General features: G+C 65.2%; 46 protein-coding genes and 2 pseudogenes (1 of these 48 running past the window's edge). 24 read left to right on the forward strand and 24 right to left on the reverse strand.

The window, feature by feature from the left end; translation table 11 throughout:
- From EJB06_RS29650 to recA, 3 genes and pseudogenes are all read right to left on the reverse strand, one after another.
- Positions 1 to 1,629, reverse strand: a pseudogene (locus EJB06_RS29650) (RHS repeat protein); the annotation flags it as partial.
- Positions 1,630 to 2,165: 536 nt separating this feature from the next.
- Complete coding sequence (gene recX / locus EJB06_RS29655; protein WP_126077630.1) at positions 2,166 to 2,621, reverse strand: recombination regulator RecX; 456 nt, start codon at positions 2,619 to 2,621, stop codon at positions 2,166 to 2,168.
- A 15-nt stretch (positions 2,622 to 2,636) separates the two neighbouring features.
- Positions 2,637 to 3,716 (reverse strand): recombinase RecA, encoded by a 1,080-nt coding sequence (recA, locus tag EJB06_RS29660; protein WP_126077631.1) that lies wholly within the window; start codon positions 3,714 to 3,716, stop codon positions 2,637 to 2,639.
- A 173-nt stretch (positions 3,717 to 3,889) separates the two neighbouring features.
- Here recA and EJB06_RS29665 point away from each other — a divergent pair, with 173 nt between their 5' ends.
- The 11 genes from EJB06_RS29665 to EJB06_RS29715 all read left to right on the forward strand — a co-directional run bounded on the left by EJB06_RS29665 (position 3,890) and on the right by EJB06_RS29715 (position 18,409).
- Entirely contained in the window at positions 3,890 to 4,600 is a 711-nt protein-coding gene (locus tag EJB06_RS29665) for a response regulator (protein WP_126077632.1), read from the forward strand.
- Positions 4,597 to 6,141 (forward strand): sensor histidine kinase, encoded by a 1,545-nt coding sequence (locus EJB06_RS29670; RefSeq protein ID WP_229427349.1) that lies wholly within the window; start codon positions 4,597 to 4,599, stop codon positions 6,139 to 6,141. Before EJB06_RS29665 ends, EJB06_RS29670 begins: the two co-directional genes overlap by 4 nt.
- Positions 6,141 to 6,455 carry a DUF4212 domain-containing protein gene (locus EJB06_RS29675; protein WP_126077633.1) on the forward strand — a complete coding sequence of 105 codons (315 nt, stop codon included), beginning with the start codon at positions 6,141 to 6,143 and terminating at the stop codon, positions 6,453 to 6,455. The genes EJB06_RS29670 and EJB06_RS29675 overlap by 1 nt, the downstream gene beginning before the upstream one ends.
- The gene (locus tag EJB06_RS29680) at positions 6,452 to 8,500 is read left to right on the forward strand and encodes a sodium:solute symporter family protein (RefSeq protein ID WP_126077634.1); all 2,049 of its coding nucleotides are present in this window, start codon (positions 6,452 to 6,454) and stop codon (positions 8,498 to 8,500) included. The genes EJB06_RS29675 and EJB06_RS29680 overlap by 4 nt, the downstream gene beginning before the upstream one ends.
- Before the next feature lie 133 nt (positions 8,501 to 8,633).
- Complete coding sequence (locus EJB06_RS29685) at positions 8,634 to 10,697, forward strand: alpha/beta hydrolase family protein (protein ID WP_126077635.1); 2,064 nt, start codon at positions 8,634 to 8,636, stop codon at positions 10,695 to 10,697.
- 86 nt (positions 10,698 to 10,783) lie between these two features.
- The gene (locus EJB06_RS29690; RefSeq protein WP_126077636.1) at positions 10,784 to 12,859 is read left to right on the forward strand and encodes an alpha/beta hydrolase family protein; all 2,076 of its coding nucleotides are present in this window, start codon (positions 10,784 to 10,786) and stop codon (positions 12,857 to 12,859) included.
- 15 nt (positions 12,860 to 12,874) lie between these two features.
- Positions 12,875 to 13,240, forward strand: coding sequence for an MmcQ/YjbR family DNA-binding protein (locus EJB06_RS29695; protein WP_126077637.1), 366 nt, complete (start codon positions 12,875 to 12,877; stop codon positions 13,238 to 13,240).
- Positions 13,241 to 13,394: 154 nt separating this feature from the next.
- Positions 13,395 to 15,833 carry an acylase gene (locus tag EJB06_RS29700; RefSeq protein ID WP_126077638.1) on the forward strand — a complete coding sequence of 813 codons (2,439 nt, stop codon included), beginning with the start codon at positions 13,395 to 13,397 and terminating at the stop codon, positions 15,831 to 15,833.
- A 129-nt stretch (positions 15,834 to 15,962) separates the two neighbouring features.
- Positions 15,963 to 17,180 (forward strand): 6-phosphofructokinase, encoded by a 1,218-nt coding sequence (locus EJB06_RS29705; RefSeq protein WP_126077639.1) that lies wholly within the window; start codon positions 15,963 to 15,965, stop codon positions 17,178 to 17,180.
- 126 nt (positions 17,181 to 17,306) lie between these two features.
- A complete protein-coding gene (locus EJB06_RS29710; protein ID WP_164558074.1) occupies positions 17,307 to 18,071 on the forward strand; it encodes a penicillin acylase family protein in 765 nt (254 codons plus the stop codon).
- 80 nt (positions 18,072 to 18,151) lie between these two features.
- Positions 18,152 to 18,409 carry a hypothetical protein gene (locus EJB06_RS29715; RefSeq protein ID WP_126077641.1) on the forward strand — a complete coding sequence of 86 codons (258 nt, stop codon included), beginning with the start codon at positions 18,152 to 18,154 and terminating at the stop codon, positions 18,407 to 18,409.
- Positions 18,410 to 18,525: 116 nt separating this feature from the next.
- On the opposite strand, the gene purM is transcribed toward EJB06_RS29715, so the two are convergent.
- Complete coding sequence (purM, locus tag EJB06_RS29720; protein WP_126077642.1) at positions 18,526 to 19,569, reverse strand: phosphoribosylformylglycinamidine cyclo-ligase; 1,044 nt, start codon at positions 19,567 to 19,569, stop codon at positions 18,526 to 18,528.
- A 255-nt stretch (positions 19,570 to 19,824) separates the two neighbouring features.
- On the opposite strand from purM, the gene hda reads away from it, so the two are divergent.
- The 6 genes from hda (at position 19,825) to panB (ending at position 24,318) form a co-directional block, all read left to right on the forward strand.
- Positions 19,825 to 20,508 carry a DnaA regulatory inactivator Hda gene (hda, locus tag EJB06_RS29725; RefSeq protein WP_126077643.1) on the forward strand — a complete coding sequence of 228 codons (684 nt, stop codon included), beginning with the start codon at positions 19,825 to 19,827 and terminating at the stop codon, positions 20,506 to 20,508.
- A complete protein-coding gene (locus EJB06_RS29730; RefSeq protein ID WP_126077644.1) occupies positions 20,505 to 21,179 on the forward strand; it encodes a histidinol-phosphatase in 675 nt (224 codons plus the stop codon). Before hda ends, EJB06_RS29730 begins: the two co-directional genes overlap by 4 nt.
- Positions 21,172 to 22,569 carry a polynucleotide adenylyltransferase PcnB gene (gene pcnB, locus EJB06_RS29735; protein WP_126077645.1) on the forward strand — a complete coding sequence of 466 codons (1,398 nt, stop codon included), beginning with the start codon at positions 21,172 to 21,174 and terminating at the stop codon, positions 22,567 to 22,569. The genes EJB06_RS29730 and pcnB overlap by 8 nt, the downstream gene beginning before the upstream one ends.
- Positions 22,566 to 23,039, forward strand: coding sequence for a 2-amino-4-hydroxy-6-hydroxymethyldihydropteridine diphosphokinase (gene folK / locus EJB06_RS29740; protein WP_126077646.1), 474 nt, complete (start codon positions 22,566 to 22,568; stop codon positions 23,037 to 23,039). Before pcnB ends, folK begins: the two co-directional genes overlap by 4 nt.
- A gap of 1 nt (position 23,040) precedes the next feature.
- Positions 23,041 to 23,388, forward strand: coding sequence for a DMT family protein (locus EJB06_RS29745; RefSeq protein WP_126077647.1), 348 nt, complete (start codon positions 23,041 to 23,043; stop codon positions 23,386 to 23,388).
- Between the two features lie 69 nt (positions 23,389 to 23,457).
- Complete coding sequence (gene panB / locus EJB06_RS29750) at positions 23,458 to 24,318, forward strand: 3-methyl-2-oxobutanoate hydroxymethyltransferase (protein WP_126077648.1); 861 nt, start codon at positions 23,458 to 23,460, stop codon at positions 24,316 to 24,318.
- 7 nt (positions 24,319 to 24,325) lie between these two features.
- Here panB and EJB06_RS29755 read toward each other — a convergent pair whose 3' ends face one another.
- On the reverse strand, positions 24,326 to 25,669 hold the full coding sequence (locus EJB06_RS29755; RefSeq protein WP_126077649.1) for a sigma-54-dependent transcriptional regulator: 1,344 nt from the start codon (positions 25,667 to 25,669) through the stop codon (positions 24,326 to 24,328).
- Positions 25,666 to 27,525, reverse strand: coding sequence for a sensor histidine kinase (locus EJB06_RS29760; protein WP_126077650.1), 1,860 nt, complete (start codon positions 27,523 to 27,525; stop codon positions 25,666 to 25,668). Before EJB06_RS29760 ends, EJB06_RS29755 begins: the two co-directional genes overlap by 4 nt.
- A 221-nt stretch (positions 27,526 to 27,746) precedes the next feature.
- Between EJB06_RS29760 and EJB06_RS32750 the strand changes: the two genes are divergently transcribed.
- Positions 27,747 to 28,601, forward strand: a complete 855-nt coding sequence (locus EJB06_RS32750; RefSeq protein ID WP_126077651.1) for a fatty acid desaturase family protein — start codon at positions 27,747 to 27,749, stop codon at positions 28,599 to 28,601.
- Positions 28,602 to 28,719: 118 nt separating this feature from the next.
- On the opposite strand, the pseudogene EJB06_RS32755 reads toward EJB06_RS32750, so the two are convergent.
- From EJB06_RS32755 to EJB06_RS29815, 10 genes and pseudogenes are all read right to left on the reverse strand, one after another.
- Positions 28,720 to 29,223: pseudogene (locus EJB06_RS32755) on the reverse strand (HAD hydrolase-like protein); the annotation flags it as partial.
- A gap of 37 nt (positions 29,224 to 29,260) precedes the next feature.
- Entirely contained in the window at positions 29,261 to 30,748 is a 1,488-nt protein-coding gene (locus EJB06_RS29775) for an aldehyde dehydrogenase (RefSeq protein ID WP_126077652.1), read from the reverse strand.
- 10 nt (positions 30,749 to 30,758) lie between these two features.
- Positions 30,759 to 32,129: a DUF3138 family protein gene (locus EJB06_RS29780; protein ID WP_126077653.1), complete on the reverse strand. Its 1,371-nt coding sequence runs from the start codon at positions 32,127 to 32,129 to the stop codon at positions 30,759 to 30,761.
- A gap of 75 nt (positions 32,130 to 32,204) precedes the next feature.
- Positions 32,205 to 33,044, reverse strand: coding sequence for an ABC transporter permease subunit (locus tag EJB06_RS29785; RefSeq protein ID WP_126077680.1), 840 nt, complete (start codon positions 33,042 to 33,044; stop codon positions 32,205 to 32,207).
- 2 nt (positions 33,045 to 33,046) lie between these two features.
- On the reverse strand, positions 33,047 to 33,952 hold the full coding sequence (locus tag EJB06_RS29790; RefSeq protein WP_126077654.1) for an ABC transporter permease subunit: 906 nt from the start codon (positions 33,950 to 33,952) through the stop codon (positions 33,047 to 33,049).
- A 7-nt stretch (positions 33,953 to 33,959) separates the two neighbouring features.
- Complete coding sequence (locus EJB06_RS29795; protein ID WP_126077655.1) at positions 33,960 to 35,093, reverse strand: ABC transporter ATP-binding protein; 1,134 nt, start codon at positions 35,091 to 35,093, stop codon at positions 33,960 to 33,962.
- Between the two features lie 67 nt (positions 35,094 to 35,160).
- The gene (locus EJB06_RS29800; protein ID WP_126077656.1) at positions 35,161 to 36,267 is read right to left on the reverse strand and encodes a polyamine ABC transporter substrate-binding protein; all 1,107 of its coding nucleotides are present in this window, start codon (positions 36,265 to 36,267) and stop codon (positions 35,161 to 35,163) included.
- A gap of 23 nt (positions 36,268 to 36,290) precedes the next feature.
- Complete coding sequence (locus EJB06_RS29805) at positions 36,291 to 37,724, reverse strand: aspartate aminotransferase family protein (protein ID WP_370660163.1); 1,434 nt, start codon at positions 37,722 to 37,724, stop codon at positions 36,291 to 36,293.
- A gap of 64 nt (positions 37,725 to 37,788) precedes the next feature.
- Entirely contained in the window at positions 37,789 to 39,159 is a 1,371-nt protein-coding gene (locus EJB06_RS29810; protein WP_126077658.1) for a glutamine synthetase family protein, read from the reverse strand.
- A 133-nt stretch (positions 39,160 to 39,292) separates the two neighbouring features.
- Positions 39,293 to 40,048: a gamma-glutamyl-gamma-aminobutyrate hydrolase family protein gene (locus EJB06_RS29815; protein ID WP_126077659.1), complete on the reverse strand. Its 756-nt coding sequence runs from the start codon at positions 40,046 to 40,048 to the stop codon at positions 39,293 to 39,295.
- 325 nt (positions 40,049 to 40,373) lie between these two features.
- On the opposite strand from EJB06_RS29815, the gene gabD reads away from it, so the two are divergent.
- Positions 40,374 to 41,828, forward strand: a complete 1,455-nt coding sequence (gene gabD / locus EJB06_RS29820) for an NADP-dependent succinate-semialdehyde dehydrogenase (protein ID WP_126077660.1) — start codon at positions 40,374 to 40,376, stop codon at positions 41,826 to 41,828.
- 24 nt (positions 41,829 to 41,852) lie between these two features.
- On the opposite strand, the gene EJB06_RS29825 is transcribed toward gabD, so the two are convergent.
- Positions 41,853 to 42,221 (reverse strand): nucleotide pyrophosphohydrolase, encoded by a 369-nt coding sequence (locus EJB06_RS29825; RefSeq protein ID WP_229427350.1) that lies wholly within the window; start codon positions 42,219 to 42,221, stop codon positions 41,853 to 41,855.
- A 226-nt stretch (positions 42,222 to 42,447) separates the two neighbouring features.
- Between EJB06_RS29825 and EJB06_RS29830 the strand changes: the two genes are divergently transcribed.
- Complete coding sequence (locus EJB06_RS29830) at positions 42,448 to 43,278, forward strand: carbonic anhydrase (RefSeq protein ID WP_126077662.1); 831 nt, start codon at positions 42,448 to 42,450, stop codon at positions 43,276 to 43,278.
- Between the two features lie 42 nt (positions 43,279 to 43,320).
- Here the strand turns inward: EJB06_RS29830 and can are convergent, their stop codons facing one another.
- The 7 genes from can to EJB06_RS29865 all read right to left on the reverse strand — a co-directional run bounded on the left by can (position 43,321) and on the right by EJB06_RS29865 (position 52,236).
- Complete coding sequence (can, locus tag EJB06_RS29835) at positions 43,321 to 43,983, reverse strand: carbonate dehydratase (RefSeq protein ID WP_126077663.1); 663 nt, start codon at positions 43,981 to 43,983, stop codon at positions 43,321 to 43,323.
- Positions 43,984 to 44,070: 87 nt separating this feature from the next.
- The gene (gene dnaJ / locus EJB06_RS29840) at positions 44,071 to 45,204 is read right to left on the reverse strand and encodes a molecular chaperone DnaJ (protein ID WP_126077664.1); all 1,134 of its coding nucleotides are present in this window, start codon (positions 45,202 to 45,204) and stop codon (positions 44,071 to 44,073) included.
- Between the two features lie 139 nt (positions 45,205 to 45,343).
- A complete protein-coding gene (gene dnaK, locus EJB06_RS29845) occupies positions 45,344 to 47,290 on the reverse strand; it encodes a molecular chaperone DnaK (RefSeq protein ID WP_126077665.1) in 1,947 nt (648 codons plus the stop codon).
- A gap of 92 nt (positions 47,291 to 47,382) precedes the next feature.
- Positions 47,383 to 47,919 carry a nucleotide exchange factor GrpE gene (grpE, locus tag EJB06_RS29850; RefSeq protein WP_126077666.1) on the reverse strand — a complete coding sequence of 179 codons (537 nt, stop codon included), beginning with the start codon at positions 47,917 to 47,919 and terminating at the stop codon, positions 47,383 to 47,385.
- A 432-nt stretch (positions 47,920 to 48,351) separates the two neighbouring features.
- Positions 48,352 to 49,458 (reverse strand): ferrochelatase, encoded by a 1,107-nt coding sequence (gene hemH / locus EJB06_RS29855; protein WP_126077667.1) that lies wholly within the window; start codon positions 49,456 to 49,458, stop codon positions 48,352 to 48,354.
- A 157-nt stretch (positions 49,459 to 49,615) separates the two neighbouring features.
- Positions 49,616 to 51,280 (reverse strand): DNA repair protein RecN, encoded by a 1,665-nt coding sequence (gene recN, locus EJB06_RS29860; protein ID WP_126077668.1) that lies wholly within the window; start codon positions 51,278 to 51,280, stop codon positions 49,616 to 49,618.
- A 53-nt stretch (positions 51,281 to 51,333) separates the two neighbouring features.
- Positions 51,334 to 52,236, reverse strand: coding sequence for an NAD kinase (locus tag EJB06_RS29865; RefSeq protein WP_126077669.1), 903 nt, complete (start codon positions 52,234 to 52,236; stop codon positions 51,334 to 51,336).
- 558 nt (positions 52,237 to 52,794) lie between these two features.
- Here EJB06_RS29865 and EJB06_RS29870 point away from each other — a divergent pair.
- The 4 genes from EJB06_RS29870 to EJB06_RS29885 all read left to right on the forward strand — a co-directional run.
- Positions 52,795 to 53,109: a hypothetical protein gene (locus EJB06_RS29870; RefSeq protein WP_198420952.1), complete on the forward strand. Its 315-nt coding sequence runs from the start codon at positions 52,795 to 52,797 to the stop codon at positions 53,107 to 53,109.
- On the forward strand, positions 53,106 to 54,407 hold the full coding sequence (locus tag EJB06_RS29875; protein ID WP_126077670.1) for a PQQ-dependent sugar dehydrogenase: 1,302 nt from the start codon (positions 53,106 to 53,108) through the stop codon (positions 54,405 to 54,407). Before EJB06_RS29870 ends, EJB06_RS29875 begins: the two co-directional genes overlap by 4 nt.
- Positions 54,408 to 54,516: 109 nt before the next feature.
- Positions 54,517 to 54,945, forward strand: coding sequence for an OsmC family protein (locus tag EJB06_RS29880; protein WP_126077671.1), 429 nt, complete (start codon positions 54,517 to 54,519; stop codon positions 54,943 to 54,945).
- Positions 54,946 to 55,158: 213 nt separating this feature from the next.
- A protein-coding gene (locus EJB06_RS29885; RefSeq protein ID WP_126077672.1) for a TonB-dependent receptor plug domain-containing protein crosses the window boundary here: on the forward strand, positions 55,159 to 57,671 show its 5' portion. 184 nt of this gene lie beyond the right edge of the window; 2,513 of the gene's 2,697 nt are visible here — the first part of the coding sequence; it begins with the start codon at positions 55,159 to 55,161; its stop codon lies beyond the right edge, outside the window.

Consider the following 57,671-nt stretch of genomic DNA (forward strand, 5'->3'; position numbering starts at 1 on the left):
GGTGTACGCGGTGACCGTGCCGTTAACATCGGTGACGGTGCTGATGTTGGCCTTGTCGTCGTACTTGATGCTTTTGCGGGCAGATTTGGAGCCAGCGCCTGCCGGTTGATCTTGGGAGGTGGTCCGCCGAACGCCTAACAATGACGTATAACTGTACACAACGTCGGCGCCAAGTGGTTCCGTGACAGTAGTGGCATCGGTATGATAGTTAAACCGGTATTTCTGTACACCGCCAGCGTGTTCTGTCGATAAGGCTTTGCCAGTGAAATCATAGGTGTATGTCGCATAGCGTGCGCCGTTTTCATCGACGATACCAGTGAGCGCAAATGGAAGATTGGTGCCTTTTGTATAAGCGGGCTCATTGTACAAGTACGTCCGGACTTTTTCGTCGGGATAGGTCACCGACGATACGGATCCAAAGGCGTTGTAGGCATATCTGTAGATTCCACCTTCTGGCGTCGTCATGGTTTCGATGCGACCAGCACTGTCGTGCGTGAATGTCAGTGCGCGGCCATAAGGGTCTTCCACGGATTGCAGCAGGCGTGACGGTGAGTTCACGCCGCTCCCGGCAGGAGACGCAACATAGGTGAAGGTTTGTACCAGGCCGCCACGGGAGGTGATTGTCTGAATATAGCCGTCAAGGCCATAGCGTTCAGTTGAATCATTGGCTGCGTTATACACTTCATTGGCAATTTTTGCCCCGTCAAGACCGTAAACAGGGGTCAATCGGTCATTCACATTGGCTGCCGGATTTCGATCCGTGGCGTTGCCGAATTTGATAACCGAGCCGTTACCACGTTGCAGGGAAAAATCGTTTGCCAGAGTTGAAAACATCGGACGGAAGCAACGCATTTTCCCCGTCCAGGCTCCCAAGGCCCAATAGCACTGGGCACTTCTGGGCCGTTCAGGTAATGGATCATTCTGCACAGGATCCTGCGTCTTGTTCAAATCCAGGCCCGTGATCTGGTAGTTGTGCTCCCATCCGTTGCGGTCACTGCGGTAGGTTCGTACGAATTTCAAGCCACCTGGGCCGCCGCTTTGATAGTCGACTTCGACCTGCTCTTTCAAGCCGGTGGAGTGATAGACCGGATTTCCTGTTTTTTCCGGAATGGGCACGGGTTTGCCGGGATTGCTGCACGGATCACACTCGGGCTCTGGCTGACTGCCCTCAGCCAAACAAACGTAGTCGACCGTGCGGCCGGTAGGGGTCGTCGTGTAGTTTTCCGACACCATGCGGTAAGCTTTGGGGCACTCTGGAATCATGCTGATGTGGTTCGCCCTGTTCGGGCGTGGCACCCACGTATCGTACGATTTCGTCTTGGGGTTATATTCAAGGGATTCCAATTTATAGCCTTGGTTTGCGCGACGGCCATTGTAGAAAATTTTATCGACTGCATCCTCCATGCCAACAACACGCTGGTGAGCGAGTCCAGTTCCAGGGTCTCGTTGTGTACTCAAATGCGGGTTAATACTGCTGTAGGCCGCTTGCACGCTGTCATACTTCACGTCCGTGAGAACTGTGTAGTAATAGCTGGGCTCAACCCTCGCTGGCCGCGCCGACGCCGGCTGGCTCAGCCCCGCAAGCCCGCATATAAGCGCGATGGCGAGCACCTTGATATTTCGAATCATTAAATTGCCTTTAGAATTGACGGGATCGCGGATGACGTGCTTAACCGAGGCGGAAGAGAAGAAATCCGCGCTTGCGGACAATTGTCGGCATTGCAGCGATGGTTTCGCTGCAGCGAAGGCGGAGTTTACACTAGGAAATTAACTGAAAGACTATCTAATTATCACTGCGGCATCTGCGAACAACCAGGTCATCCACACCATTATGTCCACCGGCAAACCGCTCTGGACTGAATAGGCAGTGCGGGCACAACGCTGATCGGCTCTCCCTGGAAAACCCTGTAGTGGCAGCCGGTGGCACAGCGGAAACTTGAAGGAATGAAACAGGGCGGAAAAGCGTAGCGCCTTCCACCGTTGAGGAGTATGACGGGCGTACCACCCCGGCATACGGCGAAAGGCGCTCCGCTTTTCCGCCCATGGGGTGCCCCTGAGGCGTGGCGCCAGCGTTGCGGCGCACTGCCAGGTCCTGTTGCAACAAAGACCTGCATGTCAAAAAATATAGCGTTCAGAAATAATGCATATTCAGCATCCGGACCGGCTTACTCATCCTCCGGATCGCGCCCCTGCATGGCAGCCTTGACCGCGCGCTGCGAAAACCCGCGCTGCATCAAAAACCGCATCTGCTTGTTGCGCTCGGCGGGATCGCTCGCCACCGTGCCGTACTTGCGCTCCCACACGTCGCGGGCGCGCGCCATCTCGCTGTCGGCCAAGCCCGCCTTGAGTTCCTGCAAGGCTTCGCCCTTGACCCCGTGACTTTGCAGCTCGGCCATGATGCGGCTGTTGCCGAAGCGCGCAGAGCGGCGGTGGATCAGGGATTCGGAAAAACGTTCCTGCGACAGCCAGTTGTTTTTTTCAAGAAAATCGAGCAGGGCGTCGACATCGTCGCCCTCCTCCGCATGGCGCGCCAGCTTGCGCCCCAGTTCAAGCCGGCTGTGCTCGCGCATCGACAGATAGCGCAGGGCACGGCCTTTCAGGCTCAGATGGGGTGCTGCCATCGCCACGCCCGCCGATTACTCGGGGACAGCCTTCAGCTTGGGCGCCTTGGCAGGCTCCTCGCCACCGGCCGGCGGCAGTTCGCGCACGCCCAGGGCCACGCGCACCTTGTTTTCGATCTCGCGCGCCAGCGCCGGACGCTCCTTGAGGAAGATGCGCGCATTATCCTTGCCCTGGCCGATACGTTCGCCGTTATAGCTGTACCAGGAACCCGACTTCTCGACGATCTTGTTATCCGCACCCAGATCCAGGATCTCGCCTTCGCGCGATGTGCCTTCTCCATACAGGATGTCGAAGTGCGCTTCCTTGAACGGCGGCGCGATCTTGTTCTTGACGACCTTGACCTTGGTTTCGTTACCGATGACTTCGTCGCCGGACTTGATCGAGCCGGTGCGGCGGATGTCCAGGCGCACGGACGCATAGAACTTGAGCGCGTTGCCGCCGGTGGTGGTTTCCGGGCTGCCGAACATGACGCCGATCTTCATGCGGATCTGGTTGATGAAGATCACCAGGGTGTTGGTGCGGTTGATCGAACCGGTCAGCTTGCGCAGGGCCTGGGACATCAGGCGCGCTTGCAGACCCGGCAGGGAATCGCCCATGTCGCCTTCGATCTCGGCGCGCGGGGTCAGGGCCGCCACCGAGTCGATCACGACCAGGTCGACGCTGCCCGAACGCACCAGCGCGTCCGTGATTTCCAGCGCCTGTTCGCCCGTGTCCGGCTGCGAAATGAGCAGTTCGGACAGGTTGATGCCCAGTTTTTGGGCATAGCCGACGTCGAGCGCGTGCTCGGCATCGATAAAGGCGCAGGTGCCGCCCAGTTTTTGCATTTGCGCGATGGTCTGCAGGGTCAGCGTGGTTTTACCCGACGATTCCGGACCGTAGATCTCGACCACGCGGCCGCGCGGCAGGCCGCCGACGCCGAGCGCGATGTCCAGGCCGAGCGAGCCGGTCGAGACGACCTGCACTTCTTCGACCGGTGCGTTGCCGTCCATGCGCATGACGGAGCCCTTGCCGAACTGCTTTTCAATCTGCGCCAGGGCAGCGGCCAGCGCCTTGCCCTTCTCGCCAGCGTTTAATGCGGTTTTCTTATCGTCCATAATTTTCTTTCAGTCCAGATAGTGGTCCAGATCAAGGGCGGATGTCGCGTCACAGGCAGTACTGTACAAATAAACAGTGGTTTATGCAAGCGGCACGCGCCCGATTTCAAAAAAATTCCCGGCCTTGCGGCAAATGAAACACAATAGACTTAATTAGACGTCCCGGTGCTCCCATGCGTATTTTACTTGCCGAAGATGATAGCGTGCTGGCCGATGGATTGACGCGCTCCCTGCGCCAGTCCGGCTACGCCATCGATTGTGTGAAGAACGGTCAGGAAGCCGATACCGCCCTGTCCACCCAGGAATTCGACCTGCTGATCCTCGACCTGGGCTTGCCGCGCCTGTCCGGGCTGGAAGTGCTGCGCCGCCTGCGCGCGCGCGCCTCCCTGCTGCCGGTGCTGATCCTGACCGCCGCCGATTCGATCGAGCAGCGCGTCAACGGGCTGGACCTGGGCGCCGACGATTACATGGCCAAGCCCTTCGCCCTGTCCGAGCTGGAGGCGCGCGTGCGCGCCCTGACCCGGCGCGGCGCCGGCGGCGGCGCGGCCGTGGTGCGCCACGGTCCGCTGGCCTACGACCAGGTCGGGCGCAGCGCCTATATCAACGAGCAGATGCTGGACCTGTCGGCGCGCGAACTGGGCCTGCTCGAAATCCTGCTGGCGCGCGCCGGCCGCCTGGTGTCCAAGGAACAGCTGGTCGACCACCTGTGCGAATGGGGCGAGGAAGTGTCGAACAACGCCATCGAAGTGTATGTGCACCGCCTGCGCAAGAAGATCGAGGTGGGCGGGGTGCGCATCGCCACCGTGCGCGGGCTCGGCTACTGCCTGGAAAAATACGCCGACGCCAGCCGCGCCGGCCTCGACGCGGGCGCGACATCGAAGTGAGCCTGCGCGACGCCGCCCCGGCGCCGCCGGATGCGCCGCGTGCGCCGAATGCGCCCGATGCCGCCGACGCGCTGTACGTGCCGCCCGCCGCCGAACCCGAGGAGAACATCCAGCATTCCCTGTTCGGCGAAATCCTCGACTGGATGCTGGCCCCCCTGCTGCTGCTGTGGCCGATGAGCATCGCCATCACCTACCTGGTGGCCAAGTCGATCGCCAACCAGCCCTTCGACCACGCGCTGGAAGACAGCATCACCGTGCTGGCCCAGCAGGTGCGCGAGGTCGACGGCAAGGTGCTCTCGCGCCTGCCCGGCAGCGCGCGCGACATCCTGCGCGCCGACGATGTGGACCAGGTGTTCATCCAGATTACCGGCCCGCGCCGCGAGCACGTCGACGGCGACCGCGACCTGCCGCTGCCGCCCGACGACGAACGCCTGCGCAACGGGCGCGTGCATTTTCGCAATGAATCGATGCACGGCACGCCGGTGCGCATCGCTTTTTCCTACGTCAACCTGCGCCCGCTGGCGAAACGCGGCGACGAACCCTGGGCCGCGCTGGTGCAGGTGGCCGAAACCCTGGACAAGCGCGCCCAGCTCGCCAACGAAATCATCAAGGGCGTGATCCTGCCCCAGTTCATCATCCTGCCGATCGTGCTGGCCCTGGTCTGGTTCGCCCTGGCGCGCGGCCTGTCGCCGCTGGCGCAGTTGCAGGAACGCATACGCGCGCGCCGCCCGGACGATTTGTCGCCGATCGATTCGCGCCAGGTGCCGGAAGAAATCTCGCCCCTGGTCGGCTCGCTCAACGACATGCTCGAGCGCCTCTCGCAAACCATCGAAATGCAGAAGCGCTTCATCGCCGACGCCGCGCACCAGATGAAAACCCCGCTGGCCGGCATGCGCATGCAGTCCGAACTGGCGCTGCGCCAGCTCGACCCCGACGAAATCCGCCGTTCGCTGGAACAGCTGGCCAAGAGTTCGGAATCGGCCACGCGCCTGGTCAACCAGCTGCTGGCCCTGGCGCGCGCCGAAAACCAGCCCAACGCCGGCCTGGCCTACGAGCAACTGGACCTGTGCGAGAGCGCGCGCGACACCGTCCAGGACTGGGTGCAAGCCTCGTTCGCGCACCGCATCGACCTCGGCTTCGAGCAGCCCGATGATCCGGTGCCGATCGCCGCCAACGCCATGATGCTGCGCGAACTGCTGTCCAACCTGATCGACAACGCCCTGCGCTACACCCCGGCCGGCGGCAGCGTCACCGTGCGCGTGCGGCGCGAGGATGCGTTGGCGATCCTGGAAGTGGAAGACACCGGGCCCGGCATCGCCCCGGCCGAGCGCGCCCACGTGTTCGAACGCTTCTACCGCATCCTCGGCAACAGCGCGCCCGGCAGCGGCCTGGGGCTGGCCATCGTGCGCGAGATCGCCCAGCAGCACGGGGCCGAGGTCGACATTTTCAACAATCCGCGCAGCGCGCACAACAAGTCGCCCGGCTGCCTGTTCCGCCTGAGCTTCCCGCCGCCGCGCGTCACCGACGAGGACCCCGACTGATGCCGACCAGCCTGGCCCCCGTGGCCGACCAGCGCCGCCGCCTCATGGCCGCGCGCCGCGCGCACTGGCGCCGCACGCGCCGCCTCACGGCCATCCTGCTGCTGGTGTGGCTGGCGGCCGGCTTTTGCACCGTGTTCTTCGCGCGTGAACTGGCGGCCTGGTCGCTGGCCGGCTGGCCGCTGCCGTTCTACCTGGCGGCCCAGGGCGCCTCGCTGGTCTACCTCGCCATCCTCGGCGTCTACGTGCTGGCCATGCAGCGCGCCGACCGCCGCTTCGTGGCCGCGCTGAAAGCGACCGGCGAGGTGGCGCCGTGAGCGCCCCGCTTCCCGCGTTCCGGCGCCTGAGCGTGTATTACCTGTGGTTTACGGTCTGCTTCGTCGCCTTCATCGCCTCGCTCGCCCTGCTCGAGCGCGAAGGCATGCCGCGCGTCTGGCTCGGCTACCTGTACATGTTCGCCACCATCGTGCTGTACGCCGCCATCGGCGTGATCAGCCGCACCTCGAACGTGACAGAATACTATGTGGCGGGGCGGCGCGTGCCGGCCCTGTTCAACGGCATGGCCACCGCCGCCGACTGGATTTCGGCGGCCAGCTTCATCAGCCTGGCCGGCGGGCTGTACCTGCACGGCTTCGACGGCCTGGCCTACATCATGGGCTGGACCGGCGGCTATTGCCTGGTGGCGCTGCTGATCGCGCCCTACCTGCGCAAGTTCGCCCAGTACACCATCCCCGACTTCCTGGCGGCGCGCTACGGCGGCGGCGCCGGCGGACGCGGCGGGCCGGTGCGGGTGATGGCGGTGGGCGCCACCATCATCGTCTCGTTCACCTATGTGGTGGCGCAGATCTACGCGGTCGGGCTGATCGCCTCGCGCTTTACCGGGGTCGATTTCTCGGTCGGGATTTTCCTCGGGCTGGCCAGCATCCTGGTGTGCTCGTTTTTGGGCGGCATGCGCGCCATCACCTGGACCCAGGTGGCGCAGTACATCATCATCCTGGTGGCATTCTTGCTGCCGACCATGTGGCTGTCGCACAAGCATGCCGACAATCCGGTGCCGCAGGTCGCCTACGGCGCCGTCATGCCCAAGCTGGCCGCGCGCGAAGCCGAACTCGAACGCGATCCGCGCGAACGCGAGGTGCGCGCCATCTTCGCCCAGCGCGCCGCCGCCTACGGGGCGCTGGCGGCGGGCCTGCCCGGCTCGTGGGAAAGCGGGCGGCGCGCGGTCCAGCAGCGCCTCGACGCGGTGCGCCTGCGCAATGCCACCCTGGGCGAGATCCGCGCCGCCGAGCGCGCGCTGGTGCTCTATCCCAAGAGCGCGGAAGAAGCCGCGCGCCTGTGGAGCACGGCGCGCGCGGCCAACCTGGCGCGCTCGCGGCCGCCCCAGCCGCACGCCACGCCCTTTCCCGGGGCCGACCGCGCCGCCTCCGACATCCGCCGCAACAATTTCCTGGCGCTGGTGTTTTGCCTGATGCTGGGCACGGCGGCGCTGCCGCACATCCTGATGCGTTCCTACACCACCGCCTCGGTGCACGATACCCGCGTCTCGGTGTTCTGGACCCTGTTCTTCATCCTGCTGATCTACCTGTCGATCCCGGCGCTGGCGGTGCTCATCAAGTACGACCTGTACAGCACGCTGGTGGGCACCAAATTTTCGCACCTGCCCAGCTGGATCGGCTACTGGGCCAATGTCGACAAGCTCAATCCGCTGATCAGCATTGCCGACATCAACCGCGACGGCATCGTGCAGCTGGCCGAAATCGCCATCGACGGCGACATGCTGGTGCTGGCCACGCCCGAAATCGGCGGCTTGCCCTACGTGATCTCGGGCCTGGTGGCGGCCGGCGGGCTGGCGGCGGCGCTGTCCACGGCGGACGGCTTGCTGCTGGCCATTTCCAACGCGCTCTCGCACGACTTTTACTACAAGGTGGCCGACCCGGGCGCCTCGACCCAGAAGCGGGTCACCATTTCCAAGCTCCTGCTGCTGGCCGTGGCCTTCATCGCCGCCTACGCGGCCTCGCAGAAACCGGCCGACATCCTGTCGCTGGTGGGGGCGGCCTTTTCGCTGGCGGCCTCGACCCTTTTTCCGGCGCTGGTGCTGGGCGTGTTCTGGAAGCGCGCCAACCACGCCGGCGCGCTGGCCGGCATGGCGGCCGGTTTCGGCGTCTGCCTGTACTACATGCTGCACACCAATCCCATCCTCGGCGGCAGCGCGGCCGGCCAGTGGTTCCACATCGCGCCCATGTCGGCCGGCGTGTTCGGGGTGCCGGCCGGGGTGCTGGTGCTGGTCGCGACCAGCCTGCTGACGCGCGCGCCGGACGCGCGCGCGCGCGGCCTGGTCGACCATGTACGCGCGCCCGAATGACGAATTGTCGTAACAATGCCGCAGCGCGTGGCGGCGCTACCGTGCGCGCTCGCAGCCGATCCGGCAAGCCGCTAGGATGATCGGGGCGACGCACCGCGCCGTCCTTGTTTGCATCCACGATTAGCGAGGTCCCATGTCCGGCTACCTGCCGCATCCGCTGCATCTGCTGCGCCTGCTGCGCATTGCGCTCCTGTGCGCCTGCGCCTTGGCGAGCCCGTCATTCAGCGCCGCCGCCGGCGCCGCGCCGCCGCCAGCGCTGGCCGACTTCTTCGACAACCCGGCCTTCAGCGCGGCGCGGCTCTCGCCCAGCGGCAAGTTCATCGCCGTGCGCTACAACAAGGACAACCAGCGCGACCGCCTGGTCGTGATCGACCTGGCCGACCACGCCATCAAGGTGGTGGCCAGCTTTGCCGACCGCGATGTCGGCAATTTTCAGTGGGTCAACAACGAGCGCCTGGTGCTCGATACCACCGACAAGACCATCGGCCCGGGCGACGAGCGCTACTGGCCAGGCCTGTACGCGGTCAACCGCGACGGCAGCCGCTTCCGCCAGCTGGTCCAGGCCAGCGGCGCCTTCCTGCAGGAACGCGTGGTGGCGAACAACATATTGCCGCCCAACCATTTCCTGGTCGAGCAGACCGGCGCGCAAAACTCGGACGAGGTCTACGTCATCAACCCCAAGCGCGAGGGCATGCATGGCGACGGCGACCTCAAGCACGTTAACCTGCTGCGCCTCAATACCGTCACCGGCCGCAGCGAAACGGTGCGCCGTCCGGGGCAGGCGATCGGCTGGCTGCTCGACCACAAGGGCGAGCCGCGCATCTGCATCACCCTGGACAAGAACATGCAGACGATCTGGTACCTGGAACCGGCCAGCAATCAATGGCGCGAGATCGCCGCCTTCGACGCCTACCTGGGCGGCAAGGATGCCTTCATGCCGCTGGCCTTCGCCCCGGACGGCACCTTCTACGTGAAGAGTGCCAGGGGCAAGGACAAGCAGGCCCTGCATACCTTCGACCTCAGCACCCTGCAGCTCAGCGCCGAGCCGCTGGTGGTGCTGGCCGATTACGATTTCGACGGCGAGCTGGTCACCACGCGCGACAAGCTGCTCGGCGTGCGCTACCTGAGCGACGCCCGCTCGACCGTGTGGTTCGACGCCCGCATGAAGGCCCTGCAGGCCGCCATCGACAGCGCCCTGCCCGCCACCGTCAACCTGGTCGACGTGCCGGCGCGCGCCGAGGCGCCCTGGGTGCTGGTGCGCTCGTATTCCGACAAGCAACCGCAGCGCTACCTGCTGTACCACGCCGAGAGCGGCAAGTTCAACGCGGTCGGCAGCACCCACGAACGCATCGTGCCGGCCCGGATGGCCGAGCAGGAACTGGTGCGCTACAAGGCGCGCGACGGCTTGCCGGTCCCGGCCTGGCTGACCTTGCCCAACAGGGAGGCGGAGGGCAAGCGCCAGCGCCTGCCGCTGGTGCTGCTGGTGCACGGCGGCCCGTACGTGCGCGGCGGCGAATGGGGCTGGTCGGCCGAGGGCCAGTTCCTGGCCTCGCGCGGCTACGCCGTGCTGGAACCGGAATTTCGCGGCAGCACCGGCTTCGGCAAGGCGCACTACCACGCCGGCTGGAAGCAATGGGGCCTGAAGATGCAGGACGACCTGGCCGACGCCGCCAAGTGGGCCATCGCCCAAGGCATCGCCGACCCTAAGCGCATCTGCATCGCCGGCGCCAGCTACGGCGGCTACGCCACCCTGATGGGACTGGTCAACGATCCGGCCCTGTTCCAGTGCGGTATCAACTGGGTCGGCGTGACCGACATCAAACTGCTCTACACGGGGCACTGGAGCTTTACCTCGGACATGAGCGCCGGCTACCTGAAATACGGTGCGCCGGCCCTGATCGGCGATCCGGTCAAGGATGCGGCCCAGCTGCACGCCACCTCGCCGCTGCAGCAGGCCGCGCGCATCCGCCAGCCGCTGCTGCTGGCCTACGGCGCGGTCGACCGGCGCGTGCCCCTGTACCACGGCAAGAAGTTCGTCGAGGCGCTCAAGCCCCACAATGCCCAGGTGGAATGGGTGGTGTACGAGGAAGAAGCGCATGGCTGGTCGCTGCCGAAGAACCGCATCGATTTCTGGGGCCGGGTCGAAAAATTCTTGCAGCGCCATATCGGCACGGCAGGCGCGGCCGGCGACGGATAATGCTGGCGTCAACATGGGCAAAACGCTACTATTGACAGAATGGACAGGAAGAAACTGTCCTTTCTTTCTCCCTAACGAGCCCGCCCATGTCCTTCCCCCTGCCGTCCGTCCTGCGTATTGCCGCCCTGCTCGCCTGCGCCCTGGCCGCGCCCGCCTTTGCCGCCGAGGCGGTGCCGCCGGCGCCGCCGCCGCTTGCCGATTTTTTCAACAACTCGGCCTTCAGCGATGCCGAGCTCTCGCCCAATGGCAAGTACCTGGCCGTGCGCTATTCCAACGACAACAAGCGCGACCGCCTGATCGTGATCGACCTGGCCACCAACGCCATGAAGATCGTGGCCCAGTTCGCCGACCGCGATGTCCGTACCTTCCAGTGGGTCAACGACGAGCGCCTGGTGCTGGACTCGACCGACAAGACCATCGGCCAGGGCGACGCCGTCGACGGCCCGGGCCTGTTCGCGGTGAACCGCGACGGCAGCAATTTCAGGCAACTGGTGCACGTCAATTACAGCGCCATCCAGGACCGCAGCGTGGCCAAGAACACCTTGCCGCCGAATCACTACCTGGTGACGCAACAAGGTGCGCAGAATTCCGACGATGTGTACGTGATCAATCCCAAGCGCGACGGCATCGACGACAACGGCGACATCACCCACGTCAACCTGGTGCGCCTGAACACCGTGACCGGGCGTTCGGAAACGGTCAAGCGGCCGGGCCTGGCCCAGGGCTGGCTGCTCGACCACAAGGGCGAGCCGCGCCTGTGCGTGGTGGTGGAAAAGAACATCCAGACCATCTGGTACCGCGATCCGGTTACCAATGAATGGCGCACCCTGGCCTCGTTCGACGCCTATGTGGGCGGCAAGGAAGCCTTCACCCCGCTCGCCTTCGGCCCGGACGGCACCCTGTACGTGCGCAGCGACGCCGGCAAGGACAAGATGGCGCTGCACACCTTCGACCTGGCGACCCGGCGCGTCAGCGCGGAGCCGCTGGTGGTGCTGGCCGATTTCGACTTCAGCGGCAGGCTGATCACCTCGGGCGACAAGCTGCTCGGGGTGCGCTACCTGAGCGACGCCCGTTCCACCGTGTGGTTCGACAGCAAGATGAAAGCCTTGCAGGCGACCATCGACGCCGCCCTGCCCGCCACCGCCAACCTGATCAATCCACCCGCGCGCGCCGGCAGCCCCTGGGTGCTGGTGCAATCGTATTCCGACAAGCAACCCGAGTACTACGCCCTGTACAACCTCGAGACCGGCAAGTTCACCGGCGTCGGCGGCACCCACGAGCGCATCGTGCCGGGCCGGATGGCCGCGCAGGAACTGGTGCGCGTCAAGGCGCGCGACGGCTTGCCGCTGCCGGCCTGGCTGACCCTGCCCCCTGGCACGGCGGCAGGCACAGCGGCAGGCACGGCGGCAGGCACGGCGGTAGGCACGGCGGTAGGCAAGCGCAAGGCGCTGCCGATGGTGGTGCTGGTGCACGGCGGCCCCTACCTGCGCGGCCACGAATGGAGCTGGTCGGCCGACAGCCAGTTCCTGGCCTCGCGCGGCTACGCCGTGCTGGAACCCGAATTTCGCGGCAGCACCGGTTTCGGCACCAAGCACTACAAGGCCGGCTGGAAGCAATGGGGCTTGAAGATGCAGGACGATATTGCCGACGCCACCAAATGGGCGATTGCCGAAGGCATTGCCGACCCCAAACGCATCTGCATCGCCGGCGCCAGCTATGGCGGCTACGCCACCCTGATGGGCCTGGTGAACGATCCGGCCCTGTACAAATGCGGCATCAACTGGGTGGGCGTGACCGACATCAAGCTGCTGTATTCCGGCCACTGGAGCTTTCACTCCGACATCAACAGCAACTTCCTGAAATACGGCGCGCCGACCCTGATCGGCGACCCGGACAAGGATGCGGCCCAGCTGAACGCCACCTCGCCGCTGCTACAGGCCGCGCGCATCACCCAGCCGCTGCTGATGGCCTACGGCGCGGCCGACCGCCGCGTGCCCCTGTATCACGGCAAGAAATTCCACGACGCCGTCAGCGCCAACAACCCCAACGTCGAATGGGTGGTGTACCAGGAAGAAGGCCATGGCTGGTCGTTGCCAAAAAACCGCATCGACTTCTGGGGCCGGGTCGAAAAATTTCTGGGGCGCCACATCGGCACGCCCTGAAACGCGTCCACTGTCATGAACACGCAACAGTTACAGGCGCGCTGCCGCGCATTTGCGCAGGCGACCGAGACCTTGCACGGGAGCCCGAGCAATATCCTGGTGTACGCGGTGGGTGGAAAAAAATTTGCCTACTTCAAGACCAGCGAACCGGAAATCAACCGCTTCAGCCTGCGCGTGGCGCCCGAACTCTTCCTCGGGCTGACCGGCATGCCTGGGGTGAAACCGGCGCGCTACATGGGCCGCTTTCATTGGGTGACGGTGGTCGATGTGTGCAGTTTTCCGCACGACTGGCTGGAACAATTGCTGGCCTGGTCGTACCGCAAGGCGCGCGCCTCGCTTAGCAAGGCAGAGCTCGCCGCACTGGACGGCGAGGCGCCGTGACGGCGCTGGCGTGCACTGGCCGGCACGGCGCCGGCGGCGTATTTCTACCACGCCCGCCAGCGATTCTCAAAGTTATTATTTCTACAATTTTGATGGTATTTCGATATAAAATATCGCACTGCCGCGCCATCGCCGTATCTGACAAGAGACCTACATGACTATCCCATTCCAGTATCACCGCGCGCCCCGCCTGCTGGCGCTCGCCGGCGCCATCGCCATCGCCCTCGCCGGCTGCAGCAGCGACGATTCCCCCGCCACCAAGCCGGCCGATCCGGTCAAGCCGGGCGAACCGGCGGCCAAATACCAGGCCGAGATCAGCCGTACCTCGTTCGGCGTGCCGCACATCAAGGCCAACGATGAAGGCAGCCTCGCCTACGGCGTGGCCTATGCCTACTCGCAAGACAATGTCTGCCTGCTGGCCGACGAATTCACCACCGTCAGCGGCGAGCGCTCCAGGCACTTCGGCCCGACCGCCACGCGCCAGACCTCGGACATCCCGAACCTGCAGACCGATTTCTTCTACCGCATCATCAACGACGAGGAGTCGGTCAAGACCGCCCTGGCCGCCCATGCGGCGCCGATGAAGGCGATGATCGAAGGCTACGTCGCCGGCTACAACGATTACCTCGAAAAAACCGGCATGAACAACCTGCCTGCCGCCTGCAGGAACGGTTCCTGGGTGCGCAAGGTGACCGAGCTGGACATGGTCAAGCTGCTGCGCCGCTACGCCGCCGAAGCGAGTTCCGGCCAGTTCATCGGCGCCATGGTCGGCGCCACCCCGCCCGGCCAGGCTCCCCTGATGCCGGCAGTCCCGCCCAAGGCCGGCACGCACCCGATGGACCCGGCCTACTGGGACGCGATGCGCGAACGCACCGGCAGCAATGCCGTGGCGCTGGGCAAGGACGCGACCGACAACGGCCAGGGCATGCTGCTCGGCACCCCGCACTTCCCATGGCGCGGCGCGCTGCGCTTCTACCAGATGCACCTGACCATCCCCGGCAAGCTGGACGCGATGGGCGCCGCCCTCGGCGGCATGCCGATGGTCAATATCGGCTTCAACCAGACCCTGGCCTGGACCCACACGGTCAACAATTCGGCCCACTTCACGGTGCACATGCTGGCGCTCGACCCGGGCGACCCGACCAAATACATCGTCGACGGCAAGCCGCAGGCCATGACCCGCAAGACCGTCAATGTCGAGGTCAAGGGCGCCGACGGCGCGATCGCCACCCAGAGCCGCACCTTCTACAGCAGCCAGTACGGCCCGGTGGTGGTGATTCCCGGCCAGCTCGACTGGAATGCCGGCATGGCGTATTCGCTCAACGACGCCAACCTCGCCAACCACCGCATGCTGGAACAGTGGTACGGCATGACGACCGCGCGCACCATGGACGAGTTCAAGGGCGCGATCGACCGCACCGTCGGCCTGCCATGGGTTAACACCCTGGCCGTCGACAAGGACGGCAGCGCCCTGTTCATGGATGTCACAGTGGTGCCGCATGTCAGCACCGCCAAGCAGCAAGCCTGCGTGCCGGCGCCGTTCAAGCCGCTGGCCGCGCGCGGCCTGTTCGTGCTCAGCGGCGCGAGCAGCGCCTGCGCCCCCGGCACCGACAGCGGCGCGCCGCAGCCGGGCATCTTCGCCGGCGCCAGCCTGCCGCGCCTGGTGCGCAGCGATTACGTGCAAAACTCCAACGACAGCGCCTGGCTCTCCAATCCGCAGGCGCCGCTGACCGGCTTCCCGGACATCGTCAGCGTCGACAATGTCGAACAGTTCGGCCGCACCCGCCTCGGCATCACCCAGGTGCAGAAACGCCTGGCCGGCACCGACGGCCTGGCCGGACGCAAGATGACCATCCCGCAACTGCAAGCCTTGGCCCTCGGCAACCGCGTGTATTACGCCGACCAGGTGATGGATGACGTGCTGGCCCTGTGCCGCAGCGACGCCGGCGCCGGCGCCGACCTCGTGACCGCCTGCGCGCGCCTGAACCAGTGGGACCGCACCGTCAACCTCGACAGCAACATCGGCTACCTCTACTTTACCGGCCTGTGGGAACGCATCGTGCGCGTGCCGGGCGTGTGGGCGGTGCCGTTCAATCCGGCCGACCCGGTCAACACCCCGCGCGGCCTGAACCTGGACAACCCGGCCAGCGCGACCGCGGTGCGCCAGGCGCTGGCGGCGGCGGCCCAGGACGTGGCGAAGCTGGGCGTGTCGCAGGATGCGCGCTGGGGCGACGTCCAGCTGGCCACGCGCGGCGCGAAACGCATCCCTATCCACGGCGGCAAGGGCGGCGACGGCGTGTATAACGCGATCGGCAACGTGCTGGCCGGCGACGGCAAGCTGGAAGTGATCTACGGCACTAGCTACATCCAGACCGTCAGCTTCAACCAGGACGGCCCGCAAGTGCAGGCCATGCTGGCGTACTCGCAATCGACCGACCCGGCCTCGAAGCATTTCGCCGACCAGACCGAGCGCTTCTCGAAGAAGGAATGGATCACCCAGCCTTACACGGAAGCGCAGATCAAGGCCGATCCGGCGTTCTCGACGATGACGGTGACGCGCAAGGCCGACGGCACGCTGGCCGCCAAGCCCTGAGCCGTCAGCCCTCGGAGGTACAGACTCGGATGTAAAGAAACAGGCAGTCGGCCGCCCAGGCGCTAGACTGCCTGTTTGCTGTTGGCCGTTCGTCCGCTGATCGCTGCTTATCACCTCAAGGAGATGCACATGTCGTCAGGAAAAATTCTGGTCGCACAGGGAGGCGGACCGACCGCCGTCATCAACCAGTCGATGGTCGGGGTGGTGCTCGAAGCGCGCCGCTTCCGCAACGTCACGCGCGTCTACGGCGCCATGCACGGGGTGCGCGGCATCGTCGACGAAGACTTCATCGACCTGACCCAGGAAACCAGCCACAACCTGGAACTGGTCGGCAAGACGCCCTCCTCGGCGCTCGGCTCGACCCGCGACAAGCCCGACATCGCGTACTGCCAGAAAATTTTCGACGTCCTGCGCGCGCACGAGATCGAGCACTTTTTCTACATCGGCGGCAACGATTCCTCCGACACGGTGCGCATCGTCAGCCTGGAGGCGCAAAAGGCCGGCTACCCGCTGCGCTGCATTCACATTCCCAAAACCATCGATAACGATTTGGTCGGCAACGACCACACGCCCGGCTTTCCCTCGGCGGCGCGGTTTGTCGCGCAAGCCTTCGCCGGCGCCAACCTCGACAACGCGGCCCTGCCCGGCGTGTACGTGGGCGTGGTGATGGGGCGCCACGCGGGCTTCCTGACCGCCGCCGCCGCGCTCGGCAAGAAATTCCCCGACGACGGCCCGCACCTGATCTACCTGCCCGAACGCACCTTCGTGCTCGGGCAATTCCTGGCCGACGTCCAGGCCGCCTACGCGCGCTACGGGCGCTGCGTGATCGCCGTGTCCGAAGGCATCCACGACGCCTCCGGCGAAGCGATCGCCAGCCTGCTGGCCAAGGACATCGAACGCGATGCGCACGGCAATGTGCAGCTGTCCGGCACCGGCGCGCTGGCCGATCTGCTGTGCGAGGAAATCAAATCCAAGCTCGGCATCAAGCGCGTGCGCGGCGATACCTTCGGTTACCTGCAGCGTTCCTTCATCGGCTGCGTGTCGGACGTGGACCAGCGCGAGGCGCGCGAAGTCGGCGAAAAAGCGGTGCAGTTCGCCATGTGGGGCGAGCGCGACGGCTCGGTGGCGATCAAGCGCACCGGCTACTACTCGGTCGACTACGAGCTGGTGCCGCTGGACAGCGTGGCCGGCAAGACGCGCGTGATGGAAGACATCTTCATCAGCGAGAGCGGCACCGACGTCACCGACGCCTTCCGCCTGTACCTGCGCCCGCTGCTCGGCTCCGGCATGCCGGACGCCTTCCGCCTGCGGCCGGCGCCGGTCGAGAAGATCCTCGGCAAAACATAGGCAAGCCGCAGGTACCGCCGGATGCGCCGCCCTGGCGCATCCGGCTGTGCTTTTCGCATGTCGATTGTTTCGGCAACACAAACGAAGCAACACTGCGGTCCCGTCAACTTCCCGACCTGGACCGCCATGACTGTGCTACCCCCTTCGCCTTCCCTACTGCTGCGCACGGGCGCCGCCGCCACGCTGCTGGCGCTGGCCGCCTGCGGCGACAAGGACGGCACGCCGGCCGAAGCGGCGCCGGCCTACGCCGCCGAGATCCGCCGCACCGCCTACGGCATCCCCCACATCAAGGCCGACGACGATGGCGGCCTCGGCTTCGGCATCGGCTATGCCTACGCGCAAGACAATGCCTGCCTGCTGGCCGAGCGCATCGTCACCGCCAACGGCGAACGCGCCAAGTATTTCGGCGCCGAGGCGCGCGGCGCCACCGCCGACACCGCGCCCAACCTTGCCTCCGACTTTTTCTATCGCCTGATCAACGAACCGGACGCGGTGGCGGCCGCCTGGCAGCAGCAGCCGGCGCCGATGCGCGCCCTGGTCGAAGGCTACGTCGCCGGTTACAACCAGTACCTTGAGGAGCGCGGCAAGGACGGCCTGCCGGACGCCTGCAAGAACGCGCCATGGGTGCGCAGCATGAGCAGCGCCGACATGATGAAAATCGTGCGCCGCTACGCCGCCGAAGGCGCGGGCAGCCATTTCATCGAGGCGCTGGTGGCGGCCGTGCCGCCGGGCACGACCGTGCCGACCAGACCGGCTGTTCTCAAGCAAGACCTGGCACACCCTGCCCTTTACGGAAGCGCAGATCGCGGCCGACCCGGCCTACAAGCGCATTGCCATCAGTCGCAAGGCCAAGGGCGCGCAGTAACGGCGGCGCAACACACACGCCGCTGAGGAAAGACAGAACGTTTTTAAAACGGCATTGGTAAGGGAGCTGTGTTAAGTTATGGTTACTGTTCTTGAGTGGAACGATGATGAAAAACCTGCTCCTGGCGTGTCTGTGTTTTCCCCTCCTGCTAGCGGCCTGCAACGGGCCGCTCGACGTCACCCTGGCCGACAGCGGCGACCCGGTCAAGAGCGAGGCGCTGAAAAAGGCGCTGTCGCCGGAAGAAGCCGAGCTGCTCGTTTCCTACGTGGCGCAGCACACGATGGCCCAGGACATCGATTACAGGATGACCGTCAAGCAAGCCATCGCGGCGCGCCGCAAGGAACTCGCGGCAAACCAACAGTAAATATCGCTGGCGCCGCTGTCGGACCAGCTCATCGACGCACTGCGGCATGACACGGATCAAAAAAAGCGGACGGGACCCGAAGGCGCCGTCCGCTTTTTGCGCAAGCGCAAGCTGTGTCAGCTGACGATGGTCTGGTGCTCGTCGCCTTCGCGCGCGCGGATCGTGCCGATGCGCGAGACCGTCTCGCCGGCCGCCTGCAACTGCGCAAACGCCGCGTCGGCGTTTTCTTTCGAGACGATGACGATCATGCCGATGCCGCAGTTGAACACGCGGTGCATTTCGGCGTCGGCCACGCCGCCGTGCTGTTGCAGCCACTGGAACAGCGGCGGCATGGTCCATGCCGTCGAATCGAGCACCGCCGTCAGCCCCGGCTGCAGCACGCGCGGCACGTTTTCGACCAGTCCGCCGCCGGTGATGTGCACCATGCCCTTCACTTCCATCGCCTCCATCAGCGCCAGCAGCGGCTTGACGTAAATACGGGTCGGCTCCATCAGCACGTCGGCCAGCGGACGGCCGTGGAAGTCGGCGTTCAGGTCCGGCTTGGCCACCTCGATGATCTTGCGCACCAGCGAGTACCCGTTCGAGTGCACGCCCGACGAGGCCAGCCCCAGCACCACGTCGCCCGGAGCGATCTTGCTGCCGTCGATGATCTTCGATTTTTCCACCGCGCCGACCGCGAAACCGGCCAGGTCGTACTCGCCGGCCGGGTACATGCTCGGCATTTCCGCCGTTTCGCCGCCGATCAGGGCGCAACCGGCCTGCTCGCAGCCCTGGGCGATGCCCTTGACGACGGCGGTGGCGGTCGGCACGTCCAGCTTGCCGCAAGCAAAATAATCGAGGAAGAACAGGGGCTCGGCGCCCTGCACCAGGATGTCGTTGACGCTCATGGCGACCAGGTCGATGCCGACCGTGTCATGGCGGTTCAGTTCGAACGCGAGACGCAGCTTGGTGCCCACGCCGTCGGTGCCGGATACCAGCACCGGCTCCTTGAACTTCTTGCTGATCTCGAACAGCGCGCCGAAACCGCCGATGCCGCCCATGACGCCTTCGCGCATGGTTTTCTTGGCAAACGGCTTGATCGCTTCGACCAGGGCGTCGCCCGCATCGATATCGACACCGGCGTCGCGGTAGGAGAGGGAAACATTAGAAAGTTGGCTCATGGTGTATTTGGCAGCGGAGGCGGTAAAATAGAAGGCGGCGAACCGATTCGAGCCGCGCACGGCCCAGAACTGGCTAATCCGCTATTTTATCAAAATGCCCCGTCCACAGCCGATTTAACCCACATTACAACAATAAGATGCTATTTCTCTCTCCCAAAGCACCGCAGTACCGGGCCGGCCAGCCGCCACCCCCACGATCCGTGTGGCAGCTTCTATAATGATGCCTGATGTAGACGACGGCGCAAGAATGAACTCATGAAACAGCTGGTACTCGATTTGGGCGCAGAGCAGGCGCACAGCCTCGATACCTTCGAGGTAGGGCAAAATGCCGAACTGGCGCACCTGATGCACCAGTTCGCGGAGCGCCGTTCGCGCGAACATTTCGCCTACCTGTGGGGCGAAACCGGCGCCGGCAAGACCCACCTGCTGCAGGCGCTGGCCGCCACGCCGGCCTCGCGCTACATCGCCTGCAACGCGCCCGAGTGCGAATTCACGTTCACGCCCGACACCACCCTGTACCTGCTGGACGACTGCGAGCAGCTCTCGCCGCAGGCCCAGATCGACGCCTTCGCCCTGTTCAACCAGATCCGCGAACACGGCGCCTACATGGTCAGCACCGGTCCGGTGCCGCCGGTGGTGCTGCCGGTGCGCGAAGACCTGCGCACGCGCATGGGCTGGGGCCTGATCTACCAGATCCACGGCCTGGCCGACGAACAGAAGATCGCCGCCCTCACGCACGCCGCCGAGGCGCGCGGTTTGACCTTGTCGGCCAGCGTGTTACCCTATCTGCTGTCCCATTTCAAGCGCGACATGCGCTCCCTGTCGACGATGCTAGACGCACTCGATCAGTATTCCCTCGAAACCCAGCGACCGGTGACCCTGCCGTTGCTGCGCGATTTACTATTACAAGCCAACCCGCAAGCGGACACCAAAGAATGAAGAACCTGGCGCTGTTTGACCTGGACCACACCCTGCTGCCGATCGATTCGGACCACGAATGGGGCGAATTTTTAGTCCGCACCGGCGCCGTCGACGCGGTCGCATTCAAACGCCGCAACGACGAATTTTTCGAGCAGTACCAGGCCGGCACCATCGACCCGGTCGAGTACCTCGAATTCGCGCTCGGCACCCTGGCGCGCTTCCCGCGCCGGGAACTCGACGCCATGCACGCGCGCTTCATGGCCGACGTGATCGAACCGGCCATCCTGCCGCGCGCACGCGCGCTGCTGCGCCAGCACCAGGACGCGGGCGACCTGGTGGCGATCGTCACCGCCACCAACCGCTACGTGACCGCGCCGATCGCCAGGGCGCTGGGCGTGCAGCACCTGATCGCCGCCATCCCCGAAGAGGACGAACACGGCAACCTGACCGGCAAACTGGTCGGCGTGCCGACCCAGGGCGCGGGCAAGGTCACCCACACCCACGCCTGGCTGGCGCAGATGGGCACCTCGCTCGATGGCTTCGGGCGCAGCCACTTCTACAGCGACTCGCACAACGATCTCCCCCTTCTGTCCGTCGTCACCCACCCCGTCGCGACCAACCCGAACGCCGTGCTGACAACTCACGCCACACGGCTTGGCTGGCCTTTACTCCATCTATTCAATGATTAAAAAATTCATCCGCAAAATCCTCGGCGTCAAAGACAAGCAGCCGGTACGCGACCTGACCGAACCCGTGATCCTGGGGCCGGCGGAGCACGGGATCGACCCCAGGCTGCTGTCGTCGAACGCGATCCGCGTGACCCAGACATTGCAGGAGGCGGGCTTCAAGGCGTTCGTGGTGGGCGGCGCCGTGCGCGACCTGCTGCTGTCGGTCAAGCCGAAGGACTTCGACATCGCCACCGATGCCACGCCCGAACAGGTCAAGCGCCTGTTCCGGCGCGCCTTCATCATCGGCAAGCGCTTCCAGATCGTGCACGTGATGTTCGGCTCCGACCTGCTGGAGGTGACCACCTTCCGCGGCGCCGGCGAGTCCAACGCCCCCAAGGACGAACACGGGCGGGTCCTGCGCGACAATAACTTCGGCCCCCAGCACGAAGACGCGATGCGGCGCGACTTCACCATCAACGCCATGTACTACGATCCGGCCACCCAGGTGGTGCTGGACTACCACGGCGGCATCGCCGACATCCGCGACAAGACCCTGCGCATCATCGGCCAGCCCGAAGCGCGCTACCGCGAAGACCCGGTGCGCCTGCTGCGCGTGGTGCGCTTCGCCGCGCGCCTGGGTTTCACGATCGAGCCGCACACGCGCGAACCGATTCCGATCATGGCTCCCCTGATCAACAACGTGCCGGCCGCGCGCGTGTTCGACGAAATGCTCAAGCTGCTCATGAGCGGCCACGCGCTGGCCTGCCTGCAGCAACTGCGCAAGGAAGGCCTGCACCACGGCCTGCTGCCGCTGCTCGACGTGGTGCTGGAGCAGCCGATCGGCATGAAGTTCGTGACCCTGGCGCTGGAGTCGACCGACAACCGCGTCAAGGCCGGCAAGGGCGTCTCGCCGGGCTTCCTGTTTGCCTCGCTGCTGTGGCACCAGGTCGTGGAAAAATGGACCGCCTACCGCGCCGCCGGCGAGTCGCCGATTCCGGCGCTGCACCTGGCCGCCGACGACGTGCTCGATTCGCAGACCGAAAAACTGGCCCTGCAGCGCAAGATCGGCTCGGACATGCGCGACATCTGGTCGATGCAGCCGCGCTTCGAACGGCGCAACGGCAAGGCCCCGTACAAGCTGCTGGAACACCCGCGCTTCCGCGCCGGCTACGACTTCCTGCTGCTGCGCTGCGAGTCGGGCGAGATCGAGATGGAGATCGGCGAATGGTGGACCGCGTTCTATGAAGGCGACGCCGTCGAACGCGAAAACCTGCTCACCAGCGCCGTCGCCGCGCCGGGCGGCGCCAAGCGCAAGCGCGCGCCACGGCGCGCACCGCGCAACCGCGCCAATGGCGAGGGCGGCGACAACGCCGCCACGACCACCAGCGGCAGCACCAGCGGCGACGAATGATCGCCTACGTCGGCATCGGCGCCAACCTGGGCGACGCGCGCGCCAACGTGGCCGACGCCCTGCTGCGCCTGGGCGCGCTGCCCGGCAGCCGCCTGCTGGCGCAGTCGCCGGCGTACCGCACCGCGCCCATCGATTCCTCGGGCGACGACTACATCAACGCGGTGGCCTGCATCGACACGCCCCTGGGCGCGCAAGAGCTGCTGGCCGCGCTGCAGGCGATCGAACTGGCGCACGGGCGCGAACGGCCCTACCGCAACGCCCCGCGCACGCTCGACCTGGACGTGCTGCTGTACAACGATGAACGCATCGACACGCCCGCCTTGCAAGTGCCGCATCCGCGCATGCTGGAGCGCGCCTTCGTGCTGGTGCCGCTGCTGGACATCGCCCCCGCCATCGACGTGCCCGGCCATGGTCCGGCGCGCGCCTTCCTGCCCGGCGTGGCCGGCCAGGCCATCGAACGACTGAACTGATATGCAGATTCCGATTTTTGTGCAGACCGCGGGCCTGCTGGTGCTGTCCAACATTTTCATGACGATCGCCTGGTACGGCCACCTGAAGAACATGTCGAGCAAGGCGTGGTGGTATGCGGCGCTGGTCAGCTGGGCCATCGCCCTGTTCGAATACCTGCTGCAGGTGCCGGCCAACCGCATCGGCCACACCCAGTACAGCCTGGCGCAGCTGAAGATCCTGCAGGAAGCCATCACCCTCACCGTGTTCGTCCCGTTCGCGATGTTCTACATGGGCGAGCCGTTCAAGCTCGATTACGTCTGGGCCGGGCTGTGCCTGGTGGGCGCGGTCTACTTCATCTTTCGCAGCTGACCGGGCACGTTCCGGCGGTTCGCATTACACTATGCGCCGTTGCGACCATTTTGATATCAAAGGACTATTATGAGCGGCTATCTGCAGGGGAAAGACATGGCGGGCGTTGATACGCCGGCGCCTGTCAAACCGGTGATGACGAAGGCGGTGACGATTCCATCGCTGAACGCGATGCGCGCTTCGGGCGCCAGGATCGCGATGCTGACCTGCTACGACGCCAGCTTCGCGACCCTGATGGACCGCTGCGGCGTGGAAGTGCTGCTGATCGGCGATTCGCTGGGCATGGTCTGCAATGGACACCATTCGACCCTGCCGGTCACGGTGGCCGAGATCGCGTACCACACGGCCGCCGTGGCGCGCGGGAACAAGAGCGCGATGGTGCTGGCCGATATGCCTTTCGGCAGCTACGGCACGCCGGAAGCGGCCTTCAACAACGCCGTGCAGCTGATGCAGGCCGGCGCCCACATGGTCAAGATCGAGGGCGGCGCCTGGCTGGCCGAGACGGTGCGCTTCCTGACCGAGCGCGCCATTCCGGTGTGCGCGCACCTGGGCCTCACGCCCCAGTCGGTGCACCAGTTGGGCGGCTACAAGGTGCAGGGCAAGTCGATCGAAAGCGCGGCCCAGCTCAAGGCCGATGCGCTGGCGCTGGAAGCGGCCGGTGCGGCGATGGCGCTGTTCGAGGCGATTCCGAGTTCGCTGGGCAAGGAGCTGACCGAGGCGCTCAAGGTGCCGACCATCGGCATCGGTGCGGGACCGGACTGCTCGGGCCAGGTGCTGGTCATGCACGACATCCTGGGCGTGTTCCCGGGACGTAAGGCGCGCTTCGTGAAGAACTTCATGGAAGGGCAGACCAGCATCGACGCCGCCGTCAGCGCGTATGTGGACGCGGTCAAGGACGGCAGTTTCCCGGCGCTCGAGCACTGCTTCTGAGCCCGCGCTAGCGCAGTCCGTAGCGCTTCATCTTGTTCAACAGCCCCACCCGCGAAATACCCAGCTGTTTCGCGGCGTGGGTGTGGTTGTGCGCCGTGTCGTCGAGCGCGGCGACGATCAGGCGCTTCTCCAGCGCCGCCACCTGCGCGTCCAGCAGGCCACCGCCTTCCACCGCCATCGGCGCGGCCGCTTCGCCGCAGGCCAGCGCCAGGTCGTCGACCGTGATCGCACCGGCGTTGCCCGCCAGCGCCGCCGCCGTCGATACCGAATGCTGCAGCTCGCGCACATTGCCCGGCCAGTTTCTCGATACCACCCACTCCAGCGCGTCCGGCGCCAGCCGCTTGGGCGGCGTCATGCGCGCCGCCAGCGCCTGCGCGATCAGGGCCACATCCTCGGCGCGCTCGGCCAGCGCCGTGGTACGCACCTGGATGCCCTTGAGGCGATAGAACAGGTCGTCGCGGAAGGTCTTCTCTTCCACCATCGCCGCCAGGTCGCGGTTGGTGGCGGCAACCACGCGCACGTCGACCCGCGTTTCGCTGCGCGCGCCGACCGCGAAAAAACTCCCCGCCTGCAAAAAGCGCAGCAGCTTGACCTGCATCGACAGCGGCATGTCGCCGATCTCGTCGAGGAACAGGGTGCCGCCGTTGGCGGCGGCGATCAGGCCGATGCGGTCGCGGTCGGCGCCGGTAAAACTGCCCTTGCAGTGCCCGAACAATTCGCTCTCGAACAGCTCCGCCGGAATCGCGCCGCAATGCACCGCCACGAAGGGCTTGGCGGCGCGCTTGCCGTTGGCATGCAGGGCGCGCGCCACCAGCTCCTTGCCGGTGCCGCTCGGCCCCGTGATCATCGCCGGCACCTCGGTCGGGCCGATGCGGCGGATCAGCGCGCGCAGGTCGCGCAGGTCGGCACTGATGCCGATCAGGCCCATGGTGGCGTCGTCCGGGGCCGCGCGGGCGCGCCAGTCGGCCAGCTCGCGCTCCAGGCGGCGCTTGCTCAGCGCGCGCTCGACCACCACGCGCAGCAGGTCCGGGTCGAGCGGCTTGGGTAAAAAGTCCCAGGCGCCGGCGGCGATCGCGCGCAGCGCCAGCTCGCGGTCGGCGTGCCCGGTCATCACCACCACCGGGGCCGAGGCGAGACCGGGCAGCAGCGCCAGCCCTTCATCGGGCCGGAACGACGGCGGCAGCGCCAGGTCGAGCAGCACCAGGTCGAAACTGTGCTCGGCCCACAAGGCCAGCACCTGTTCGCCTGACGCGGCCACCTTGACCTGGTAGCCAAGGCTGGCCAGCCAGTTGCCGCACAGGCGCTGGAAGGCGGGTTCGTCGTCGACGAGAAGAATACGTTCGGATGTCATGGCATGCCCGGTAAAAGAAGTTCGAAGCAGCAGTTCCAGCCGGCCCGCTCGCCCAGCCTGACGCTGCCGCCGTGGGCCTCGACCAGGCGCCGCACGATCGCCAGCCCGAGGCCGGTGCCGCCGGGACGGCGCGTGGTGAAGGGCTGGAACAGGCCAGGCGCCAGGTCGGCGGGCACGCCCGGGCCGTTGTCGCATACGCGCAGCAGCACCTGGCCGCCGGCCTGCGCCTCGGCGTCGACCAGGATGCGCGGATTTGCGCGCCCGCGCAGCATGGCCATGGCGTTGCCGATCAGGTTGCCGAGGATCTGTTCGCCGCGCATCGGGTCGATGTACAGGCACAGGGCCGGGTCGGCATCGAGTTCGATCGCTTGCTGTGGATGGCCGGCCGCCACCCGCCGCACCAGGTCGGCCACCGCCACGCGCTGCGGGTTCAGGCGCACCTCGCCCGAATAAGTGAGCAAGTCCTGGATCAGGTGGTCGGCGCGTTCGATCTGGGCGCGGATGTCGGCGCGCGTCTCGGGCGGCGACATGACCGCCGCCATGCTGATGATGTTGAGCGGATTGCGCAGTTCGTGGGCTACCGTCGCCGCCAGCCCGCCCAGTTCCAGCAGGTGGGCCTGGTGCAGGCGCTCCTTTTCGTGCTCGGCGTAGCGCAGCAGCTGGTCCAGGCGCGCCGCGGCCGCCGCCAGCAGGGCGCCGAATACCTCGCCCACGCGCGTCACCCCCGGCGTCGCGCCTTCCCACTCCATCAGGTCGGTGCGCCAGTGCGGCGCCTCGCCCGCCTTGCCGGCGGCGAGGTAGCAATGCAGGCCGGGCTTGCCGTCGCCGGCCGGCCTGGCGTCGCCCAGCACCACCTGCAGCGGCTGGCGCAGGTGCGCGCCGAGGGTGGCGGCGGCGATGGCTTCGAGCTCGCGCCAGCTGCTGGCGCCGTCCAGGCGCACGCGCCAGTCGGCCAGCACGCCCGCTTCCAGGTGCGCGCCGGGGAACACCAGCGCTTCGATGGCGCGCCGCGACGGGCCCTCCAGCACCAGCATCACGCCCAGCATGGCGGTGCCGAGCAGCCAGAGCTGCCACAAGGGCATGGCCGCCAGCGGCGCGAAGCCGGTGCGCGCGGCCACGCTCAGGAGCAGGCTGGCCAGCGCCACCGTGACCGCCGTCAGCACCAGCCAGGCCAGCAGGCGGTTGGCCCACAGGTTCACCACCATCAGGTCGTAGCGCAGGATGCCGAACACCAGCAGCAGCGCGTAACCGGGCAGCAGGATCACGCTGTAGGGGAAGATGTCGATCCCGAGCGAGGCGTTGAGGAACATCAGCGAGGCGCCCGAACCCCACACGCCGGCGAACCAGATCGCCATGATCTTGCCGCGCTGTTTGGGCGCCGCGCCCGGCCACGCGGCCAGCAGCAGCAGGTAGGCCCAGACGCTGATCGCGGTGACGATCACGCCGGGAATCGAGCCCCACAGCGGGAAAAAATAATAGCGCTCGAAGCCGAGCCAGGGCGCCAGCGTGCCCATGTCGAGCACCTGCACCAGCAGCAGGACCGCGATCCCGAGCGCGTAGGCCCCCAGCAGCTGGCGCCCTCGCTCGCGCTGCAGGAAGCGGAACACGAAGTGCAGGAAGAATACCGCGTTCATCGGGCCGCAGTTGACCAGGCGCTTGCCCAGCGCGGCCACGCCGGCGTCGCCCAGGTGCATGCCCAGCTGCCCCAGCGCCCAGCAGCCGATGCCGACACAGAACAGCGCCAGCGGCTTGATCCCGCTCTGGTGCGGCGCCTTGGCCCACAGCCAGGCCGCCAGGCCCAGGCTGATGCAGCCCTGGACCACCAGGGAAAAATAGTAAACGCGGTAGATGTCCATGCGGGCGCTGGTGTAAGCCGGGTTGATAGTTGCAACAGGCTAACTATATAGCAAGTTGACAGCACGTGCCCATGCGCCGCTATTTTTGTCTTTAAAAACAGCATCTTAGGATGGCGGCGCGGGTGGCATGCCGATTGCGTATGGATGAGTAAGACAGGCCAAGCCGGGCGGCCCGGCTCGTTCACCCTGTCCTTCATTCACCTGATCGGGTAAGCCACGCCATGTTCGCCTTTATCGCAGCACCAAGGTCGTTTCTCTTTCCCTCGCTGAGCCGGCGCAGCGCCGGCATGCCGCAACTGGGCAGCTTCGACGACGACCTGCTGGCGGTCGCCGCGTGGCAGCGCATCGCCCTCGCCGCCCTGCCCGCGCTGACGCTGGCCGTCTTCGCCGTGGCGTACGCGCAGGGCTGTTACCTGGCGCTGCCGCTCGTCATGCTGATGCACTTCGTGTTCACGGTCGCCTACCTGCACGACGTGGCGCACGGCTCGGCGGGGCTCGATGCGCGCGCCACGCATTGGGTGCTGTTCATCGTCAGCGTGCTGGTGCTGCAAAGCGGCCACGCATTCCGCTACACGCACCTGCACCACCACGCCCACTGCCTGGAAGACGACGACCTGGAAGGGGCGCCGGCGCGCGGCGGCCTGCTGTGCGCGCTGCTGATCGGGCCCCTCTACCTGCCGCGCCTGTGGCGCGAATCGTGGCGCAAGATCCGCGCGCAGCGCGACCGCCGCTGGATGGCCGCCGAACTGGCCAGCGCGCTGGCACTCGCGCTGCTGGCCCTGTGGGCAACGCGCTGGAGCAAGGGGCCGCTGGTGTACGCCGGCATGGCCTGGATCGGCGGCTGGCTCTATCCGCTGGCGACGGCCTACCTGCCGCACTACAAACCGGGCAGCAAGCCGCTGGAACAGGCGCGCACCATGCGCGGCGCGATCGTGCCGGCGCTGTTCATGAACCTGACTTACCACCTCGAACATCACCTGTATCCGCAAGTGCCGAGCATGAACCTGCGGCGCCTGTCGCACCGCCTCGATCCGCATTTTGCGGCGCGCGGACTGCGTCCGACCCAGGTGGTGTGAGCGGCGCGCCAGCGCCTGTCAATACCGCCAGCAGCGCCGATATCGATGCGAATTCTTCGGCCGGCCCATGCGCGCGCAAGGTCTCGGCCGGGGCATAGCCCCACGCCACCGCGCCGAACGGCACGCCGGCCCTGGCCGATGCGTCGGCGTCGGTGCCCTGGTCGCCCACGTACAGCGCCTCGGCCGCGCCGACCTGGCTTAGCTTGAGCACCTTGCGGATGCGCGAGGCCTTGCCGAACACCGACATGCCGCATTCGAAGCGGTTGAACAGGCCGCTCAACTCCGGCCCCAGCACGCGCCGCACATTGGATTCGGAATTGGACGACACCACCGCCAGCATCACGCCGGCGCCGGCCAGGGTGCGCAGGGCATCGGCGACGCCGTCGAACAGGGCGATGCCGGATGCGTTCTCGCTCATCTTGCCGATGAAGCTGTTCGCCACCACCGGCATTTTCCAGGCCGGCATGCCGATATGGCGCATGATCTCGCGCGTGCCCATGGCGCGCAGCTGCGCCACCTGGCCGCCGTCGATGCGCCTCAATCCATGCTGGTCCGCCAGCCCGTTGTACACGCTCTGGAAGAACGGGAAGGTGTCGGCCAGGGTACCGTCGAAGTCGAACATGGCCAGCCGGTACTTCAGGCGCGCCCGCGCGCTGAGGTCATCCAATCTGGATCCAGGTGGTTTTCAGTTCGGTGTACTTGTCGAAGGCATGCAACGATTTGTCGCGCCCGTTGCCCGACTGCTTGACGCCGCCGAAGGGCACCGTGATGTCGTCGCCGTCGTACTGGTTCACGTGCACGGTGCCGGCGCGCAGGGCGCGCGCGGTCTTGATGGCTTTACTCAGGTCGGCTGTCCATACGGCGGCCTGCAAGCCGTACCGGGTCGCATTGGCCTGGCGCACGGCGTCGTCGATGTCGGTAAAGGCGAGCACCGACAGCACCGGCCCGAAAATCTCTTCGCGCGCGATGCTCATCGACCCGTCCACCCGGTCGAACAGGGTCGGCGCGATGTAGAAGCCGCCGCTATCAAGGCGCGCGGCGGCGCCCCCGGCCAAGAGCCTGGCGCCGGCCTGCTTGCCCTGTTCGATGTAGCCCATCACGGTCTTCATCTGGGCCGCGTCGACGATGGCGCCCATGACGGTGGCCTCGTCGAGCGGGTCGCCCGGGGCGAAATCGGGCACCAGCGCCAGCGCTTTTTCGAGGAAGGCATCCTTGATCGACGCTTCCACGAACAGGCGCGACGGCGCGTTGCAGCTCTCGCCCTGGTTGAAGTAGATCGAGCCGATGGCTGCGGAAACCGCCGCGTCGAGGTCCGGGCAGTCGGCGCAGACGATGTTGGCCGACTTGCCGCCCAATTCGGTCCAGGCGCGCTTGAGGTTCGACTGGCCGGCCATCTGCAGGATCTGCTTGCCGACGTTGGTGGAACCGGTAAAGCCGATGCAGTCGACATCCATGTGCAGCGCCAGCGCCGCCCCGGCCTCGGCGCCGTAGCCGGGAACGACGTTGAACACGCCGGCCGGCAGCCCCGCTTCGAGCGCGATCTCGGCCAGGCGCAGGGCCGTGAGCGGCGACTTTTCGGACGGTTTGAGGATCACGCTGTTGCCGGCGGCGAGGGCCGGGGCGATCTTCCAGGCGGCCATGATCATCGGATAGTTCCAGGGCACGATGGCGGCCACCACACCGACCGGCTCGCGCGTGACCAGGGCCAGGCTGGTGTCGGCCGTGGGTGCGATCTGGTCGTAGATCTTGTCGACCGCTTCGCCGTACCAGCGGATGCAGTTGGCCGCCGCCGGCACGTCCACGCTCTGGCTGTACTTGATCGGCTTACCCATGTCGAGCGTTTCGAGCAGGGCCAGTTCGTCGGCGTGCGCCAGGATCAGGTCCGCGAACTTGATCATGGTGCGCTTCCTCGCGGCCGGCGCCTGGCCCGCCCAGCGCCGGTCCTCGAAGGCCGCGCGCGCCGCCGCCACCGCCGCGTCCACGTCCGCGCCATCGCAGCGCGCGACGAACCCCAGCTGGCGTCCGTCGACCGGCGAGCGGTTATCGAACTGCCGCTCCGAACGCGCCCATACGCGCTCGCCGCCGATGAATGCGCGTCCGTCGATGCCGAGGGCTGCCGCCCGTTGGTGCCATTGTGTCGTTGTCATCCTGTGCTCCCTAAAAACTTACTACTGTCGATACGCCGATGACGTGATTGTCGCGGCGGTACTGGTCGCTTGATGTCTTGAATACCCTGGCCGTGGCGCGGTCGTAGCGGTATTCGCCCTTGACGCTCACGCCCGGCATGAGCAGGTACTGCGTGCCCAGCGCGAGCGCCGCGCGGTTGGCGCCGCGCGCGGGGTCGATCACCACCCAGTCCTCGCCGCTCCAGGCCATGCCGGCGCCGAAGCCGTTGCGTCCGTCCGGGCAGTTCGCCTCAAGCCCGCCCAGGTCCTTGCAGCCGCTGCCCAGGGTAGCCCCGAACACGCCGCCCCCGCCCCTGCTGTTGTGGAGGTAGTCGAGCCGCGCGATCGCTTCCAGGCGCGGCATGACCTTGTACGACATCAGCGACGACAGGCCGTACCAGCGCTGGCGCCCCACCTTGTAGCGGTTGGCGGCCGTGGCGCGCTGGCGCCCATAGCTTAACTGACCCTGGAAATTGAAGTCGCCACGCGTGCGGTAGCCATCGACTTCGACCAGGTCGAGCCGCCCGAAGGCGCTGTCGTCGTCGAAGCCCGAGTGGGTGCCCGACAGGCCCAGGCCCGAAAATTCGCTCCGGGCGTAGTCGACCCGGTAGAACAGGCCGGGGGTCTTCTCGCGCGCGTGGTCGATGCGAGCGCTGTTCATATTGCCGACCATGACCTTGCTGTCGAATTTGCCGCGCACGAATTGCAGGCCGGCGCCGGTGTAGAAATTGGCCGCCGAAAAATCGAACAGCAGATTATGCGTAATGAGTTTGTTCTGGGTCGAGGCGATGGCCTCGTAGCCGCTCCAGTCGGGAATCTGGCCGGCGAACAGGCGGGTCGACAGGCTAGCCAGCGGAATCGAGACCGACGCCTCGTGCACCAGGTTGCCGAAGTTGTAGCCGGACGCCGTGCCCTTGCTGGGCATGAGCGAGATTCTGAGGCGGGTGCCGCCTTCGAGCTCCTTGTCGACATTGAGCATGGCGCTGCCGAAGTAGGTATTGTCGTAGCCGAAGCTCTCGCCGGAACCGTTGACCGAGCTGTTATTGTTCAGGAAGACGAAGCTCGACGTGCTGGCATTGCGGTTGCGGATGTAGGTCGGGTCGATGTAGCCGGACACCTTCAGTCCCTTCAAGCCGCCCGTTTCCATCGCGTCGTCGGCGGCATCGCTCTTCACGCGCAGGCGCGCCAGTTCGGACGATTCTTCCGAGCGGCCCTGTTCGGCCCTGTCGATCATCGCTTCGAGCTTGCGCACGTGCGCCTTGAGGGCGTCGAGTTCGGCCTTGAGTTCCTCGGTGGTCTGGCCCGCCGCGATGACGGGGCAGGCTGCGGCGGCAGCGATGACGGCGTTGCGATAGACGTGCATGAATCACTCCTCGGGCCAACGGTGAGGGTGGCGGGCACGCCGTGCCCGCCACCGGTACAGCGGCCGACGCGAGTGCTATGACTTGACCGCGGCCGCCACCTGCTTCTGGCGCTGCCGCTCGGCGCGCGCCATCATGATGGCGGCGGCGATCACCCCGATCGACACCACCAGAATCGTCAACGCCGCCACCGCGTTCACGCGCGGGTCCAGCCCCAGGCGCGCGCGCGACATGATCACCAGCGGCATGGTCGTCGAGCCGGGACCGGACAGGAAGTTCGACAGCACCACATCGTCGAGCGAGAGCGTAAACGTGAGCAGCCAGGCCGAGGCCAGCGACTGCGTGATGTTCGGCAGCGTCACCAGGAAGAACACCTGGTGCGGACGGCAGCCCAGGTCCATGGCCGCTTCTTCGAGCGAACGGTTCATCTCGCGCAGGCGCGACTGCACCACCACGGCCGCATACGCCATGCCGAGCAGGGTGTGGCCGATCCAGATGGTGAAGGCGCCGCGCTCGGGGAAGCCGAAGATCTTTTGCACCGAGACCAGCATCAGCAGCAGCGACAGGCCGACGATCACTTCGGGCATGACCAGCGGCGCGCTGACCATCCCCGAGAACAGCAGGCGGCCGGGAAAGCGCTTGTAGCGGTTCAGGGCGAAGGCGGCCATGGTCCCGAGCAGCACGGCGGCCGTGGCGCTCATGAGGGCGATTTTCAGCGACAGCACGAAGCCGCTGACCAGTTCCGCATCCTTGAACAGTTCCGGGTACCACTGTAGCGAAAAACCGCTCCACACCATGTCCTGGCGCGAGCTGTTAAACGAAAACACGACCAGCACCAGCAGCGGCAGGTACAGGAACAGGTAGCCCATCGACAGCCATCCGCGCCCGAACCAGCGGGCCAGCGTCATTTTATTCATGCTCATGCGCGGCCCTCCGCTTCCTGTTCGTCCTTGTACTTGTTGAAGATGGCCATCGGCACCAGGATCAGCGCGATCGCCACCACCGCCAGCGCCGAGGCGCGCGGCCAGTCGGTATTGACGAAGAATTCGTCCCACAGCAGGCGCCCGATCATCAGCGTTTCGGGCCCGCCCAGCAGTTCGGGAATGACGAATTCCCCCACCGCCGGAATGAACACCAGCATGGCGCCAGCGATGATGCCGGACTTCGACAGCGGCACGGTGACGCGCCAGAACGCCTGCCACGGCGTGGCGCCCAGGTCGGCCGCCGCTTCCAGGTAGCGCACGTCCATCTTCACCAGGTTGGCGTACAGCGGCAGGATCATGAACGGCAGGTAGGCGTAGAACATCCCCAGCACCAGCGCGAACGAGGTATTCATCATCTTCAGCGGTTCGTCGATCGCGCCGAGCCACAGCAGGAGGCTGTTCAGCAAGCCCTGGTTGGCCAGGATGCCCTTCCAGGCGTAGATGCGCAGCAGGAAGGAGGTCCAGAACGGCAGCATCACCATCATCAGCAGCACGGTGCGGTAAGCCGGCCTGGCGCGCGCCATGAAATAGGCGAACGGGTAGCCGGTCAGCAGGCACAGGACCGTGGTCAGGGCGGCGTAGCCGAGCGAGCGCAGGAACGTCCACAGGTAGGTGGCATCCTCGGTCAGGGCGACGTAGTTGACCACCTTGGCCCGGATGTTCAGGACCCCGTCGCTGAAGGTGACCAGGGGGCCGAACGGGCTGCCGGTCTCGTCGAGTTCCGAAAAACTCATGCGCAGCACGATCAGGAAGGGGATCAGGAAGGCGATAATCAGCCAGGCCAGCGGCACGCCGATGACCAGGCGGCGGCCGGCCGCGGGAGGACGAAAGGTCTCGATCATGGCCGCCTCAATTGGTCAGGACCACGATGTCGCTGCCGTCCCACCACGCGACGACCTGCTGGCCGCGTTCCATGCGCGCCTCTTCGTGGCGCGCGGCGTTGGTGCGCGCCACCTTGAGGATGCCGCCGTGCGCCATGCGCACCTGGTAGTGGGTCTCGTTGCCGAAGTAGGAGACGTTGACGATCTCGCCGGCCACGCAGTTGTAGCCGTCCTCAAAGGCCGAGGCGCGCTGCTCCAGGCCGGGCATCTGGCGCTGCAGGACGATCTTTTCGGGCCGCACCGCCACCGTCACCGGCATGTTGTTGGTGCCGCTGATGCCGTGGCTGACGTAGTGGCGGCATTCCTGCGTCTCGACGATGACGTGGTCGGGTTCATCGACCCGCACGTGGCCGTTGAACATGTTGACGCTGCCGATGAAGTCGGCCACGAAGCGGCAGTTCGGGGTCTCGTAGATTTCGCCCGGCGCGCCCACCTGCAGGATGCGCCCTTCGCTCATCACGGCGATGCGGGTGGCCATGCTCATCGCCTCGTCCTGGTCGTGGGTGACCATCACGCAGGTCACGCCGACCTGCTCGATGATGTTCACCAGTTCCATCTGGGTCTGTTCGCGCAGTTTTTTATCGAGCGCGCCGAGCGGCTCGTCGAGCAGCAGCAACTGCGGACGCTTGGCCAGGCTGCGCGCCAGCGCCACGCGCTGCTGCTGCCCGCCCGAGAGCTGGTGCGGCTTGCGCCTGGCGTAGGCGCCCAGCTGCACCAGCGCCAGCATCTGGTCGACCCGTTCGGCGATCTCCACCCTGGGCAGGCCGTCGCGGCGCAGGCCGAAGGCGACGTTGTCCCACACCGTCAGGTGCGGGAACAGCGCGTACGACTGGAACATCATGTTGACCGGGCGCTCGTAGGGCGGCACGCCGACCAGGTCCTGGCCGGCCAGTTCGATGGCGCCGGCGGTCGGGGTCTCGAACCCGGCCAGCATGCGCAGCAGGGTCGATTTGCCGCAGCCGGAGCTGCCCAGCAGCGCGAAGATCTCGCCCTTGTCGATGGCGAGCGAAATGTCGTTCACGGCGCGCACGCCGTCGAATGCCTTGACGAGGTTGCGGATCAGGAGAAAAGGCTGCGAGCTTGCGGGTTGTGCAATCGTCATAGGGATGATGAAAGATGAGGCAAAGCCGCAATTTTATCGGACATACGCCGGTATGCAGGCAAAATGATTACATCCCGGTTTTAAACCGTGTAAATACGCGCGTCATGGTGCGGCGCGCTTCGGCGCTCAGGGGCTCGGGCACCACCATGCGCTGCTTGTCGGCGTCCGCCAGGTAGACCGTGCGGTTGTTGGCGATGTCGGGCCGCACCATGGGCGTGGCGGCCTGGTTCGGGTTGGCGTAAAACACCTTGTTGCTCAGGCTGGCGTGCACTTCGGGACGCAGAATATAGTTGATCCACAGGTGGGCGTTGCCCGGATGCGTAGCGTCGGCCGGGATGGCCATGGTGTCGAACATCAGGGTGGCGTTCTTCGGCACCAGCGCCACGATGTTGTGGCCGTTCTTGCTGTCGATGGCGCGCTGGCGCGCGATGTTGATGTCGCCCGACCAGCCCAGCGAGACGCACAGGGCGCCGTTGGCCAGGTCGTTGATGTAGCCGGAAGAACTGAACAGGGTCACCGAGGGCCGGATCGCCTGCAGCATGCGCCCGGCGTCCTGGTAGTCGGCGCTGTTCTTCGAGTAGGCCGGCTTGCCGATGTAGAGCAGCGCGGCGGGCAGCACTTCGGACGGCGAATCGAGGAAGGACACGCCGCAGGAAGTCAGTTTGCTGGCGTAGCGCGGATCGAACACCAGGTCCCAGACATTGTCGGGCATGGGCAGGGCGCCGAGGGCCGCCTTGACCTTGTCGACGTTGATGCCGAGCGTGGTGTAGCCCCACAGCCAGGTGACGAGGTGCTTGTTGTCGGGGTCGAGCTTGCCGATGAGCGCCTGCAGCGCCGGGTCCAGGTTGGCCAGGCGCGGCAGGCTGGCCTTGTCGAGGGGGCGCAGCAGGCCGCCCTCGATCTGCAGGCGCGCCCAGTGGGCGGTGGGGACCACGATGTCGTAGCCGGTCTTGCCGGCGCTGAGCTTGGCGTGCAGGACTTCGTTGCTGTCGAAGACATCGTAGCGGACCTTGATGCCGGTTTCTTTTTCGAAGTTGCGGACCGTGTCGTCGGCGATGTAGTCGGACCAGTTGTAGATATTGAGGACCTTTTCCTCGGGCGGCGCGGCGCCGGCCAGGCCGGCCGCCGCGAGGACGAAGATGCAGCACTGCGCGATGCGGTTGATCGACTTCATCCTGCCTCCGGTTCAACGTACGTTCAGACTACCCAGCCCCGCTGCTGCAAGTCGATCAGGGTGGCCTCCAGGCAGTACCTGATCTTGAAGATCATCTCGTCGATCTGCGCGCGCGTCATCACCAGCGGCGGTGCGATGATCATGCGCTCGCCCACGGCGCGCATGATGATCCCGTTGGCGAACATATAGCCCCGGCACAGCATGCCCACGCCCTGATCCGGATCGAAGAACTCGCAGTCGTGCACCACGTCGGCCTTCTTGCGCACCAGGTTCAGTCCCGCCACGAACCCGCAGCTGTCGGCGTAACCGACCAGCGGATGGTCCATCAGCGCCGCGAACTTCTCTTTCAGGTACGGGCCGGTATCGTGCGCGACCTGCTGCACCAGGCGCTCGTCGATCAGGATGCGGATGTTTTCGAGCGCCGCCGCGCAGGCCACCGGATGGCCCGAGTACGTGAACCCGTGATTGAAGTCGCCGCCCTCCTCGATCAGCACGTCCGCCACGCGGTCGCCGACCAGCACGCCACCCAGAGGAACATAGCCCGAGGTCACCCCCTTGGCGAAGGTAATCAGATCAGGTTTGATCTGCATCAATTCGGAGCCGAACCATGTACCAAGACGGCCAAAGCCGCAAATGACTTCGTCGGCGATCAGGAGCACGCCGTATTTGTCGCAGATGCGGCCGATTTCGGGCCAGTAGGTGGCCGGGGGGATGATCACGCCGCCCGCGCCCTGCACCGGTTCGCCGATGAAGGCGGCCACCTTGTCGGGCCCGACCTCGAGGATCTTGGTTTCGAGCCAGCCGGCGGCCACGATGCCGAATTCGTCCGGACTCATGCCGCAGCCGTTTTCCACCCAGTTGGGCTGGCCGATATGTTCGATACCGGGGATCATGCCGCCCTGCTCGTGCATGCCCGCCATGCCGCCCAGCGCCGCGCCGGCCACGGTGCTGCCGTGGTAGGCGTTGTAGCGGCTGATGACGGTGTGGCGCTGCGGCTGGCCTTTCAGGTCCCAGTAGCGGCGCACCATGCGCAGGTTGGTGTCGTTCGCTTCCGAGCCGGAGCCGGTGAAGAACACGTGGTTGAACTGGGGCGGCGACATCTCCACCAGCAGCGCGGCCAGGCGCGTGGCCGGCACGTTGGTGGTGTTGAAGAAGCTGTTATAGAAGGGCAGCGTCTGCATCTGGCGGTAGACCGCGTCCGCGATGCTGGTGCGCCCGTAGCCGACATTCACGCACCACAGGCCGGACATGCCGTCGAGGATCTTCTGCCCTTCCGAATCCCACAGGTAGATGCCGTCGCCGCGCACCATCACGCGCACGCCGCGTTCGCCCAGCGCCTTGTGGTCGGTGAAGGGATGCATGTAGTGCGCCGCATCCTGGCGCTGGAGTTCGGCGGTGTCGTAGACGTCGTGCGTGGCGGCCTTGACCGACGCGACCAGCGCGGCGCTCGGGACCATGGGGTTGGCTGTCATGATGGACCTCGTTGATCGTTGTCGTTATCGTTGTTGTCGTTGCCGGTGCTCAGACGTGCAGCAGCAGGTGCTCGCGTTCCCACGGACTGATGACGGTCATGAATTCCTGGTGTTCCAGGTCCTTGATGGCGGCGTAGACATCGATGAAGCGCTCGCCCAGCACCGAGCGCAGCTTGTCTTCGGAGCGCAGCAGGTGCAGCGCTTCGGGCAGGCCCTGGGGCAGTTCGAACGGCATTTCGTAGGCGCTGCCGTTCATCATCGGGGTCGGTTCGAGCTGCTCGGTCATGCCGAGGTAGCCGCAGGCCAGGGTCACGGCCAGCGCCAGGTAGGGATTGGCGTCGGCGCCGATGATGCGGTTTTCCACGCGCCGGTCCTGCACGCCCGATTCGGGTACGCGAAAGCCCACCGTGCGGTTGTCCAGTCCCCACTGGATGTTGATCGGGGCGGCGGTGTGGCGCACGATGCGGCGGTAGGAATTGACGTAGGGCGCGACGATCGCCATCGCCGACGGCATGTAGCGCTGCAGGCCGCCGATGTACTGCTTGAACAGGGGCGAGGCGGAACCGTCCTCGCTGCTGAAGATATTCCGGCCGGTCCTGGTGTCGACCACGCTCTGGTGCACGTGCATGGCCGAACCGGGTTCGCCCGCCATCGGCTTGGCCATGAAGGTGGCGTACATATCGTGCTTGAGCGCCGCTTCGCGCAGGGTGCGCTTGAAGAAGAACACCTTGTCGGCCAGGCCGAGCGGGTCGCCATGCAGGAAGTTGATTTCCATCTGGCCGGCGCCGATCTCGTGGATCAGGGTGTCGACGTCGAGGTTCATCAGTTCGCAGTAGTCGTAGATGTCCTCGAACAGGGGATCGAACTCGTTGACGGCGTCGATGCTGTAGACCTGGCGGCTGGTTTCGGCGCGGCCGCTGCGGCCGATCGGCGGTTTCAAGGGCAGGTCGGGATCGATGTTCTTGGCGGTCAGGTAAAACTCCAGCTCGGGCGCGACTACCGGCTTCCAGCCCTTGTCGGCGTACAGCTTGAGGACACGGCGCAGCACCGTGCGCGGCGCGAAGTCGACCAGCTTGCCGTCGGCGAAATAGCAGTCGTGGATCACCTGCGCGGTCGGGTCGACCGCCCACGGCACCATGGTGATGGTGGTCGGATCGGCCTTCAGGATCATGTCGCGGTCGGTGGCCGAGATGGCGCGGTCGTAGGCTTCGTCGTCGAGCGGGTAGTTGCCGGTCACGGTCATGCCCAGCACCGCCTCGGGAATGCGCATGCCGCGCTCCTGGGTGAATTTACCGCGCGGCAGGATCTTGCCGCGCGCGACCCCGGTCAGGTCGGGGATCAGGCATTCGATTTCGGTGACCCGCTTCTCGTTGAGCCACAGGTCCATGTCGGTGTAGGTAAAGTTTTCGCGAATTGCCATGATGTTCTCTCTGTAGTGTGTTCATACGCGCGCGGGCCGATGCCGCGGGCGTGCTCTGGAACCGAGGATGGCAAGCGTCGCTAGGGTACGCAGCAAAGGGCCCATTTTTCGTAGCGGCTGGCGCTGCGGGTATTCATGCGCGCCTCGCCCGGTAGGCGCGGCAGGCCATGCCGAAGGCGCCGAACATGGCCATCGAGGCCGGGTTCTCGAGGATCATCCACTCGGGATGCCACTGCACAGCCAGGGTAAAGCCGGGCGCGGACGGCACCGAAAACGCTTCCACCAGGCCGTCGCGCGAGACCGCTTCGACCGCGATGCCGGGCGCGAGCCGGTCCACGCCCTGCCCGTGCAGGGAATTGACGGCGATGCGCTGGGCGCCGCCGAGCATGCGCTGGAAGGCGCCGCCGGGCGTGACGATCACGTCGTGGGCCGGGCCGTACTGCTCGTCGATGGAAGCGTCGGGATCTTCGCGGTGGTCCATCTTGCCTTCGACTTCCTGCACCGCCTGGTACAGGCTGCCGCCGAGGGCCACGTTCATTTCCTGGAAGCCGCGGCAGACCGCGATCAGGGGGATGCCGCGCTCGAGGGCGGCGCGGATCAGGGGCAAGGTGGTGGCGTCGCGCGCGCGGTCCTGCGGCAGGCTGGGATCGTGCACATCCTGGTCGTAGTAGCTCGGGTGCACGTTGGAGGCCGAGCCGGTGAGCATGATGCCGTCGCACACGGACAGCGAGGCGTCGAGGTCGAGCGCGGCGCCGAGCGCGGGCAGGATCATGGGGGCGCAGTCGGCGCCGAGGACGACGGCGTCGACATACTTGCGCTGCGCGGTGTGGTACGGATGGGGTCCGATCTGACGCGTGCAGGCGGGAACGAGGACGATAGGACGGCGCATGATTGTCGGTATAGGAACGAATGACGCACTCGGTTCATCATAATGGCTTATCGGCCCGATGGCGAGTGCTGCTTGATCCATCTCAAATGGACGACCTGGGCTTGAGGCATATCAATACGTCAAGCCTTGGGGACAGCTTAACGGCAAGTTGTCAAACATGCCAACACAAACCGCCAGCAAGGGAATTTTCCCGCATTGCAACTAATTTCTCATTAAAGCTCTGACCCCGGTGCGCGGTGCGCGCGCGGCTGGCGGGCAATTCCTTGTAAAAAACGCTAAGATGATTTCCCGGCCACGCGCCAAGCCCACTCACGAAAGCACAGTCATGTTGAACCTGAAAGACCCGGCGCTGCTGCGGCAGCAATGTTTTATCGATGGCGAATGGTGCGATGCGGCCGATGCCGCCACCATCACGGTGACCAACCCGGCCACCGGCGAGGCGCTCGGCACGGTGCCGCGCATGGGCAAGGACGAGGCCGCGCGCGCCATCGCCGCCGCCAATGCGGCCTGGCCGGCCTGGCGCAAGAAAGGCGCGCGCGAACGCAGCGTCATCTTGCGCAAATGGAACGACCTGATGATCGAGAATGCCGACGACCTGGCCCTGATCATGACCGCCGAACAGGGCAAGCCGCTCACCGAATCGAAGGGCGAGATCGCCTACGCCGCCTCCTTCATCGAATGGTTCGCCGAGGAGGGCAAGCGGGTCGAGGGCGATACCTTGCAGTCGCCCTGGGCCGACCGCCGCCTGGTGGTGACCAAGGAGCCGATCGGCGTGTGCGCGGCGATTACGCCGTGGAATTTTCCGGCGGCGATGATCACGCGCAAGGCCGGCCCGGCGCTGGCGGCCGGCTGTCCGATGGTGGTCAAGCCGGCCGAGCTGACCCCGTTCTCGGCCCTGGCGCTGGCCGAACTGGCCGAGCGCGCCGGCATCCCGAAAGGCGTGTTCAGCGTCATCACCGGCGACTCGAAAGCCATCGGCGCCGAAATGACCGGCAATCCGCTGGTGCGCAAGCTGACCTTCACCGGCTCGACCCAGGTCGGGCGCGTGCTGATGGAGCAATGCGCGCCGACCATCAAGAAGCTGTCGCTGGAGCTGGGCGGCAACGCGCCCTTCATCGTGTTCGACGACGCCGACCTCGATGCGGCGGTCGAAGGGGCGATTGCCTCCAAGTACCGCAATGCCGGCCAGACCTGCGTATGCGCCAACCGCCTGTACGTGCAGGATGGGGTGTACGAACGCTTCGCCGAGAAGCTGGTGGCGGCGGTCGCCAGGCTGAAAGTCGGCAACGGCCAGGACGTGGGCGTGACGCAAGGTCCGCTGATCGAAGAAAAGGCCGTGGCCAAGGTCGAGGAGCATATCGCCGATGCGCTGTCGAAAGGCGCGCGCCTGCTGGCCGGCGGCAAGCGCCATGCGCTGGGGCACAGCTTTTTCGAGCCGACCGTGCTGGCCGACGTGAGCTCGCAGATGCAGGTGGCCACCGAGGAAACCTTCGGCCCGCTCGCGCCCCTGTTCCGCTTCGATACCGAGGACGATGTCATCGCCATGGCCAACGATACCGAATTCGGGCTGGCGGCGTATTTCTACTCGCGCGACATCGGGCGCGTGTGGCGCGTGGCCGATGCGCTGGAGACCGGCATGGTCGGCGTCAACACCGGCCTGATCTCGACCGAAGTGGCGCCGTTCGGCGGCGTCAAGCAGTCCGGGCTGGGGCGCGAAGGCTCGCGCTACGGCATCGACGACTATCTGGTCGTCAAGTACATCTGCATGGGCGGGCTGTAAGCGGCCTGCGCCGAACCCGCCGGCTCAGTCCGGCGGGTATTCGTGGTATTTGCGCGCATCGCCGCGCACCTTGTCTGCCGGGTACTTGGCCCGGTTGAGCGCCATCTTTTCTTCCACCGCCGCGCCCAGGTCGACATCGAGCCGGTCCGCCAGCAGCACCAGGTAGACCAGCACGTCGGCCATTTCGTGGCGCACCTGGACCAGCTTGTCCTCGCCCAGTTCTTCCCGCACGCCGGTCTTGATCCACTGGAAATGCTCGAGCAGCTCGGCCGCTTCCACCGACAGCGCCGACGACAGGTTTTTGGGCGTGTGGAACTGGCCCCAGTCGCGCTCCTCGACGAAGCTGCGGGCGAGTGCGCGGATGCTTTCCAGCCGGTTATTTTCTTGATTCAAATTATTACTCCATTCGTATTTTCCACACTGTTGCCAGGCGGCCCGCGCCACCATATGTGTTGCGTCTTTGCAGCAAGTGCGCGTTTTGTTGTATTTACTTGCGATAGGACAAGATACTATTGCCGGACAGAGCGAGCGCCACGACGCGCCCCTGTGCAGTCATGCGGCCATGCCCCCGCCGCGACGCCACTCCATACGGTAGCCCATTCGATCAAAAGGAAATCACATGTTTTCACGTATGACCGTCGTTTCGCTGGCGCTGGCCGCCATCCTGCCGCTGTCGGCGCAGGCCCAGGACGCCCAGCCCGCCCCGGCAGCACAGCCTGCCCAGCCCGCCCAGCCTGCACCTCGCGCGGCGCACGGCGCCCACGCCAAGCACGAGTGGACGTATTCCGGCAAGACCGGGCCGACACGCTGGGGCGGCATCAAGTCCGATTATGTCATCTGCAAGACCGGCCATGCGCAGTCGCCGATCGATATCCGCACCAACGCGACCAGCAAATCCACGCTCGACCCGATCCTGTTCGAATACCAGATATCGCCGCTGAAAATCATCGATAACGGCCACACGGTGCAGGTCAATTATGCGCCGGGCAGCGGGATGTCGATCAGCGGCGTGCGCCATGAATTGCTGCAGTTCCATTTCCATACGCCGAGCGAAGAGCGCATCAACGGCAAGCAGTATCCCCTGGGATTGCACCTGGTCCACAAGAACGCGGACAACAAGCTGGCCGTGGTTGCGGTGCTGTTCAAGCTGGGCAAGGAAAACCCGGCGCTGGCGGCTATTTTCAACAACCTGCCGAAGGAAGCCGAAGTCGAGCAGGCGGTCGAGGGCGTGACGATCGACATGATGGGCATCTTGCCGCCAACCCAGGGTTACTATAACTTCCCGGGCTCGCTGACCACGCCGCCGTGCAGCGAGGAAGCCAACTGGTTCGTCCTGAAGACGCCGGTAGAAATGTCGAAAGCGCAGCTGGCCCAGTTCCACAAGCTGTACAAGCACAACGCCCGTCCGGTGCAGCACCTGAACGGGCGTGTGATTAAAGAAAGCAATTAAGCGGCAAAGCTGAACAAGGTCGCCCCGCGCGGGCGAGCGCCCTTACGCTTCCTGGTACTCCAGCAGGCGCGCCGCCAGTTTCGGCGCCAGTTCATCGGCGCCGCTCACGCTCATCCCCAGGTCGCGCAGCAAGCCGTCGTGCAGGCCGTACACCCAGCCATGCACGGTCAGCGGCTGGCCGCGTTCCCAGGCGTCCTGCACCACCGTGGTCTGCGCCGTGTTGACCACCTGCTCCGTCACGTTCAGCTCGCACAAGCGGTCCGCGCGCGCACGCGAGGGCAACACATCGCCCAGGTATTTCTCGTGCTTTTGCTGCACATCCTGCACATGGCGCAGCCAGTTGTCGGCCAGGCCGACGCGCTTGTTGATCATGGCCGCGTGCACGCCCGAGCAGCCGTAGTGGCCGCAGACGATCACGTGCTTGACCTTGAGCACGTCGATCGCGAATTGCAGCACGGTCAGGCAGTTCAGGTCGGAATGCACGACCACATTGGCGATATTGCGGTGGACGAACAATTCGCCCGGCGCCAGTCCCAGCAACTCGTTGGCCGGCACGCGGCTGTCGGAACAGCCGATCCACAGATACTCGGGCGACTGCTGGGCGGTCAGGGCCTTGAAGAAATTTTCATCCCTGGCCACCATCGCCGCGGCCCAGTCGCGGTTGCGTTTGAAGAGCGCGTCGATATCGTATTGTGCTTGCGTCATGTCTGTCCTGTCCGTTCGAAAAAAAACCGCTGACAGGCCCGAGAGCCAGTTTCAGCGGTTAAGTGAATATGCGTGGCTAGGCCCGCCTTATTCGAAAAAATCTTTCACCTTGTCCATCCAGCCTTTGCTTTGCGGACTATGCTTGCCGCCGCCTTCGACCGTCAGGCGCTCGAATTCGCGCAGCAGGTCTTTTTGCTTGTCGGTCAGCTTGACCGGCGTTTCGACCGCCACGTGGCAGAACAGGTCGCCCGGGTAACCGGAACGGCGGCCTTTGATGCCCTTCGCCTTCAGGCGGAAGGTCCGGCCCGATTGCGTGCCTTCAGGAATCGTGAACGAGACCTTGCCGGACAGGGTCGGCACTTCGATGTCGCCGCCCAGGGTCGCCTTGACGAAGGAAATCGGCATTTCGCAATGCAGGTCGTCGCCTTCGCGGTTGAACACGGCGTGCGGCTTGACCCGCACTTCGATCAACAGGTCGCCCGGCGGCCCGCCGTTGGTGCCCGGCTGGCCGAGCCCCTTGTAGCGGATGCTCATGCCGCTTTCGATACCGGCCGGAATATTGACTTCCTGGACCTTGTGGCGCTTGATCATGCCCTCGCCGCCGCATGGCGCGCACGGATCGGCGATGATCTTGCCGCTGCCGTGGCAGCGCGAGCAGGTCTGCTGGATGCTGAAGAAGCCTTGCTGCACGCGCGTCTGGCCGTGTCCGCCGCACTGGGTACAGGTGACCGGCGACGTGCCCGGCTTGGCGCCGCTGCCGTGGCAGGTTTCGCACTTGTCCCAGGTCGGGATGCGCAGTTCCTGGCTGTGGCCGTGCGCCGCCTGCTCCAGCGTGATATCGAGGCTCATGCCCATGTCGGCGCCACGGTACACTTGTGGACCGGAACTGCGACTGCGGCCGCCGCCGCCGAAAATATCGCCGAAGATATCGCCGAAGCTGTCCGGGAAGCCGCCGGCGCCGCCAAACCCGCCGCCACCGCCGCCGCCCATGTTCGGATCGACGCCGGCGTGACCGTAGCGGTCGTACGCCTCGCGCTTTTCCGGATTGGTCAGCATTTCGTACGCTTCCTTGACTTCCTTGAACTTCTCTTCCGATTCCTTACTGTCCGGATTGCGGTCCGGATGGTATTTCATCGCAAGCTTGCGATACGACTTCTTGATCTCTTCTTCAGAAGCATTCTTGGCGACCCCGAGGATCTGGTAAAAATCACGCTTTGCCATTTGTCGGCACCTTGCTGTCTAGCTACTACGCTACTGTTTATGCAAAAAACCGAGCCGCTGGAGGGCTCGGCTTGTCGTGGCCTTTGCTCGATCCGGGCGCGCCGCCTACCGCTGCAACGCGCCCCTGCTCCGGCATGAATTACTTGGCGTCCTTGACTTCCTTGAAGTCGGCGTCGATGACGTCGTCCTGGGCCGGCTTGCCTTCGGCCGCACCCGCCTGCTGGCCGGCGCTTGCATCGGCGCCACCGGCAGCTTGCTGCGCCTGCTGGTCGGCGTACATCTTCTCGCCCAGCTTCTGCGACGCGGCAGACAGTTTCTCGATCTTGGCATCGATCTCGGCCTTGTCGCCGGACTTGATCGCGCCTTCGACGTCGGTGATGGCCGCTTCGATGGCTTCCTTCTCGCCCGCTTCCAGCTTGTCGCCGTATTCGGTCAGCGACTTGCGGGTCGAGTGCACCAGGTTATCGGCCTGGTTGCGCGATTCGGCCAGTTCCTTGACCTTCTTGTCTTCTTCGGCGTTGACTTCGGCGTCTTTCACCATCTTCTGGATTTCGGCTTCGGTCAGGCCGGAGTTGGCCTTGATCGTGATCTTGTTCTCTTTGCCGGTGGCCTTGTCCTTGGCGCCGACGTGCAGGATGCCGTTGGCGTCGATGTCGAAGGTCACTTCGATCTGCGGCGTGCCGCGCGATGCAGGCGGGATGCCTTCGAGGTTGAATTCGCCCAGGCCCTTGTTGCCGGCCGCGATTTCACGCTCGCCCTGGAATACCTTGATCGTCACCGCAGGCTGGTTGTCTTCGGCGGTCGAAAACACCTGGCTGAACTTGGTCGGGATCGTGGTGTTCTTGTGGATCATCTTGGTCATCACGCCGCCCATGGTTTCGATACCCAGCGACAGCGGGGTCACGTCCAGCAGCAGCAGGTCCTTGCGCTCGCCCGACAGCACGGCGCCCTGGATGGCGGCGCCGACAGCGACGGCTTCATCCGGATTGACGTCCTTGCGCGGATCCTTGCCGAAGAATTCCTTGACCTTTTCCTGCACCTTCGGCATGCGGGTCATGCCGCCGACCAGGATGATGTCGTCGATGTCGGAGACTTTAACGCCGGCATCCTTGATCGCCATCTTGCACGGCTCGATGGTGGCCGCGATCAGTTCCTCGACCAGCGACTCGAGCTTGGCGCGGGTCATTTTGAGGTTCAGGTGGACCGGCGCGCCGTTCGCCATGGCGATGTACGGCTCGTTGATTTCGGTTTGCGCCGACGACGACAGTTCGATCTTCGCGCGCTCGGCCGACGCCTTGATGCGCTGCAGGGCGATCGGATCTTTTTTCAGGTCCAGGCCGTTGATCTTCTTGAACTCGTCGATGATGTAATCGATGACGCGCTGGTCGAAGTCTTCGCCGCCGAGGAAGGTGTCGCCGTTGGTCGAGAGCACTTCGAACTGCTTTTCGCCATCGACGTCGGCGATTTCGATGATCGAGACGTCGAAGGTGCCGCCGCCCAGGTCATACACGGCGATCTTGCGGTCGCCCTTGTCGGTCTTGTCCAGGCCGAACGCCAGCGCGGCCGCGGTCGGCTCGTTGATGATGCGCTTGACGTCCAGGCCGGCGATACGGCCGGCGTCCTTGGTAGCCTGGCGCTGCGAATCGTTGAAGTAGGCAGGCACGGTGATGACCGCTTCGGTCACTTCTTCGCCGAGGTAGTCTTCGGCGGTTTTCTTCATCTTGCGCAGGACTTCGGCCGAGATTTGCTGGGCCGCCAGTTTCTTGTCGCGCACGCCGATCCAGGCATCGCCGTTGTCGGCCTTGATGATCGAATACGGCATCAGGCCGATATCTTTCTGCACTTCTTTTTCGTCGAACTTACGGCCGATCAGGCGCTTTACCGCGAACAGGGTGTTCTTCGGGTTGGTGACGGCCTGGCGCTTGGCCGGTGCGCCGACGAGGATTTCGCCATCTTCTTGGTAAGCAATAATGGAAGGCGTCGTACGCGCGCCTTCTGCGTTCTCGATTACCTTTGGCTGACCGTTTTCCATGATGGCCACGCAGGAGTTCGTCGTGCCAAGGTCAATACCGATAATTCTGCCCATGATTTTTTTCCTTTTAATTACTTAGTTTCAGATGACTTGAATATGTGGAAAAACTGCGTGCTTTCAAGACCTTGCAAGAGAGCACACCGTATTTATTTTGCTTGTGCTGCGGTAACGATGGCGGGACGCAGCAGGCGGTCGGCGATCATATAGCCTTTTTGCAGCACGCTGACCACGGTGTTCGCTTCCTGCTCGGCAGGAACCACGGCGACGGCCTGGTGCTTCATCGGATCGAGCTTGTCGCCCTGGGCCGGCAGCACTTCGACCAGCTTGTTCTTCTCGAATGCCGAGGTGAGCTGCTTGAGGGTCATTTCGACGCCTTCTTTCAGCGAGTCGAGCGATGGGGACTCGACCTTGAGCGCCATTTCGAGACTGTCGCGTACCGGCACCATGGCTTCGGCGAAACTTTCGATGGCGAATTTGTGCGCCTTGCTGACGTCTTCCTGGGCGCGGCGGCGGATGTTTTCGCCTTCGGCCTTGGCGCGCATGAAGGCGTCGTGCATTTCGGCCAGCTTGGCTTCGGTGGCGCTGAGCTGCTCTTCGAGGCTCGGCTCGCCATTGGCAGGGGCCGCAGCCTGGACGGATTCGTCGGACGGTGGCGACACTTCTGGATTTTCTTGCTCTTGCATCGGAAAAGCTCCTGGAATCAATGACTTAACTAATTGTTTGACCTGTCTTGCTAGCCACATAGACACCCAAATGGGGCTATAACCTACATTTTCAAGGGGAATCCTGCAGCGTTGCTTTTTAGTGCACTGTTACAAATATTACCAATGAGGGGATTCTTTTCAGGACGGCCCGGACTACCATGAAGATATCCAGCTCGCGAGCGCGTGCATCGCCCGCGCCACAGCTGTTTCAGGGAGTTCGACATGAAGTTGCCGTTGATTGCCGCCAGCGTTGTTGCTTACACCGTGCTAGCGCTGGCCATGATCTGCTATGCCGGTCTGAGTGTGCACGGAACGCTATTTTAACAGGCGGCAAAGCGCGCCTGTCAATCCGCACGGGTGGAGGCACGGCGGTAGGCACCGCGGTAGGCACGGCGGTAGGCCGCCGTCCGGTCAGCTTGCGCCCAGTTGCTGGGCGTTGCGGCGGCCTGCTTCCAGGTCCTGTTTTTCCGCTTCGCGCTGGGCGGGCGTGGCTCTGGTGTTCCAGCCCAGCAGGTGCTGCTCGGTGATGTCGGCCAAGCCGGCGATCCAGGCAGGCGATTCGTTCAGGCACGGGATGTAATGGAATTCGCGTCCGCCGGCGGCCTCGAAGTCGTGCTTCGCTTCCATGGCGATCTCTTCCAGCGTTTCCAGGCAGTCGCTCGTGAAACCGGGGCAGATCAGGTCGACACGCTTGAGGCCGTCTTTCGCCATCTGTACCAGGGTCGGCGCCGTGTACGGCTGCAGCCATTCGGCCTTGCCGAAGCGCGACTGGAAGGTCACCAGGTATTGCTCGCTCGATAGGCCCAGTGCGGTCGCCAGCAGGCGCGCCGTCTTATGGCATTCGCAGTGGTAGGGGTCGCCCAGCATCAGGGTGCGCTTCGGCACGCCGTGAAAACTCATCACCAGCTTGTCGCCTCGGCCGTTGACTTTCCAGTGCGCCAGCACGCTGTCGCGCAGGGCGTCGATGTAGCCGTCCTGGTCGTGGTAGTGCTTGATCATGCGCAGTTCCGGCACGTTGCGCACCCCGGCGTAGTGGGCGAACACGGCGTCGCTGATGGAGCCGGTGGTGGTTCCCGAATATTGCGGGTAGGCCGGCAGGATGGCGATGCGCTCGCAGTTCTCCGCCTTGAGCTGGTCCAGCACTTCCGGCAGGGAAGGCGAGCCGTAGCGCATGGCCATCACCACCTTGACCGCATCGTGTCCGCGCTCGCCCAGCAGGCCGCGCAGCAGGAGCGCCTGCTTCTGGGTGTGGACCTTGAGCGGGGAGCCTTCCTTGGTCCAGATCGACGCGTACTTGGCGGCCGACTGGCTGGAGCGGAACGGCAGGATAATCAGGTGCAGGATCATCCACCAGAGGGCGCGCGGAATTTCCACCACGCGCGGATCGGACAGGAATTCCTTCAGGTAGCGCCGCACGGCCGGAGTGGTCGGGGCATCGGGGGTGCCCAGGTTGACCAGCACCACGGCATTGCGCGCCGGGGTGCCGTGGGTGAAGGGAGGTTCTTTGCGGAAAGACATGGGTTCGGCGATCGTGAGCGGGAGAGCCGATATTATAGGGTTCTGTGTTAAATCCCAGCACTATTTACGTGGGATGAACCGGTTTTCGGGAGGGATGACCCGGTAGCACCAGCGCCATCGATTGCGTCGTCTCCGCGAAGGCGGGGACGACGGCAGCTTACAACGCCAGCAATTCCCGTGCGTGCTTGCGCGTGGTCGCCGTAATCTCCACCCCGCCGAGCATGCGCGCCACTTCCTCCACGCGCGCCTTGTTGTCCAGCACGTCGATGTGCGACACCGTCTTGCCCTCCCCCGTGGTCCCCTTGGCCACCTGGAAATGCTGGTTGGCCTGGCTGGCCACCTGCGGCAAGTGCGTCACGCACAGTACCTGGCGTTCCTGCCCCAAACGCTTGAGCAGCCGGCCCACCACTTCCGCCACCGCCCCGCCGATGCCGCTGTCGACCTCGTCGAAAATCAGGGTCGGCGTGGTCGTCGCATTCGAGGTAATCACCGAAATGGCCAGCGCGATGCGCGCCAGTTCGCCGCCCGACGCCACCTTGGCCAGCGGACGCGGCGCCACTCCGGCGTGACCGGCCACCAGGAACTCCACCTGCTCCACCCCGCTGGCGGTCGGCTCGCACGGATTGAGCCCGACCACGAAACTGCCCCCGGTCATGCTCAGCTCCTGCATGGCCGCCGTCACCTGCGTGCCCAGCAGCCGCGCCGCCGTGGCGCGCGTGGCCGACAGGCGCGCCGCCGCCGTCATATAGCTTTCCCTGATCTTTTCTTCCTGCTGGCGCAGCCCGTCCAGGTCGCTGGCGTCGGCCAGTTGCTTGAGGCGCTCCGACAGGCTGGCAAATTCCTCCGGCAATTCATCGGGCGTCACGCGGAACTTGCGCGCCGTCATGTGGATCGCTTCCATGCGCGCATCGACCGTGCGCAGGCGCTCGGGATCGAGGTCGACCTTGTCCAGGTAGTTATTCAGCGCATACACCGCTTCCTGCAACTGGATGCGGGCCGGTTCCATGCAGTCGAGCACGGTCTGCATCTGCGCATCGACCGCCACCAGCTTGCCCAGCTTCTGGTTGAGCGACGACAGTTGCGACAGGATCGGATGGTCCGACTCGGAAATCGCGGCCAGCGCTTCCTGCGCCCCTTCGAGCAGGCTGGCGGCGTGCGACAGGCGGCTGTGTTCGTTGGTGATCTCGCTCCACTCGCCCGGCTTCACGGCCAGCTTTTGCAGTTCGGCCACCTGCCACTCCAGGCGTTCGCGCTCGATCAGCACGTTCTTGGCATTGGTTTCGAATTCCTCGCGCTGGCGCGCCAGGGCGCGCCAGGCCTTGTGGGTGGCGGCCACGGTCTGGGCGTCGGCGCCTGCCCCGGCATCCTTGAAGGCGGCCTGGTTATCGAGCAGCGCGCGCTGGGCCTCGGTTTTGAGCAGCGACTGGTGCGCATGCTGGCCGTGGATATCGACCAGCATGTCGCCCAGGTCGCGCAGCTGGGCGGCGGTGGCGGCGATGCCGTTGATGAAGGCCTTGGAGCGGCCGGCGTTGTCGATCACGCGGCGCAGCAGCGCCCCGCCCTCCTCGACGGCGAATTCGTTCTGTTCCAGCCAAGCCTTTGCGGCGGCGCTGACCGAAAAATCGGCCGTGATATCGGCCTTGGGCGCGCCCTCGCGCACCACGCTGGCGTCGCCGCGCCCGCCCAGCGCCAGCTGCAGCGCATCGATCAGGATCGACTTGCCGGCCCCGGTTTCGCCGGTGAACACGGAAAAGCCGCTGGAAAATTCAAGTTCGATGGTATCGACAATGACGAAATCACGGATGGTCAGGGTACGCAGCATGAAGGTGTGTCAGTCCAGTATTCGAATGGGGAATGGCGTGCGGGACAGCGCTCTCAGCGCAGCTTGCCCTCGCCCGACGGATATTCGTTCCAGTGCAATTTTTCGCGCAGGGTGTCGTAATAGCTCCAGCCTTCCGGATGCAGGAAGGTGATGTGGTTGGGCGAGCGCGAGATGACGATCTGGTCGCGGTGCGCGAGGCTGGCGAAGGTCTGCATGTCGAAGTTGACGCTGGTATCGCGCCCGCCGACGATTTCGACCACGATTTCGCTGCTGTCGGGCACCACGATCGGCCGGTTCGACAGCGCATGCGGGGCGATCGGCACCAGCACGATGCCGCCCAGGCTCGGGTGCAGCAGCGGGCCGCCGGCCGACAGCGCGTACGCGGTCGAGCCGGTCGGGGTGGAGATGATCAGGCCGTCGGAGCGCTGGTTGTACATGAAATTGCCGTCGACAGCGACCTTCAGCTCGACCATGCCGGCGCCGGCGCCGCGCGCCACCACCACGTCGTTGACCGCCAGACCGCAGGCGATCATGGCGCCGTCGCGCATGACCCGGCCTTCGAGCAGGGTGCGTTTTTCGGCGCGCGCCTTGCCGCCGAGAATGTCGCCGATGACCGGGATCATGCGGTCGATGGGGATGTCGGTCATGAAGCCCAGGCGCCCCTGGTTGATGCCGATCAGCGGCACGTCGAAGGGCGCCAGCTGGCGCGCGATGCCGAGCATGGTGCCGTCGCCGCCCATGACGATCACGGCGCAGGCCGCCGCACCGATGCCGCTCACGCTCATCGCCTCGATCCCGGGCAGGCCGAGGTGGGCCGCGGTTTCGCTCTCGAACACGACGCGGTAGCCGGCGCCTTGCAGGAAGGCGAGCAGGCGCCCGACCGGCTCGCCGATGCCGACCGTGTTATGCCGCACGACGAGCGCGATGGTTTGTTGCGATGTTGGCGTAGCGGGCATAGACTTCTCGGCGGTTGAGGGGCGACACGCAGGAGATTACCCCATAATGCCTGCTGATGCCATACGGCGGCCATCGGCGGCACTACTGTATGCATCCACAGTGGCGCAGTATAAGTGCGAGTGGGCGCGCGGGCAAGCGCATTCCACCTTCCGCCCCGTGCAGACAGGCGCATTCCCCGCGCAGGCGGGGGTCCATAGCACCTCGGAGCATAGGTACCTTGGGCCCCCGCCTGCGCGGGGGCGACGGTAGAGGAGCGCGGGGGAGACGGCCGAAGCTTACTGGGAGACGGTGGAAGGTTGCCCGGAGACGGCCAAAGGTTACTGGGAGACGGTGGAAGGTTACCCGGAGACGGCCAAAGGTTACTGGGGAAACGGTGGAAGGTTGTCCGGAGACGGCCGAAGCTTACTGGGAGACGGCCGAAGCTTACTGGGAGACGGTCGAAGGTTGCGGGGATACGCTTGGAGGTTTGCAGGAAAAGGCCAAGTCCAATTGAACGGCCATCTTCCCTTCTAAGCGATACCATTTGCACAATGAGTCCATCCACAGGGAGCAGTACCATGGTTACCGAAACGCACGACCGCAAAATCAACACCGACGCCAAGGTCCACGACGACGACGTCAAGCGCCTGCCCCACGAGCGCGACGAATCGCCCGACGGCCACCACAAGGAACCGCGCGGCGTCATGAAGCAGGCCGCCGACGACCTGGCCCAGGGCCTGGTCGATACCGACATGCACGGCCTGCGCGGCGTCGAGGAAGTGGCGCCCACCAGCGGTTCCGGCCAGGCCCGGCCCAAGGCCGACGCCGGCAGCGGCATGCGCCATCACGAACCGGCAGACCAGACCAAGGACGAGGGCAAGGACGGGGCATGAAACGTGCGCGCCTGATCCTCGCGTTGAGCGTGGCCGGCGCCGCGCCGGGCTTGCAAGCCCAGGCCATGCCGCCCGGCTTCGGCCCGAATCCGGCGCTGCCGGCGCCGTCGCGCTCGATGCTGCCGACCATGCACATCGCCCCCGCCTCGCCCTGGCCCAGGGGCGCCAAGCCGGTGGTGGCGCAGGGCCTGGCGGTGGCGGCCTACGCCAGCGGACTCGATCATCCGCGCTGGCTGTACGTGCTGCCCAACGGCGACGTGCTGGTGGCCGAAACCAACAAACCGCCCAAGCCCGACGAAGGCTTCAGCCTGCGCGGCATGGTCATGAAGCACGAGATGAAAAAGGCCGGGGCGGCGGTCCCGTCCGCCAACCGCATCACCCTGCTGCGCGGCGCCGGCCCCAACGGCGAGGCGGCCAGCCGCTCGGTCTTCCTCGACGGCCTGTTCTCGCCCTTCGGCATGGCACTGGTGGGCAACGACCTGTATGTCGCCAACGCCGACGCGCTGCTGCGCTTCCCCTACCAGGAAGGGCAGACCAGCATCGGCGCCAAGGGCGTGAAGGTGATGGACTTGCCGGCCGGGATCAACCATCACTGGACCAAGAACGTCGTCGCCAGTCCCGACGGCACGCGCCTGTATGTCTCGGTCGGCTCGAACAGCAATGTCGGCGAAAACGGGCTCGACAAGGAAGAAGGCCGCGCCGCGATCTGGGAATTCAACCCGGCCGACGGCAAATCGCGCGTGTTCGCGAGCGGCTTGCGCAATCCGGTCGGCATGGGTTTCCAGCCGCACAGCGGGGCGCTGTGGACCAGCGTCAACGAACGCGACGAGCTCGGCAACGACCTCGTGCCCGACTACATGACCTCGGTGAAAGACGGCGGCTTCTACGGCTGGCCGTACAGTTACTTCGGCCAGCATGTCGATGCGCGGGTCGAACCGGCCCGCCCCGACATGGTGGCAAAAGCGCTCTCGCCCGATTACGCGCTCGGCGCGCACACGGCCTCGCTGGGGCTGGCGTTCTACAACGCCGACCTGATGCCGGCGTTTAAGAACGGCGCGCTGATCGGCCAGCATGGCTCCTGGAACCGCAAGCCGTTTTCGGGCTACAAGGTGATCTATGTGCCCTTCACCGACGGCAAGCCGAACGGGCCGCCGCAAGACGTGCTGACCGGCTTCCTGAGCGCCGACGGCCGCGCCTTCGGGCGCCCGGTGGGCGTGGCGGTGGACCAGGGCGGCGGCATCCTGGTGGCGGACGATGTCGGCAATACGGTCTGGCGCATCACGCCGACCGGTAAATAGCTGCAGCGCAGCATTCCCCATCCCCATGGTGCGCTAGCGAACAGATGGACCGCAGTTCGCGGCGCATGATGGCTTTATCGCATTATTGGAAGTTCTAAGGAGAAACACCATGATCAAACGTTCAGGAAGCGCTGTCTGGAGTGGCGGCATCAAGGATGGCAAAGGCAGCATCTCGACCCAGAGCGGTGCGCTCGACAATACGCAGTACGGCTTCAACACCCGTTTCGAGAATGGTCCGGGCACCAATCCGGAAGAGCTGATCGGCGCGGCGCACGCAGGCTGCTTCACCATGGCGCTGTCGGGCCAGTTGGGCGAAGCCGGGATGACGGCGCAGAAACTGGCAACCACGGCCACCGTGACGCTGGACAAGGTCGACGACGGATTCACGATTTCGGCCGTGCATCTGAATCTGGTGGCGACCATTCCCGGCGCCAACCAGGAAGCTTTCGAAGCGGCAGTCCTGCGCGCGAAAAATAATTGCCCGGTATCGAAGCTGCTGAACGCGGCGATTACGCTGGACGCACGCCTGGAAGAGTAATGTTGTTCCCGTCATTCCCGCGCCAGGATGCTTCCGGCGGGAATGACGGTGTCGCCTTTGCGCGTTCTGCCGCCCCCGCTCCCCCGCTGTGTTATCCCCCCTGCATTTTTGCACCAAGCTAGTGCATTTTCATATATATAAGCGCAAAAAGAATCGTTCTCCGGATGGTTTCTGATTGGTATTATTAATTTTTGACTACTAAAAAGCACCTCAATGAACATCACAAATTTGAAATTGACACCGCTGGCGGCAGCGGCGATCAGCTTGCTGTGCGGCGCAGCGCAGCAGGCGCAGGCGCAAACCGCCAGCGCCGGCGCCTCCACCCCCACTTCGGTGGTGGTGACCGGTTCGCGCATTCCGCGCGCCAGCCTCGAAGGCCCGTCGGCCGTGGTCGTCATTACCGGCGAAGAAATCACCAAGCAGGGCTACAAGAACCTGTTCGACGCCCTCAACAACCAGGCGCAGAACAGCGGCTTTACCACCGGCGCCGATTTCGGCAACACGCATACGCCGTCGGCCAACACCATCAGCCTGCGCGGCCTGGGCCCGAACCACACCTTGATCCTGCTCAACGGCCGCCGCCTGGCCGACTTCCCGACCGCGTACGAAGGCGCGGTCAACTTCACCAACCTGGCCAATATTCCGTCGAGCATCGTCGAACGCGTGGAAATCCTCAGCGGCGGCGCCTCCGCCGTGTACGGTTCGGACGCGATCGCCGGCGTGGTCAACATCATCCTCAAGAAAAAAGCCGACGGCGTCGACGTCAACCTGAAGGCCGGCACCACCTCGCGCGGCGGCGGCGGCGACAAGCGCCTGCAAGTGAGCGGCGGGCACAGCTTCGACCAGCTCAACACCGTGTTCAGCCTGGAAGTGCTGGACCGCGATCCGCTGTGGAGCAAGCAGCGCGACTTCATGGCCGTGCGCGACGGCACGCCGACCAACACCCTGTCGCGCAAGAACGTCAACAACGGCAACTTCTACGACCTGGGCGATGCCTGCGGCGCGCTCGGCGACCTGTTCGGCGGCAGCCAGTTCAAGCACAGCGTCAAAAAAGGCACTTACTGCGCCAGCAACCAGGTCAGCCCGACCTACTGGACCACCCAGACCAAGAACCGCAGCACCAATCTGTTCGGCAGCGCCAACTATGCGCTGTCGGGAACGACCGAGCTGTTCGCCGAATTCCTGCTGGGCCAGAACAAGACCGCCAACAACACGCGCGGCCCCTCGTGGACCTCGTCCTCGGCCGACAACAGCTATTTCCTCAACAAGAACAGCGGCGTGTACGAAGCCTGGACCAAGTACATCTCGCCCGAGGAAATGGGCGGCGTGGGCCGCTACAACCGCGTCTGGGACGACCAGGCGACCTCGCTCAGCCTGGGCGCCAAGGGCGATATTGCCGGCACCGGCTGGCGCTACGAGGCCGGCTACAGCGCCTCGTTCTACAAGAGCGAAGGGCATGTGCAGCGCGCGCTGGCCAATATCGACAGCTTCTTCCTGGGGCCGAAACTGGGCGTCGACAAGGAAGGCATCGCCATCTACGCTCCCGACCAGGCGCGCCTGACGCGCCGCCTCACGCCCGAGGAATTCAACAGCATCACCGGCCAGGCCGACAGCGACGACACCTCGCGCAACCAGACCCTGAGCCTGGTCGCCAACGGCGAGCTGTTCGAGCTGCCGGCCGGTCCGGTCAAGCTGGCCACGATCGCCGAAGCCGGCCACCAGCGCTTCGCCAACAAGCCCGACCCGCGCATCAACCAGGGCGTGTTCAACACCCTGGCCAAGAGCGATGTCACCGAAGGCTCGCGCCGACGCTACGCGCTGGGCGTGGAAGCGAGCGTGCCGCTGCTCAAGGACCTGAATTCGACCCTGGCCGGCCGCTACGACCGCTATAACTACGCCGGCCGCAACGAAGGCAAGCTGACCTACAACGCCGGCGCGGAATGGCGTCCGGCCAAGCCGCTGCTGGTACGCGGCAACTATGCCACCAGCTTCCGCGCCCCCGACATGAACTACATCTTCAAGGCGCGCGGCACCGGTTACTACTCGTCGACCACCGATCACTACCGCTGCGCCCAGGCGGGGCAAAGCATCGATACCTGCGACTTCGCCAACATCTCGCCGGGCAGCGATTACGTCCAGACCGGCAGCAAGGACTTGCGCTCGGAAAAAGGCAAATCCTACGGCCTGGGCGCGGTCTGGTCGCCGAGCGCGGACTTCGACGTGACGGTCGACTACTGGAACATCAAGATCGACGACCTGGTCACCAACCTCAGCGCCGACACCCTGCTGCGCGACGAAGCGGCCTGCCGCATCAAGGGCGACCTGAGCTCGCCGACCTGCGCGGACACCATCGCCCGCATCACGCGCAACCCGCTGACGGCGCTCAACAAGCCGGGCGAAATCCGCGAAATCCGGGTCAATCCGATCAACGCCGCCTACCAGGATGCCGACGGCATCGACCTGAGCGCGCGCTACGCCCTGCGCACCCAAAGCTGGGGCAAATTCACGCTCAAGGGCAATTACACCAAGTCCCTGAGCAAGAACTCGCGCCAGTTCGACGGCGACGCCCTGGTTGACGAGCTCGACGAGTTGAGCAACCAGGACTGGCGCGACAAGCTCAATGCCAGCCTGAACTGGAACATCGGCAACTGGTCGAACACCGTGTTCGCCCAGCGCTACGGCAAGGTGCCGAATTCCGCCCAGACCGCCTTCCTGTCGCCGACCAC

This window comes from Massilia atriviolacea (assembly GCF_003953935.1).
Taxonomy (GTDB): Bacteria; Pseudomonadota; Gammaproteobacteria; order Burkholderiales; family Burkholderiaceae_D; genus Telluria_A; species Telluria_A atriviolacea.

Bases quoted from the DNA above. Each gene is read 5' to 3' on its own strand.
- recA (WP_126077631.1), bottom strand. From the start codon at position 3,716: ATGGACGATAAGAAAACCGCATTAAACGCTGGCGAGAAGGGCAAGGCG.
- pcnB (WP_126077645.1), top strand. From the start codon at position 21,172: ATGATTAAAAAATTCATCCGCAAAATCCTCGGCGTCAAAGACAAGCAG.
- EJB06_RS29710 (WP_164558074.1), top strand. From the start codon at position 17,307: ATGACTGTGCTACCCCCTTCGCCTTCCCTACTGCTGCGCACGGGCGCC.
- EJB06_RS29875 (WP_126077670.1), top strand. From the start codon at position 53,106: ATGAAACGTGCGCGCCTGATCCTCGCGTTGAGCGTGGCCGGCGCCGCG.
- EJB06_RS29700 (WP_126077638.1), top strand. From the start codon at position 13,395: ATGACTATCCCATTCCAGTATCACCGCGCGCCCCGCCTGCTGGCGCTC.
- grpE (WP_126077666.1), bottom strand. From the start codon at position 47,919: ATGCAAGAGCAAGAAAATCCAGAAGTGTCGCCACCGTCCGACGAATCC.
- dnaK (WP_126077665.1), bottom strand. From the start codon at position 47,290: ATGGGCAGAATTATCGGTATTGACCTTGGCACGACGAACTCCTGCGTG.
- EJB06_RS29745 (WP_126077647.1), top strand. From the start codon at position 23,041: ATGCAGATTCCGATTTTTGTGCAGACCGCGGGCCTGCTGGTGCTGTCC.
- can (WP_126077663.1), bottom strand. From the start codon at position 43,983: ATGACGCAAGCACAATACGATATCGACGCGCTCTTCAAACGCAACCGC.
- EJB06_RS29870 (WP_198420952.1), top strand. From the start codon at position 52,795: ATGGTTACCGAAACGCACGACCGCAAAATCAACACCGACGCCAAGGTC.
- EJB06_RS29665 (WP_126077632.1), top strand. From the start codon at position 3,890: ATGCGTATTTTACTTGCCGAAGATGATAGCGTGCTGGCCGATGGATTG.
- EJB06_RS29760 (WP_126077650.1), bottom strand. From the start codon at position 27,525: ATGGACATCTACCGCGTTTACTATTTTTCCCTGGTGGTCCAGGGCTGC.
- EJB06_RS29815 (WP_126077659.1), bottom strand. From the start codon at position 40,048: ATGCGCCGTCCTATCGTCCTCGTTCCCGCCTGCACGCGTCAGATCGGA.
- EJB06_RS29800 (WP_126077656.1), bottom strand. From the start codon at position 36,267: ATGAAGTCGATCAACCGCATCGCGCAGTGCTGCATCTTCGTCCTCGCG.
- hemH (WP_126077667.1), bottom strand. From the start codon at position 49,458: ATGTCTTTCCGCAAAGAACCTCCCTTCACCCACGGCACCCCGGCGCGC.
- EJB06_RS29705 (WP_126077639.1), top strand. From the start codon at position 15,963: ATGTCGTCAGGAAAAATTCTGGTCGCACAGGGAGGCGGACCGACCGCC.
- recX (WP_126077630.1), bottom strand. From the start codon at position 2,621: ATGGCAGCACCCCATCTGAGCCTGAAAGGCCGTGCCCTGCGCTATCTG.
- EJB06_RS29675 (WP_126077633.1), top strand. From the start codon at position 6,141: ATGCCGACCAGCCTGGCCCCCGTGGCCGACCAGCGCCGCCGCCTCATG.
- dnaJ (WP_126077664.1), bottom strand. From the start codon at position 45,204: ATGGCAAAGCGTGATTTTTACCAGATCCTCGGGGTCGCCAAGAATGCT.
- EJB06_RS29690 (WP_126077636.1), top strand. From the start codon at position 10,784: ATGTCCTTCCCCCTGCCGTCCGTCCTGCGTATTGCCGCCCTGCTCGCC.
- EJB06_RS29775 (WP_126077652.1), bottom strand. From the start codon at position 30,748: ATGACAACGACACAATGGCACCAACGGGCGGCAGCCCTCGGCATCGAC.
- EJB06_RS29785 (WP_126077680.1), bottom strand. From the start codon at position 33,044: ATGAATAAAATGACGCTGGCCCGCTGGTTCGGGCGCGGATGGCTGTCG.
- EJB06_RS29795 (WP_126077655.1), bottom strand. From the start codon at position 35,093: ATGACGATTGCACAACCCGCAAGCTCGCAGCCTTTTCTCCTGATCCGC.
- EJB06_RS29730 (WP_126077644.1), top strand. From the start codon at position 20,505: ATGAAGAACCTGGCGCTGTTTGACCTGGACCACACCCTGCTGCCGATC.
- EJB06_RS29755 (WP_126077649.1), bottom strand. From the start codon at position 25,669: ATGACATCCGAACGTATTCTTCTCGTCGACGACGAACCCGCCTTCCAG.
- EJB06_RS29715 (WP_126077641.1), top strand. From the start codon at position 18,152: ATGAAAAACCTGCTCCTGGCGTGTCTGTGTTTTCCCCTCCTGCTAGCG.
- EJB06_RS29695 (WP_126077637.1), top strand. From the start codon at position 12,875: ATGAACACGCAACAGTTACAGGCGCGCTGCCGCGCATTTGCGCAGGCG.
- folK (WP_126077646.1), top strand. From the start codon at position 22,566: ATGATCGCCTACGTCGGCATCGGCGCCAACCTGGGCGACGCGCGCGCC.
- purM (WP_126077642.1), bottom strand. From the start codon at position 19,569: ATGAGCCAACTTTCTAATGTTTCCCTCTCCTACCGCGACGCCGGTGTC.
- EJB06_RS32750 (WP_126077651.1), top strand. From the start codon at position 27,747: ATGTTCGCCTTTATCGCAGCACCAAGGTCGTTTCTCTTTCCCTCGCTG.
- hda (WP_126077643.1), top strand. From the start codon at position 19,825: ATGAAACAGCTGGTACTCGATTTGGGCGCAGAGCAGGCGCACAGCCTC.
- EJB06_RS29790 (WP_126077654.1), bottom strand. From the start codon at position 33,952: ATGATCGAGACCTTTCGTCCTCCCGCGGCCGGCCGCCGCCTGGTCATC.
- gabD (WP_126077660.1), top strand. From the start codon at position 40,374: ATGTTGAACCTGAAAGACCCGGCGCTGCTGCGGCAGCAATGTTTTATC.
- EJB06_RS29880 (WP_126077671.1), top strand. From the start codon at position 54,517: ATGATCAAACGTTCAGGAAGCGCTGTCTGGAGTGGCGGCATCAAGGAT.
- recN (WP_126077668.1), bottom strand. From the start codon at position 51,280: ATGCTGCGTACCCTGACCATCCGTGATTTCGTCATTGTCGATACCATC.
- EJB06_RS29780 (WP_126077653.1), bottom strand. From the start codon at position 32,129: ATGCACGTCTATCGCAACGCCGTCATCGCTGCCGCCGCAGCCTGCCCC.
- EJB06_RS29810 (WP_126077658.1), bottom strand. From the start codon at position 39,159: ATGGCAATTCGCGAAAACTTTACCTACACCGACATGGACCTGTGGCTC.
- panB (WP_126077648.1), top strand. From the start codon at position 23,458: ATGAGCGGCTATCTGCAGGGGAAAGACATGGCGGGCGTTGATACGCCG.
- EJB06_RS29830 (WP_126077662.1), top strand. From the start codon at position 42,448: ATGTTTTCACGTATGACCGTCGTTTCGCTGGCGCTGGCCGCCATCCTG.
- EJB06_RS29865 (WP_126077669.1), bottom strand. From the start codon at position 52,236: ATGCCCGCTACGCCAACATCGCAACAAACCATCGCGCTCGTCGTGCGG.
- EJB06_RS29805 (WP_370660163.1), bottom strand. From the start codon at position 37,724: ATGGTCCCGAGCGCCGCGCTGGTCGCGTCGGTCAAGGCCGCCACGCAC.
- EJB06_RS29685 (WP_126077635.1), top strand. From the start codon at position 8,634: ATGTCCGGCTACCTGCCGCATCCGCTGCATCTGCTGCGCCTGCTGCGC.